At 48.0% G+C, this 57,435-nt stretch carries 57 protein-coding genes, 1 tRNA gene and 2 pseudogenes (1 of these 60 only partly in view); 41 read left to right on the top strand and 19 right to left on the bottom strand.

Annotated elements, in window-relative coordinates; translation table 11 throughout:
* Window positions 1-32: the 3' end of a PepSY-associated TM helix domain-containing protein gene (locus I2F54_RS13180; RefSeq protein WP_195501427.1), read on the top strand. It extends 1,186 nt beyond the left edge of the window; only the last 32 of its 1,218 coding nucleotides appear in the window; the start codon falls outside the window, past its left edge; its stop codon occupies window positions 30-32.
* A 427-nt stretch (window positions 33-459) separates the two neighbouring features.
* Here the strand turns inward: I2F54_RS13180 and I2F54_RS13175 are convergent, their stop codons facing one another.
* Entirely contained in the window at window positions 460-1,083 is a 624-nt protein-coding gene (locus I2F54_RS13175) for a Crp/Fnr family transcriptional regulator (RefSeq protein WP_195501426.1), read from the bottom strand.
* A 164-nt stretch (window positions 1,084-1,247) separates the two neighbouring features.
* On the opposite strand from I2F54_RS13175, the gene hcp reads away from it, so the two are divergent.
* The gene (gene hcp / locus I2F54_RS13170) at window positions 1,248-2,903 is read left to right on the top strand and encodes a hydroxylamine reductase (RefSeq protein WP_195501458.1); all 1,656 of its coding nucleotides are present in this window, start codon (window positions 1,248-1,250) and stop codon (window positions 2,901-2,903) included.
* Window positions 2,904-3,025: 122 nt separating this feature from the next.
* Here the strand turns inward: hcp and I2F54_RS13165 are convergent, their stop codons facing one another.
* Window positions 3,026-3,904, bottom strand: coding sequence for a PfkB family carbohydrate kinase (locus I2F54_RS13165; protein WP_195501425.1), 879 nt, complete (start codon window positions 3,902-3,904; stop codon window positions 3,026-3,028).
* Window positions 3,905-4,065: 161 nt separating this feature from the next.
* Here I2F54_RS13165 and I2F54_RS13160 point away from each other — a divergent pair, with 161 nt between their 5' ends.
* Complete coding sequence (locus I2F54_RS13160) at window positions 4,066-5,154, top strand: MBL fold metallo-hydrolase (protein WP_338083447.1); 1,089 nt, start codon at window positions 4,066-4,068, stop codon at window positions 5,152-5,154.
* Between the two features lie 32 nt (window positions 5,155-5,186).
* Here I2F54_RS13160 and I2F54_RS13155 read toward each other — a convergent pair whose 3' ends face one another.
* Both I2F54_RS13155 and I2F54_RS13150 read right to left on the bottom strand, forming a co-directional pair.
* Window positions 5,187-6,083: a helix-turn-helix domain-containing protein gene (locus I2F54_RS13155; protein ID WP_009121591.1), complete on the bottom strand. Its 897-nt coding sequence runs from the start codon at window positions 6,081-6,083 to the stop codon at window positions 5,187-5,189.
* A gap of 23 nt (window positions 6,084-6,106) precedes the next feature.
* Window positions 6,107-7,006 (bottom strand): helix-turn-helix domain-containing protein, encoded by a 900-nt coding sequence (locus I2F54_RS13150; protein ID WP_022218790.1) that lies wholly within the window; start codon window positions 7,004-7,006, stop codon window positions 6,107-6,109.
* Between the two features lie 164 nt (window positions 7,007-7,170).
* Between I2F54_RS13150 and I2F54_RS13145 the strand changes: the two genes are divergently transcribed.
* Window positions 7,171-7,734: a DapH/DapD/GlmU-related protein gene (locus I2F54_RS13145; RefSeq protein ID WP_022218789.1), complete on the top strand. Its 564-nt coding sequence runs from the start codon at window positions 7,171-7,173 to the stop codon at window positions 7,732-7,734.
* Between the two features lie 316 nt (window positions 7,735-8,050).
* Here I2F54_RS13145 and I2F54_RS13140 read toward each other — a convergent pair.
* Window positions 8,051-8,124, bottom strand: a tRNA-Asp gene (locus I2F54_RS13140).
* 371 nt (window positions 8,125-8,495) lie between these two features.
* Between I2F54_RS13140 and purU the strand changes: the two genes are divergently transcribed.
* The 13 genes and pseudogenes from purU to I2F54_RS13080 all read left to right on the top strand — a co-directional run bounded on the left by purU (window position 8,496) and on the right by I2F54_RS13080 (window position 20,926).
* The gene (purU, locus tag I2F54_RS13135) at window positions 8,496-9,353 is read left to right on the top strand and encodes a formyltetrahydrofolate deformylase (RefSeq protein WP_009121594.1); all 858 of its coding nucleotides are present in this window, start codon (window positions 8,496-8,498) and stop codon (window positions 9,351-9,353) included.
* 6 nt (window positions 9,354-9,359) lie between these two features.
* Window positions 9,360-9,950, top strand: a complete 591-nt coding sequence (gene hisH / locus I2F54_RS13130) for an imidazole glycerol phosphate synthase subunit HisH (RefSeq protein ID WP_195501423.1) — start codon at window positions 9,360-9,362, stop codon at window positions 9,948-9,950.
* A gap of 47 nt (window positions 9,951-9,997) precedes the next feature.
* Window positions 9,998-10,720 (top strand): 1-(5-phosphoribosyl)-5-[(5-phosphoribosylamino)methylideneamino]imidazole-4-carboxamide isomerase, encoded by a 723-nt coding sequence (gene hisA, locus I2F54_RS13125; protein ID WP_195501422.1) that lies wholly within the window; start codon window positions 9,998-10,000, stop codon window positions 10,718-10,720.
* A gap of 33 nt (window positions 10,721-10,753) precedes the next feature.
* Window positions 10,754-11,509, top strand: coding sequence for an imidazole glycerol phosphate synthase subunit HisF (hisF, locus tag I2F54_RS13120; RefSeq protein WP_009121597.1), 756 nt, complete (start codon window positions 10,754-10,756; stop codon window positions 11,507-11,509).
* Window positions 11,510-11,642: 133 nt separating this feature from the next.
* Window positions 11,643-12,251 carry a bifunctional phosphoribosyl-AMP cyclohydrolase/phosphoribosyl-ATP diphosphatase HisIE gene (gene hisIE, locus I2F54_RS13115; RefSeq protein WP_009121598.1) on the top strand — a complete coding sequence of 203 codons (609 nt, stop codon included), beginning with the start codon at window positions 11,643-11,645 and terminating at the stop codon, window positions 12,249-12,251.
* A 6-nt stretch (window positions 12,252-12,257) separates the two neighbouring features.
* Window positions 12,258-12,965: a cell division ATP-binding protein FtsE gene (locus I2F54_RS13110; RefSeq protein WP_009121599.1), complete on the top strand. Its 708-nt coding sequence runs from the start codon at window positions 12,258-12,260 to the stop codon at window positions 12,963-12,965.
* 35 nt (window positions 12,966-13,000) lie between these two features.
* Window positions 13,001-14,317, top strand: a complete 1,317-nt coding sequence (locus tag I2F54_RS13105) for an aspartate kinase (RefSeq protein ID WP_009121600.1) — start codon at window positions 13,001-13,003, stop codon at window positions 14,315-14,317.
* Between the two features lie 88 nt (window positions 14,318-14,405).
* Complete coding sequence (gene lysA, locus I2F54_RS13100) at window positions 14,406-15,566, top strand: diaminopimelate decarboxylase (RefSeq protein WP_087412470.1); 1,161 nt, start codon at window positions 14,406-14,408, stop codon at window positions 15,564-15,566.
* Between the two features lie 127 nt (window positions 15,567-15,693).
* On the top strand, window positions 15,694-18,036 hold the full coding sequence (hepB, locus tag I2F54_RS13095; protein WP_195501421.1) for a heparin/heparin-sulfate lyase HepB: 2,343 nt from the start codon (window positions 15,694-15,696) through the stop codon (window positions 18,034-18,036).
* Between the two features lie 165 nt (window positions 18,037-18,201).
* Window positions 18,202-19,653, top strand: coding sequence for an SIR2 family protein (locus tag I2F54_RS13090; protein ID WP_148360364.1), 1,452 nt, complete (start codon window positions 18,202-18,204; stop codon window positions 19,651-19,653).
* 64 nt (window positions 19,654-19,717) lie between these two features.
* Window positions 19,718-20,464: a hypothetical protein gene (locus I2F54_RS13085; RefSeq protein WP_022219256.1), complete on the top strand. Its 747-nt coding sequence runs from the start codon at window positions 19,718-19,720 to the stop codon at window positions 20,462-20,464.
* A gap of 58 nt (window positions 20,465-20,522) precedes the next feature.
* A pseudogene (locus tag I2F54_RS16220) lies at window positions 20,523-20,618 on the top strand (type II toxin-antitoxin system RelE/ParE family toxin); the annotation flags it as partial.
* Window positions 20,615-20,926: pseudogene (locus tag I2F54_RS13080) on the top strand (helix-turn-helix domain-containing protein). The pseudogenes I2F54_RS16220 and I2F54_RS13080, both read left to right, overlap by 4 nt.
* A 33-nt stretch (window positions 20,927-20,959) precedes the next feature.
* On the opposite strand, the gene I2F54_RS13075 reads toward I2F54_RS13080, so the two are convergent.
* The 8 genes from I2F54_RS13075 to I2F54_RS13040 form a co-directional block, all read right to left on the bottom strand.
* Window positions 20,960-22,453, bottom strand: a complete 1,494-nt coding sequence (locus tag I2F54_RS13075) for a fimbrillin family protein (protein WP_195501420.1) — start codon at window positions 22,451-22,453, stop codon at window positions 20,960-20,962.
* A 25-nt stretch (window positions 22,454-22,478) separates the two neighbouring features.
* Window positions 22,479-23,585 carry a FimB/Mfa2 family fimbrial subunit gene (locus tag I2F54_RS13070; protein ID WP_195501419.1) on the bottom strand — a complete coding sequence of 369 codons (1,107 nt, stop codon included), beginning with the start codon at window positions 23,583-23,585 and terminating at the stop codon, window positions 22,479-22,481.
* 12 nt (window positions 23,586-23,597) lie between these two features.
* Window positions 23,598-24,485, bottom strand: coding sequence for a FimB/Mfa2 family fimbrial subunit (locus I2F54_RS13065; protein ID WP_195501418.1), 888 nt, complete (start codon window positions 24,483-24,485; stop codon window positions 23,598-23,600).
* 22 nt (window positions 24,486-24,507) lie between these two features.
* On the bottom strand, window positions 24,508-25,623 hold the full coding sequence (locus tag I2F54_RS13060; RefSeq protein WP_195501417.1) for a fimbrial protein: 1,116 nt from the start codon (window positions 25,621-25,623) through the stop codon (window positions 24,508-24,510).
* Between the two features lie 18 nt (window positions 25,624-25,641).
* Window positions 25,642-27,150, bottom strand: coding sequence for a DUF3868 domain-containing protein (locus I2F54_RS13055; RefSeq protein ID WP_195501416.1), 1,509 nt, complete (start codon window positions 27,148-27,150; stop codon window positions 25,642-25,644).
* A gap of 32 nt (window positions 27,151-27,182) precedes the next feature.
* Complete coding sequence (locus tag I2F54_RS13050; RefSeq protein ID WP_195501457.1) at window positions 27,183-27,740, bottom strand: DUF3575 domain-containing protein; 558 nt, start codon at window positions 27,738-27,740, stop codon at window positions 27,183-27,185.
* A 45-nt stretch (window positions 27,741-27,785) separates the two neighbouring features.
* Entirely contained in the window at window positions 27,786-28,073 is a 288-nt protein-coding gene (locus tag I2F54_RS13045) for a hypothetical protein (RefSeq protein ID WP_229097189.1), read from the bottom strand.
* A gap of 382 nt (window positions 28,074-28,455) precedes the next feature.
* The gene (locus I2F54_RS13040) at window positions 28,456-29,406 is read right to left on the bottom strand and encodes a tyrosine-type recombinase/integrase (RefSeq protein ID WP_195501415.1); all 951 of its coding nucleotides are present in this window, start codon (window positions 29,404-29,406) and stop codon (window positions 28,456-28,458) included.
* Window positions 29,407-29,592: 186 nt separating this feature from the next.
* Here I2F54_RS13040 and I2F54_RS13035 point away from each other — a divergent pair, with 186 nt between their 5' ends.
* The 10 genes from I2F54_RS13035 to I2F54_RS12990 all read left to right on the top strand — a co-directional run bounded on the left by I2F54_RS13035 (window position 29,593) and on the right by I2F54_RS12990 (window position 35,299).
* Window positions 29,593-29,874 (top strand): DUF4248 domain-containing protein, encoded by a 282-nt coding sequence (locus I2F54_RS13035; RefSeq protein WP_022217862.1) that lies wholly within the window; start codon window positions 29,593-29,595, stop codon window positions 29,872-29,874.
* A 270-nt stretch (window positions 29,875-30,144) separates the two neighbouring features.
* The gene (locus tag I2F54_RS13030) at window positions 30,145-30,753 is read left to right on the top strand and encodes a hypothetical protein (RefSeq protein WP_009121620.1); all 609 of its coding nucleotides are present in this window, start codon (window positions 30,145-30,147) and stop codon (window positions 30,751-30,753) included.
* Window positions 30,754-30,786: 33 nt separating this feature from the next.
* Entirely contained in the window at window positions 30,787-32,163 is a 1,377-nt protein-coding gene (dnaB, locus tag I2F54_RS13025) for a replicative DNA helicase (protein ID WP_195501414.1), read from the top strand.
* 325 nt (window positions 32,164-32,488) lie between these two features.
* Window positions 32,489-32,977, top strand: coding sequence for an HU family DNA-binding protein (locus tag I2F54_RS13020; RefSeq protein ID WP_009121622.1), 489 nt, complete (start codon window positions 32,489-32,491; stop codon window positions 32,975-32,977).
* Window positions 32,978-33,044: 67 nt separating this feature from the next.
* Window positions 33,045-33,146, top strand: coding sequence for a smalltalk protein (locus I2F54_RS13015; RefSeq protein ID WP_162609559.1), 102 nt, complete (start codon window positions 33,045-33,047; stop codon window positions 33,144-33,146).
* 38 nt (window positions 33,147-33,184) lie between these two features.
* Entirely contained in the window at window positions 33,185-33,658 is a 474-nt protein-coding gene (locus tag I2F54_RS13010; RefSeq protein ID WP_073212617.1) for an N-acetylmuramoyl-L-alanine amidase, read from the top strand.
* Window positions 33,659-33,782: 124 nt separating this feature from the next.
* Window positions 33,783-34,265 (top strand): ferritin, encoded by a 483-nt coding sequence (locus I2F54_RS13005; RefSeq protein ID WP_118045735.1) that lies wholly within the window; start codon window positions 33,783-33,785, stop codon window positions 34,263-34,265.
* 116 nt (window positions 34,266-34,381) lie between these two features.
* Complete coding sequence (locus I2F54_RS13000; protein WP_009121639.1) at window positions 34,382-34,597, top strand: DUF3791 domain-containing protein; 216 nt, start codon at window positions 34,382-34,384, stop codon at window positions 34,595-34,597.
* Window positions 34,594-35,094: a DUF3990 domain-containing protein gene (locus I2F54_RS12995; RefSeq protein ID WP_195501413.1), complete on the top strand. Its 501-nt coding sequence runs from the start codon at window positions 34,594-34,596 to the stop codon at window positions 35,092-35,094. Before I2F54_RS13000 ends, I2F54_RS12995 begins: the two co-directional genes overlap by 4 nt.
* Window positions 35,095-35,107: 13 nt before the next feature.
* Entirely contained in the window at window positions 35,108-35,299 is a 192-nt protein-coding gene (locus I2F54_RS12990; protein ID WP_338083446.1) for a DUF3791 domain-containing protein, read from the top strand.
* Window positions 35,300-35,340: 41 nt separating this feature from the next.
* Here I2F54_RS12990 and kbl read toward each other — a convergent pair whose 3' ends face one another.
* Window positions 35,341-36,528, bottom strand: coding sequence for a glycine C-acetyltransferase (kbl, locus tag I2F54_RS12985; RefSeq protein ID WP_009121642.1), 1,188 nt, complete (start codon window positions 36,526-36,528; stop codon window positions 35,341-35,343).
* Between the two features lie 155 nt (window positions 36,529-36,683).
* Between kbl and I2F54_RS12980 the strand changes: the two genes are divergently transcribed.
* The 5 genes from I2F54_RS12980 to I2F54_RS12960 all read left to right on the top strand — a co-directional run bounded on the left by I2F54_RS12980 (window position 36,684) and on the right by I2F54_RS12960 (window position 42,023).
* Entirely contained in the window at window positions 36,684-37,640 is a 957-nt protein-coding gene (locus tag I2F54_RS12980) for an NAD-dependent epimerase/dehydratase family protein (RefSeq protein WP_022218410.1), read from the top strand.
* A gap of 20 nt (window positions 37,641-37,660) precedes the next feature.
* Window positions 37,661-38,509 carry a DUF4348 domain-containing protein gene (locus I2F54_RS12975; protein WP_009121645.1) on the top strand — a complete coding sequence of 283 codons (849 nt, stop codon included), beginning with the start codon at window positions 37,661-37,663 and terminating at the stop codon, window positions 38,507-38,509.
* Window positions 38,510-38,514: 5 nt separating this feature from the next.
* The gene (gene murB, locus I2F54_RS12970; protein ID WP_009121646.1) at window positions 38,515-39,498 is read left to right on the top strand and encodes a UDP-N-acetylmuramate dehydrogenase; all 984 of its coding nucleotides are present in this window, start codon (window positions 38,515-38,517) and stop codon (window positions 39,496-39,498) included.
* Between the two features lie 26 nt (window positions 39,499-39,524).
* Window positions 39,525-40,289, top strand: coding sequence for an MBL fold metallo-hydrolase (locus I2F54_RS12965; RefSeq protein WP_009121647.1), 765 nt, complete (start codon window positions 39,525-39,527; stop codon window positions 40,287-40,289).
* A gap of 72 nt (window positions 40,290-40,361) precedes the next feature.
* On the top strand, window positions 40,362-42,023 hold the full coding sequence (locus tag I2F54_RS12960) for a DUF3352 domain-containing protein (protein WP_195501411.1): 1,662 nt from the start codon (window positions 40,362-40,364) through the stop codon (window positions 42,021-42,023).
* 123 nt (window positions 42,024-42,146) lie between these two features.
* Here I2F54_RS12960 and I2F54_RS12955 read toward each other — a convergent pair whose 3' ends face one another.
* A complete protein-coding gene (locus tag I2F54_RS12955; protein WP_195501410.1) occupies window positions 42,147-42,509 on the bottom strand; it encodes a DUF3127 domain-containing protein in 363 nt (120 codons plus the stop codon).
* Window positions 42,510-42,673: 164 nt separating this feature from the next.
* Between I2F54_RS12955 and dnaN the strand changes: the two genes are divergently transcribed.
* The 7 genes from dnaN to I2F54_RS12920 all read left to right on the top strand — a co-directional run bounded on the left by dnaN (window position 42,674) and on the right by I2F54_RS12920 (window position 50,805).
* Window positions 42,674-43,798 carry a DNA polymerase III subunit beta gene (gene dnaN, locus I2F54_RS12950; RefSeq protein WP_009121650.1) on the top strand — a complete coding sequence of 375 codons (1,125 nt, stop codon included), beginning with the start codon at window positions 42,674-42,676 and terminating at the stop codon, window positions 43,796-43,798.
* A 124-nt stretch (window positions 43,799-43,922) separates the two neighbouring features.
* The gene (locus I2F54_RS12945) at window positions 43,923-44,693 is read left to right on the top strand and encodes a 3'-5' exonuclease (RefSeq protein ID WP_009121651.1); all 771 of its coding nucleotides are present in this window, start codon (window positions 43,923-43,925) and stop codon (window positions 44,691-44,693) included.
* A 25-nt stretch (window positions 44,694-44,718) separates the two neighbouring features.
* Window positions 44,719-45,939, top strand: a complete 1,221-nt coding sequence (gene coaBC / locus I2F54_RS12940; RefSeq protein WP_087427052.1) for a bifunctional phosphopantothenoylcysteine decarboxylase/phosphopantothenate--cysteine ligase CoaBC — start codon at window positions 44,719-44,721, stop codon at window positions 45,937-45,939.
* Window positions 45,940-45,981: 42 nt separating this feature from the next.
* The gene (gene recN, locus I2F54_RS12935; RefSeq protein ID WP_195501409.1) at window positions 45,982-47,643 is read left to right on the top strand and encodes a DNA repair protein RecN; all 1,662 of its coding nucleotides are present in this window, start codon (window positions 45,982-45,984) and stop codon (window positions 47,641-47,643) included.
* A gap of 95 nt (window positions 47,644-47,738) precedes the next feature.
* Window positions 47,739-48,479: a 23S rRNA (guanosine(2251)-2'-O)-methyltransferase RlmB gene (gene rlmB, locus I2F54_RS12930; protein WP_009121654.1), complete on the top strand. Its 741-nt coding sequence runs from the start codon at window positions 47,739-47,741 to the stop codon at window positions 48,477-48,479.
* A 2-nt stretch (window positions 48,480-48,481) separates the two neighbouring features.
* Window positions 48,482-50,185, top strand: a complete 1,704-nt coding sequence (locus I2F54_RS12925) for a tetratricopeptide repeat protein (protein WP_195501408.1) — start codon at window positions 48,482-48,484, stop codon at window positions 50,183-50,185.
* Window positions 50,186-50,430: 245 nt separating this feature from the next.
* Window positions 50,431-50,805 (top strand): RidA family protein, encoded by a 375-nt coding sequence (locus tag I2F54_RS12920; RefSeq protein WP_009121656.1) that lies wholly within the window; start codon window positions 50,431-50,433, stop codon window positions 50,803-50,805.
* On the opposite strand, the gene I2F54_RS12915 is transcribed toward I2F54_RS12920, so the two are convergent.
* Window positions 50,773-52,026, bottom strand: a complete 1,254-nt coding sequence (locus tag I2F54_RS12915; protein WP_195501407.1) for a bifunctional folylpolyglutamate synthase/dihydrofolate synthase — start codon at window positions 52,024-52,026, stop codon at window positions 50,773-50,775. The genes I2F54_RS12920 and I2F54_RS12915 overlap by 33 nt on opposite strands.
* 151 nt (window positions 52,027-52,177) lie before the next feature.
* Here I2F54_RS12915 and I2F54_RS12910 point away from each other — a divergent pair, with 151 nt between their 5' ends.
* A complete protein-coding gene (locus tag I2F54_RS12910; RefSeq protein ID WP_087412450.1) occupies window positions 52,178-53,503 on the top strand; it encodes a PhoH family protein in 1,326 nt (441 codons plus the stop codon).
* A 78-nt stretch (window positions 53,504-53,581) separates the two neighbouring features.
* Window positions 53,582-55,486, top strand: coding sequence for a polysaccharide biosynthesis protein (locus tag I2F54_RS12905; protein WP_087412449.1), 1,905 nt, complete (start codon window positions 53,582-53,584; stop codon window positions 55,484-55,486).
* A 95-nt stretch (window positions 55,487-55,581) separates the two neighbouring features.
* Here the strand turns inward: I2F54_RS12905 and I2F54_RS12900 are convergent, their stop codons facing one another.
* From I2F54_RS12900 to I2F54_RS12890, 3 genes are all read right to left on the bottom strand, one after another.
* Entirely contained in the window at window positions 55,582-56,559 is a 978-nt protein-coding gene (locus I2F54_RS12900; protein WP_195501406.1) for a dihydroorotate dehydrogenase-like protein, read from the bottom strand.
* 18 nt (window positions 56,560-56,577) lie between these two features.
* The gene (locus tag I2F54_RS12895; RefSeq protein ID WP_195501456.1) at window positions 56,578-57,246 is read right to left on the bottom strand and encodes a YggS family pyridoxal phosphate-dependent enzyme; all 669 of its coding nucleotides are present in this window, start codon (window positions 57,244-57,246) and stop codon (window positions 56,578-56,580) included.
* Between the two features lie 78 nt (window positions 57,247-57,324).
* A partial coding sequence (locus tag I2F54_RS12890) for a DUF4494 family protein (RefSeq protein WP_195501405.1) occupies window positions 57,325-57,435 on the bottom strand: 111 nt, incomplete at its 5' end.

Raw genomic sequence — 57,435 nt, 5'->3', positions numbered from 1 at the left:
ATCTGTGGCTGCGGCGTATCCGCTTGATATAACTTAATACTTACTTATGACTTACTTAAGTAAGTGTTGAAATTTAATTTATAGCAAGAATAATCTAAGCTTGAAAGATTTTTAGTTTTCAGCTTGAAGGATTTTTAGCTTTCAGCCTGAAAGGCTCTTATCTCTAAGCCCGGGGTAACACCCCGGGAATAAATGTTCGTGGTATTCTGCGCCCTGTAAGGGCAAAAGACGAATATGCAAATCTTTTGCCCTTATAGGGCGTAATGTCATTCATATTCGTACTCCCGGGGTGTTGCCCCGGGCTATAAGATAAACAGGCTTTCAGCCTTAGGTTACGCTATATCCTCGTTACTGCTATAAATTAAATTTCAACACTTATTTATGACTTATTTATGACTTACTTGTTCAGTCTTAGTAGTTTGTATCTTGCTTGTTCAGTCTTAATAGTTTGTATCTTACTTATTTAGTCTTAATAATTTGTATCTCTTTTCCTTCCATGCGTATACACCCTTCGCCGGCAAGCTCGGACAGCGCCCGTGCCAGTGAAGGACGTGCCACGCCGAGTATCTGCGCCACTTCCTGCTGGTTGAGTATGGAGCCGTGCATGCGCAGATAGTTCAGCAGACGCGATTTGAGGCTTTGCAGGGCAAAGGCATTCAGCTTTTTGGAAAGGAACAGGGTTCTGTCCGATACCAGCCTTAAAAAGTTGTGCATCGCTACGGGATATTGGTGCAGGAAGTCCAGAAAGGCGTTTTTGTTTACGACAAGGATTTCACATTCTTCTATCGCTTCGATATTGACAGGGAAGCGGTTCTCTGATGAAAAGACGAATGCGGGAGCAAGCAGTTGCGGGGCTTTCAGGGTCTCGATGGTCAGTTGCTTACCTTCCGCATTAACCATTTGCGTACGTACCTTGCCGCTGCACAGGAGAAACAGGGAACGGTACACTTCTCCCTGCATGGCTATGAAGTCGGACGGCTTGTACAGTCGGCACGCATGCTCGGGGGCGAGGATAAGGGGTAATAATTCATCTTCCGTGGTTCCCTGGAAGGGCGGCATTTTCAGTAGCGGATATATTTCCATTCTCTTTTTGTTTTTTTGTGGTTTGGTGTAACATACGTGACAGTTTACGCAAGTGCGAATCCCCATCTTTGCACAAAGATAGTGAAACACTTTCTTTATAGGAAACCAAACGACGGGGAAAGTGTTGACAGAAAGTAGGTATAAACTTCTAAATGAATAAGAAAATGGAAATGAACATGTTTTGTTATCAATGCCAGGAAACAGCCAAAGGAGTAGGCTGTATGCTGAAAGGTGTGTGCGGAAAAGAAAGCCATACGGCGCAGGCCATGGATTTGCTGCTGTTTGTGGTCAGAGGCGTTTCGGTGGTGACCGATGCCTTGCGTAAAGCCGGATGCCCCGTGCCCGGAGAGGCCGATGTATTTGTGGTGGATGCCCTGTTCTCCACGATTACGAATGCCAATTTCGATGATGAAAGCATCCTGCAGCGGGTGGACAAGGGGCTTGCCCTGCGCAACCGCTTGATGGATGAAGCCAAGCGTAACAATGTATTTTTGCCGGAAGTGGACGAACTCTCCTGGCAGGGAACACGCGCCGATTATGCGGAAAAGGCGAAGTCGGTAGGCGTGTTGCGTGAACCCGACGAGGATCTCCGTTCGCTGAAAGAACTGCTGACGTACGGTTTGAAAGGTATGGCGGCCTATTTGGAACATGCCATGCGTTTGGGCTTCAACGACAATGATATTCATGTCTTTATGCAACACGCGTTGGCTACGATAGCCTGCCGCTCGCTTTCGGCGGACGAATGGACGCAGTTGGTGCTCGAAGCCGGCGGTTTCGGGGTAAAGACCATGGCGCTGCTGGACGAGGCGAATACGGGAACTTATGGAAATCCCGAAATCACCAAAGTGAATATCGGTGTCAAGAACCGTCCGGGCATCCTGATTAGCGGACATGACCTGAAAGACCTGGAAGAACTGTTGAAACAGACGGAAGGTACGGGCGTGGATGTATATACACACAGCGAGATGTTGCCGGCGCATTATTATCCCGCCTTTAAGAAGTACTCTCATTTTGTGGGCAACTACGGTAATGCCTGGTGGAAGCAACGTGAAGAGTTTACGGCTTTCAACGGTCCCATCCTGTTTACTACAAACTGTATCGTGCCGCCGCTGGCGAATGCCGTATATAAGGAAAGAATGTTTACCACCAACTCTACCGGGTATCCGGGCTGCAAGCATATCGAGAAGGACGCGGCGGGCAGGAAAGATTTCTCCGAAATCATAGAGATGGCCAAACAGTGCCAACCGCCTACGGAGATTGAGCGCGGGGAGATTATCGGCGGTTTCGCCCACAACCAGGTTCTGCAACTGGCGGATAAGGTGGTGGATGCCGTAAAGAGCGGCGCGATTCGTCGCTTTATCGTAATGGCAGGGTGCGACGGACGTATGAAGAGCCGCGACTACTATACGGAATTCGCCAAATCATTGCCTCAGGACACTGTAATCCTTACGGCTGGTTGTGCCAAGTACCGCTATAACAAGCTCGGCCTGGGCGACATCAACGGCATTCCCCGCGTACTGGATGCCGGACAGTGTAACGACAGCTATTCTCTGGCGGTTATCGCCTTGAAGCTGAAAGAGGTGTTCCGGCTTAATGATATAAACGAGCTGCCTATTGTTTATAATATAGCCTGGTATGAACAGAAAGCCGTAATCGTATTGTTGGCGCTGTTGAGTTTGGGAGTGAAAGAAATACATTTAGGCCCTACTTTGCCTGCGTTCCTTTCTCCGAATGTGGCTAAGGTATTGGTGGATATGTTCCATATCGCGGGCATCGGCAGCGTGGAAGAGGACTTGAAGAAATTCGGGTTGGCTTCTTGAGCGGATAAGCCGATAGGGTAATAACGAGAGTGTGTCAAAACAAAAAAACGCTTACCGTTTTTTTGTTTTGACACACTCTCAGCTCTTTAGTGACTCTCGTTCCGTAAAGAGAACGTTTTTCTTTACGCGAGATTGATTATCCTTCTGATTTCGGCCTCGGTTCCGCGGAACGGCCCGTGCGTTTGCAGCTTGATGGTGCACATGGCAGCGGCAAAGCAGCCCGCTTCCTGATAGGACGCGCCCTTGTTCCGCATATACAGATACCCCACCATATAGGTATCTCCGCAGCCTGTGGCATCCACTATTTGCAGGGCGGAGTAGGCGGGGATTTCGTGGAATTGTCCTTTGGCGTATATCAGCGAGCCTTTGTCTCCCAGTGTCAGCAATACCTCTTTCACGCCCCAGTCGGCAATGAGCAGGGCGGCTTCATGGGGCTCTTTGCATCCGGTGAGCACTTCCATTTCGGTTTCGTTGGCTTTTAATATATGGATATGCTTCAAGGCTTCTTTCTTTTCCGGCCAGTCCACGGGCAGCACCTTTTCATTATCCACCTTGCGCAGAAAGCCCTGAACGTCTACCGACAGCAGTCCTTTGCCCGACAGGTATTTGATGACGTCCAGCGAAAAGTCGTCAGCCAGCAGACTGCCCAAATGAATAATCCGGGCGTTGATGTCCCGCAAACCTTCCATTGTAAACGGATCGGCCTTTGCCGTGACACGTTGCGTACGTTCGTTCTGATTTTCTCCGTATATATTTTCAAAGCAGACGGAATGGACGCTGGGCAGAGTTTTCACTTCGATGCCTTCTTTCCGTATATCTTCCGCTACGCTCATGTCGGCATCGGCCAGAGCCGTAACCAATAAAAAGCCATTCGGGTCGAGATGCTTGATGGCATGCGCAAAATAGAAAGAAGTGCCGCCCGGCATGAATATCGTATTCTTGGTGGTAACTATCTTGTCCTGTGTGATATAACCGATGCAGCATAAATCGTGTACACTCATTGTTCCCTGTTGTTTTTATTCGTTTATTTATTTGTAATTTTGCCGCAAAGGTAATGATTTATTGAGAAAAACAGTAATATTGATAACAACATCCGTAATCTGTATGTTGCTAAACTGAGGAAGTAAGCCTACATTTGCACAGGTTTAATGTAGTTTGAAGTATGAAGTCACGGAAAAAGAAAAAGGTATATATGATAATAGGAATAATAGCGGGTGTGATTATAGCGGCAGGCGTGGCGGGTATTGTATTTGTCAACCGCCCGCAGTTTGGGAGACTGCCGCAGGGAGAACGGCTGGAGCGAATCAGAAAGTCGCCTCATTACAGGGACGGGCAGTTCCATAACCTGCATCCCACTGTGCAGATGACGGCAAAGAAAGGCCGTTTGGGCGCTTTATGGAGTTTTGTTTTCAAAAAAGAGGAAGGGCTTCGTCCACAAGAAGATGTTCCGGCCGTCAAGACGGACTTGAAAAGCATAGGACGGGATGAGAATGTGCTGGTGTGGTTCGGCCATTCTTCTTATTTTATCCAGGCGGACGGCAAGCGGATATTGGTAGACCCCGTTTTCTGTGCGGCCGCCCCGCTTTCTTTCCTTAACAAGCCGTTTAAAGGTACGGATATTTACAAGCCGGAAGATATGCCCGACATTGATTACCTGGTTATCACGCACGACCATTGGGACCATTTGGACTACGGCACGGTGATGCAATTGAAGGAGCGTACGGGTAAGGTCGTTTGTCCGCTGGGGGTGGGCGAGCATTTTGAATATTGGGGCTTCGACAAGTCGCGTTTGGTGGAACTGGACTGGTTTGAAGATGCCGGGCTCGATGAGGGCTTTCTTATTCACTGCCTGCCTTCCCGTCATTTCTCCGGACGTTTCCTGAAATCCAATCAGTCGCTTTGGGCTTCTTTCCTTATTGAAACTCCCTCGCAAAAGATTTATATGGGCGGAGACGGCGGATATGACACGCGTTTTGCCGAAATCGGTAAGAAATATCCGGGAATCGATCTTGCCATACTGGAGAACGGGCAGTATAATGAGGACTGGAAGTATATCCATACCATGCCCGCTTATCTTGCGCAGGCAGCCGAAGATTTGAAAGCGGAGAAATACTTAACGGTTCATCACTCGAAGTTTGCCTTGGCAAGACACCGTTGGGATGAACCGTTAAGGAATGCCGTGAATCTGAAGGAGAAAGACTCACTGGATGTCCTGATGCCCGTAATAGGGGAGATTACTTATCTGAATTGAGTAGGGTGACCGGCATATGGACAACCGTCCTGTCAATTCTGCGCATATTTATATTCAGTCGGTGTCATCCCCGTTATCTTCTTGAACAGGCCGGTAAAATACTGCGTATTGGCATACCCTAATTTCTTGGCTACCGTGCCTACGGCATTCTCCTTGTCCAGCAACATTTTCTTTGCGATGTTGAGCCGCATTAGCTGGAAATATTCGTGAATACTTTTTCCGGTTTCAAACCTTAGCAAATCACCGAAATAACAGGGGGACAGGCGAAGGGCGTCCGCGCAATATTCCTCTGTGGGCAACACACCGCCTTCCAGCTTGCCGGACGAGATATATTCGCTCAGCAGCAACTTCGTTTTGTGCAGAATCGCCTTGTTGGCCTCACAACGGGTGATGAACTGGCGTTCGTTGAAGCGTGCGCAATAATCCAGCAGCAACTCGATATAGCGTGAAATCAGCGTCTTGCTATGGCAATCTATGGAGTGCCGAAGCTCCTCTTCGATATTGCGGATACATTCTATGATTTTCATCTTTTCGCGCGATGACAGGTGCAGCGATTCGTTCAGCTTGTAAAAAAAGAAGGAGTACTCCTTGATGTGGCTTCCCAATGCAGTGTGCGCTATCAGTTCCGGATGAAATGCCAGCAGCAGGCCTTTTTGAGTAAGTATATTGTTTATACCCAGCTTTATGGATTCGCCCGGCGTACGGAATATCAGTGTGGCGTTGGAGTAATCGTAGTATTTGCGTCCGTACGTAAGCTCCCCGGCTTCTCCTTCCATCAGAATAATCGTATAGAAATCACACCGGATGGTGCGCTGCTCCAGGTTGGCTTTGGATAAGTCGATGACACTCACCAGCGGATGCAGCGTCTTGCAGCCCATACAACAATTACATTGATGTACAGTCTCTATATTCAGTATCTCTTTTTTCATAAGGACAATCTTATCCGCAACCTTTATATTTGTAGTTTTCTGTATTCGCCGGGTGTATACCCCACGTTCTTCTTGAAGATGCGATTGAAATGCTGCGAATATTGGAATCCCAGCTCATAGGCAATCTGGCTGACCGTCTTTTCCGTCCCGGCAATCATCTCTTTGGCTAAATCTATCATTCTGGTCTGAATGTATTCCTGCGCGCTTTTTCCGGTTTCTTTCTTTATCAGGTCGCCGAAATAGTTGGGTGACAGGAATACTTTGTCGGCGAAGTATTTTACGGAAGGCAGCCCGTCCGTTTGCGGTTTGTCGCTTTGGAAATAATCGTCGAGCAAGGCTTCGAATTTCACCAGCACGCTCTTGTTGCTTTCCGAACGGGTGATGAACTGCCTTTCGTAGAAGCGCATGCAGTAATCCAGCAGCAGTTCGATGTTCCGCGAAATCAGACGTTTGCTGTGCTTGTCGATCGGGTGCTGGAGTTCCATTTCTATTTTCTCCAGACAATCCATGAATATGCCTTTTTCTTCCTCGGATAGGTGCAGGGCTTCGGCCGAGGCGTACGAAAAGAATGAATACTGCTTGATGTCCTGTCCCAAAGAAGTTCCTTTAATCAGGTCGGGATGGAACAAAAGACCGTGGGCGCTCGGCTTCACTCCCTGCTGCATCTCCGTTTCCACGACCTGTCCCGGAGCAAAGCTGGTGACCGTCCCTTCCTGGTAATCATAAATCTGCCTGCCGTAGCGGATGTCCCCGCATTTTACTTTTTTCAGAAAGAGCGCGTATATTCCGTAGTTCATCGTAAAATGTGTAGGGAACTTGGTGGCTTCCGACAGGTCTACCACGCTCACCAGCGGATGCAGGGTTTCAAGTCCGAAGAATTGGTTGTATTGGTCTACTGTGTCCAGTTTTATAACTTCTTTCATAAGGTATCGTTTTTAGTCCTGCACAAATGTAAAGAATAAAATCATACGTAGTACACCGCTTCGCGCAGAATCAGTAATTAGGTTACAAATGTCCGTAATTCGTTCACACGGGTGCGGTTGTCATTCGGTTACATTTGCAGTGTAATTTATTAATAGCTGGTTATATGACACTTAATGATTTTTTGGAATATGTAAAGACACGAAAGGCTCTCGATACGGAAGAGATACATCGCTTTATGGACGAAATGAGTAATGAGGCGAGACGTGTTACATTTAAATTGAATACTTCCTATTATGCTCCGGACGAGGTGAGGGCGTTGCTCTCCGAACTTTTCGGAAAGCCCGTGCCGCCCTCGCTTCGCGTGTTTCCGCCGTTCTATACGGATTTCGGAAAGAATATTGAAATCGGTGATAACGTATTTATCAATGCCTGCTGCCATTTTCAAGACCATGGCGGGGTTACGTTGGGAGACGGCTGCCAGATAGGGCATAATGTGGTTTTTGCAACCCTCGACCACGGGCTTGCGCCCGAAGACCGTCATACCACATATCCTGCGCCTATCGTGCTTGGCAGGAATGTGTGGGTAGGTTCAAATTCCACTATTCTGCAAGGCGTGACGATTGGTGACAATGCGGTGGTGGCAGCCGGCGCGGTGGTGACGAAAGATGTTCCGGCGGATGCAATCGTAGGGGGAGTGCCTGCGAAAATTATGAAATATATCCGCTAAATCCTATCCGCCCGCTATTCCGTATGGACGGGACTGTGTGAAAGGCGGGAGAGGTGGTATAAACTGTTTACGGATGAAAACACACTGTGCGTCCGGTGTAAACGCATGATGCGTTGAGGCGATGCGCATAGTGTGTTTCGCTTAAACGGACTGTCTGTTTCCGAACGGTGAAAGGAGAAGAATTCTATTGAATGAATTTTTTTTCTTTATCAATCACGGTAAGCCATGTGGCGGTTGCCGTGAATTACCGGGGGAGATTTGTATAAAGAAAAAGCTCCGAAACTTATTGAGTTTCAGAGCTTTATTTCTAATTCTGCGGTGCGTACGGGACTCGAACCCGTGACCCCATGCGTGACAGGCATGTATTCTAACCAACTGAACTAACGCACCAGAATTTTATTTTATCATTGCTATCTCTCTCGATTGCGGTTGCAAAGGTAGGTGTTTTTTTTGAACCTGCAATAGCTGCGATAAACTTTTTTTCGGGGCTTTTTGGTTGCATTTACTTTACATCCTCATATTGAGAATATTGTAAAAAAAGGAAGTATCGTGATTTAACAACTATTTAGAAAACCGTTTATAGAGCGTTTATGTAGCATTTAGCATCCGATTGAACCCTTGTTTCTGAAGAAAACGAAACATTTTACGCCGACTTTTAAACTTCCTGCTCGAAAAGTTCGTTATTTTGCAATAAATCGTTATTTTTGCGAACTCAAAACAAGAATGTTGTAATTAGAAAACGATAAAAAAGAGATTTTAGGATGATGAAAACAGCCAAACTGTTACTTCACTGTCCCGACAAACCGGGCATCCTGGCGGAAGTAACGGACTTTATAACGGTGAACAAGGGTAATATTATCTATCTGGATCAGTATGTAGACCACGTAGAGAATATCTTTTTCATGCGTATCGAGTGGGAATTGGAAAATTTCCTGGTTCCTCAAGAGAAAATAGAAGATTATTTTGAAACGTTGTATGCGCAGAAGTACGGAATGAATTTCCGTCTTTACTTCTCGGATGCCAAACCTCGTATGGCTATCTTCGTGTCGAAGATGTCGCACTGCCTCTTCGACCTGCTGGCACGCTATACGGCAGGTGAGTGGAATGTGGAGATACCTCTTATAATAAGCAATCATCCCGACTTGCAGCATGTGGCGGAACGTTTCGGCATACCTTTCCACCTGTTCCCTATCACAAAGGAAACGAAAGAAGAGCAGGAGAAGAAAGAAATGGAACTGCTGGCCAAGCACAAAGTGAACTTCATCGTGCTGGCGCGCTATATGCAGGTAATTTCCGAGAAGATGATAGACGCTTATCCCAACCGAATCATCAATATCCACCACTCTTTCCTTCCGGCGTTTGTAGGGGCGAAACCCTATCATGCGGCATTTGAGCGTGGTGTGAAGATTATCGGCGCTACCAGCCACTACGTTACCACGGAGCTGGATGCAGGCCCTATCATCGAGCAGGATGTGGTGCGCATCACGCATAAGGACACCGTGCAGGACTTGGTGAACAAGGGTAAGGATTTGGAAAAGATTGTCCTTTCACGCGCCGTTCAGAAGCATATCGAGCGCAAGGTGCTGGCGTATAAGAATAAGACCGTAATATTTAATTAGTGGCTGATGAAGGTTGCAGTTATCAAATACAATGCAGGTAACATCCGTTCGGTGGACTATGCCTTGAGGCGTTTGGGCGTTGAGGCGGAGATTACGGCGGATGAAGAGGTGTTACGCGCTGCGGATAAAGTTATCTTCCCCGGAGTGGGTGAGGCGGAGACAACCATGAACTTCCTGAATGCCGGCGGCATGGGTAAGCTGATAAAAGAGCTGCGTCAGCCGGTATTGGGTATCTGCCTGGGCATGCAGTTGATGTGCCGCCATTCGGAGGAAGGAGATGTGGATTGCCTCGGTATTTTTGATGCCGACGTGAAACGTTTCGTTTCGCAAAAGCATGAGGATAAGGTTCCCCACATGGGCTGGAATACGATTTCGCAGACCGAAAGTGACCTCTTCAGGGGCTTTACGAAAGAAGAATTCGTCTATTTCGTACACAGCTTTTATGTTCCGGTCAACGATTGTACGGCTGCCGTAACGGACTATATACTTCCGTTCAGTGCCGCTTTGCATAAGGATAACTTCTATGCCACCCAGTTTCATCCCGAAAAGAGTGGAAGTGTAGGCGAACGTATCCTGCAGAATTTTCTGGACTTATAGGCGGAAGATGCCGCTATTTGATAATTCGTAATTTGCAGTTAATTGACATGATAGAATTAATTCCCGCTATTGACATCATCGACGGAAAGTGCGTACGCCTCTCCCAGGGTGATTATGACAGCAAGAAAGTGTATAACGAGAATCCCGTGGAAGTAGCCAGGGAGCTTGAAGCGCATGGCATCCGCCGCCTTCATGTGGTAGACCTCGACGGAGCCGCTTCCCACCATGTGGTGAATTACCGCACGCTGGAGCGGATCGCTTCCCGCACTTCCTTGATTATAGACTTCGGTGGCGGGGTGAAAAGCGATGAAGATTTGGTCATTGCGTTTGAGAGCGGTGCGCAGATGGTGACAGGCGGTAGCATTGCCGTAAAGAATCCCGAACGTTTCTGTCACTGGCTGCAAACGTACGGTTCGGAGAAAATCATCCTCGGAGCTGATGTGAAAGACCATAAGATTGCCGTCAACGGTTGGAAAGACGAGAGCTCTTGCGAGTTGTTCCCTTTTCTGAAAGACTATGTGGAGAAGGGCATCCGCAAGGTTATCTGTACCGACATCAACTGCGACGGTATGCTGCAAGGCCCTTCCACGGCTTTGTATAAGGAGATACTGGAAGCGCATCCCGGCCTCTGCCTCATTGCCAGCGGCGGAGTGAGTTGCGCCGATGATATCCGCCGGCTGGAAGCGGCGGGCGTACCCGCCGTTATTTTCGGTAAGGCGTTGTACGAAGGGCGTATAACTTTCAAGGAACTGGAAGTATTTATGATGTAAGTCATAAATCCGAAATCATAAACAGAAAGAAGAGTGTTAGCAAAAAGAATCATTCCCTGCCTCGACATCAAAGACGGGCAGACCGTAAAAGGAACCAATTTCGTGAATCTGCGCCATGCAGGCGATCCGGTCGAGTTGGCGCGTGCTTATAGCGAGCAGGGTGCCGACGAGTTGGTTTTTCTGGATATAACCGCCAGCTTCGAGGGACGCAAGACGTTCGCCGAACTGGTGAAGCGTATTGCCGCCAACATCAGCATACCTTTTACCGTGGGTGGCGGTATCCATGAGCTGAACGACGTAGACCGGCTGCTGAATGCCGGTGCGGACAAGATTTCTGTCAATTCCTCGGCCATCCGCCGTCCCGAACTGATTGACGAGATAGCCAAGCATTTCGGTTCGCAGGTGTGTGTGCTGGCCGTTGATGCCAAGCAGACGGAAAAGGGCTGGTGGTGCTACCTTAACGGTGGACGTGTGGAGACCGGCAAAGAACTCTTTGCCTGGACGAAAGAAGCGCAGGAACGCGGCGCGGGCGAGGTGCTTTTTACCAGTATGAACCACGACGGCGTAAAGACCGGATATGCCAACGAAGCCCTTGCCACCCTTGCCGACAGGCTTTCCATACCCGTTATCGCATCGGGCGGAGCAGGCGCGAAAGAGCATTTCCGTGATGTCTTTCTGGAAGGAAAAGCAGATGCCGCCTTGGCTGCCAGCGTTTTTCATTTCGGAGAAATCAAAATTCCCGATTTAAAATCGTATCTTTGCGCCCAAGGAGTCGCGATGAGAAGATGATAAGGAGTTATAAGTTATGAGTTATAAGTTATTCGTTGCCGTACGAAGTGCCGTACGAAGCGCGAATGAAAACGACTCATAACAATAACTCACAACAAAATAACTCATAACTTATAACTCATAACTTAAAAAGATGTTGGACTTTGATAAAATGAACGGACTCGTTCCGGCAATTATACAGGATGCTGATACGGCCAAGGTGCTGATGTTGGGTTTTATGAACCGGGAAGCATACGACAAGACGGTAGAAACCGGTAAGGTAACATTCTTTAGCCGCACCAAGAACCGTCTTTGGACGAAAGGCGAGGAGAGCGGCAACTTCCTGAACGTGGTTTCCATGAAAGAGGACTGCGACAAGGATACTTTGCTGATTCAGGTACACCCTGTCGGTCCGGTTTGCCATACGGGTACGGACACTTGCTGGGGCGAGAAGAACGAACAGCCCGTTATGTTCCTGAAACTTCTTCAGGACTTCATCGACAAGCGTCACGCCGAAATGCCGGAAGGCTCTTACACAACCAGCCTGTTCCGGTCGGGTGTCAATAAAATGGCGCAGAAAGTAGGTGAAGAAGCGGTTGAGACCGTCATTGAAGCGTGCAACGGCACCGACGAGCGTCTGATATACGAAGGAGCCGATTTGCTGTACCACCTCATCGTATTGCTGACCTCTAAGGGGTATCGCATAGAAGATTTGGCACGTGAGCTGGAAGAACGCCACAGTGCGAGCTGGAAGAAACACTAAGTTATTATGGACGAAGCGCTGATACGATATAAAGACGTGGAGATACACCAGCAGGAGCTGTGCGTACTGAACGATGTAAACCTGGAGCTGCATAAAGGGGAGTTTGTCTACCTCATCGGTAAAGTAGGTTCGGGCAAGACGAGTTTGCTCAAAACCTTTTACGGCGAACTGGATGTTGCAGCGGGCGATGCCGAGGTGCTGGGATATGATATGCTGCATATCAAGCGCAAGCATATTCCGCAGTTGCGTCGTAAGTTGGGTATCGTATTTCAGGATTTCCAGCTGCTCACCGACCGTACGGTGTACGACAATCTTGAGTTTGTGCTCCGTGCCACCGGGTGGAAGAATAAGGGAGAGATAAAAGACCGTATCAACGAAGTGCTGCAGCTGGTGGGCATGAGCAATAAAGGCTATAAATATCCCAATGAATTGTCTGGGGGCGAGCAGCAGCGTATCGTGATAGCCCGTGCCGTACTCAACTCTCCGGAAATCATCCTTGCCGACGAGCCTACGGGAAATCTGGATGTGGAGACGGGCTTTGCCATAACCCAGCTTTTGCACAGCATCAGCGCGGCGGGTTCGCTGGTCATTATGACTACGCACAACATGCAGTTGCTTTGGGAATATCCGGGACGCGTATACCGTTGTGCCGACCATTTGATAACGGATGTGACGGAACAGTATTCCGTCGCGTCGTCAACAGAAGAAAAATAAACAAGATTATATAACATTTTAATACAGGAACGAAAATGAAAGTTTTAAAGTTTGGAGGTACTTCAGTAGGTTCGGCTCAGCGAATTAAGGAAGTGGCCAAATTGATTACCGATGGTGAACGTAAGATTGTGGTTCTCTCTGCCATGTCGGGTACCACAAACACATTGGTTGAGATTTCGGACTATCTGTACAAGAAGAATCCGGAAGGTGCTAACGAGATTATCAACAGGCTGGAAACGAAATACCGCCAGCACATTGATGAGCTCTATGCCACTCCCGAATATAAACAGAAAGGTCTGGAACTTATCAAATCTCATTTCGACTATATCCGTTCTTACACCAAAGACCTCTTTACGCTGTTCGAGGAGAAAGTAGTGCTGGCGCAGGGCGAGTTGATTTCTACCGCCATGATGAACTACTATCTGCAGGAATGCGGCGTGAAGTCGGTTCTGCTTCCGGCTTTAGAATACATGCGTACGGACAAGAACGCGGAGCCCGACCCTGTTTATATCAAAGATAAACTCCAGGTTCAGCTCGAACTGCATCCCGATGCGGAAATCTACATCACACAAGGTTTCATCTGCCGCAACGCCTATGGCGAGGTAGACAACCTGCAACGCGGCGGCAGCGATTATACCGCTTCCCTGATAGGCGCTGCCGTCAATGCTTCCGAAATCCAGATTTGGACGGACATCGACGGTATGCACAACAACGACCCGCGTATTGTGGACAAGACTTCTCCGGTGCGTCACCTTCATTTTGAAGAAGCGGCCGAGCTGGCATACTTCGGCGCAAAAATCCTGCACCCCACCTGTATTCAGCCCGCCAAGTACGCCAACATCCCCGTGCGTCTGCTCAATACAATGGACCCGACGGCTCCGGGTACACTCATCTCCAACGATACGGAGAAGGGAAAAATCAAGGCGGTAGCCGCTAAGGACAATATCACGGCCATCAAAATCAAGTCCAGCCGTATGTTGCTTGCTCACGGTTTCTTGCGTAAAGTGTTTGAAATCTTTGAAAGCTACCAGACTTCTATCGACATGATTTGTACGTCCGAGGTAGGCGTATCCGTTTCTATCGACAATACCAAGCATCTCAACGAGATTCTGGACGATTTGAAGAAATACGGTACGGTGACGGTAGACAAGGATATGTGTATCATCTGCGTGGTAGGCGACCTCGAATGGGAGAACGTCGGCTTTGAAGCCAAGGCGCTCGATGCTATGCGCGACATACCGGTGCGTATGATTTCTTTCGGCGGCAGCAACTATAACATTTCTTTCCTTATCCGCGAATGTGATAAGAAACAGGCTTTGCAGTCGCTCAGCGATGCGCTGTTCAATGAGTAACAAAAGAAAACAATAGATATGAGCGCTTTTACCTTCTTGATAAAAGCGCTCTTTTTAACTGAACGAAGATATAACCCATAATAATTATATGAAAGGAACATTTCCTATTGACAAATTCCGCGAACTGCGTACCCCGTTTTATTATTACGACACGAAGGTGCTGCGTGATACCCTTGCCTGTATCCGTACCGAAGCATCGAGATACGATAACTATTCGGTGCATTATGCGGTAAAGGCCAACGCCAATCCTAAAGTCCTTACCATTATCCGTGAAAGCGGGTTGGGAGCCGACTGTGTGAGCGGCGGTGAAATCCGTGCGGCCATCAAGGCCGGCTTCCCTGCCGATAAGATAGTGTTTGCAGGTGTAGGCAAAGCAGACTGGGAGATAAACCTCGGATTGGATTATGATATCTTCTGCTTCAACGTAGAATCCGTTCCGGAGCTGGAAATCATCAATGAGCTGGCCGCTGCGAAAGGCAAGACAGCCAATGTCGCTTTCCGTATCAATCCCAACGTAGGCGCGCATACGCATGCCAACATCACCACCGGATTGGCCGAAAACAAATTCGGCATCAGCATGGAAGATATGGATCATGTGATAGACGTGGCGCAGGAGATGCAGAACGTCAAGTTCATCGGACTGCACTTCCACATCGGTTCGCAGATACTGGATATGGGCGATTTTGTGGCTTTGTGCAACCGTGTCAACGAGCTGTTGGATAAGCTCGAAGCCCGCCGGATACGTATCGGGCACGTCAACGTGGGCGGTGGTCTCGGCATTGACTACGGGCATCCCGACCGTCAGCCTGTACCCGACTTCAAAAGTTATTTTGAAACCTACGATAACTGCCTGAAACTCCGTCCTTATCAGACGCTTCACTTTGAATTGGGACGTTCGGTAGTGGGGCAGTGCGGTTCGCTCATCTCAAAGGTGCTGTATGTAAAACAAGGCACTAACAAGCAGTTTGCCATTCTCGATGCGGGTATGACGGATTTGATTCGTCCCGCACTCTACCAGGCGTTCCACAAGATAGAGAACGTCACTTCCGATGCTCCGCAGCAAACCTACGATGTGGTGGGACCTATCTGCGAATCATCCGATGTCTTTGGCAAGGCTGTCGACTTGAACGGTGTGAAGCGTGGCGACCTTATAGCCCTTCGCTCTGCCGGAGCTTACGGTGAGATTATGGCTTCGGGGTATAACTGCCGAGAGTTGCCGCAAGGTTATACGTCGGACGAGCTGGTATAGGCGCAGTACGAGATATAAAGATTTATTAAGCACAGGAACATTCTCTATGTTTCTGTGCTTGTTTTTTATAGCTACTTGATTTTTTTATTGTATTTTTACGGCACTAACATCTGATATAAACTCCATTATGAAACACAAGTCGATTTTCTTTTCAATCAGTCTGGTATTTAGCTCATTTTGTCTTTCGGCGCAGGAATTGCCGAAAGAGGTAGTCTGGCAAGAGGTAGAGGGAGTTAATGTACCGGTTCCGCCTCAAACGCACCCCCGTTTGTACGTTCGCTCATCTGATTTGCCCGCATTGAAGGAGCGGATGAAAACTCCTCAGGCGCAACAGACGCTTTCTCTCATGAAGGAGCTGAGTAAAGACCGTACTCCGGCCGAAGAGGCTGCCGTTACGAACCGCGGTTTCCGCTACTATTACGAGATGCGCGGCGTTACGTCGCGGGTGCAGTTGCAGGCTCTAGACTATCTGCTGGAAGGCGACAAGCGTCTGGCCCGCCGTGCCATTACAGCCATGCTCGATACGTTGCAACGCGCTTCTTTCGGCACTCGTTCCGACTTGTCGCGGGCCAGCGGAGCCATGCTGATAACGGGCGCCATGGTATATGACTGGTGTTACGACCAAATGAAGAATTCCGAGAAACAAGCTTACATCAAAGAGTTTATCCGTCTGGCGAAGAGTATGGAATGCGGTTATCCGCCACGCAATAACCAGCCCATAGCGGGGCATCCGTCGGAGTGGATGATTATGCGTGATATGCTGTCGGCAGGTATTGCCATTTATGACGAGTATCCCGATATGTACAATCACGTCATTACCATGCTCTATCGTGATTATATCCCGGCACGCAATTATTTCTATGCGGGGCAGAACTACCATCAGGGCACGAATTACGTGCATGTCCGTTTTGCCTGCGACCTCTTTCCCTTGTGGATTTTAGATAAGATGGGAGCCGGCGGCATTTACAGCTCTTCGGCAAGATTTGTGCTCTACGATATTATTTACCGTCGGCGTCCCGACGGAGTGTTGATGCCTGCGGGTGATGATTATCCGCAGAACCGTCCCGCATTGCTTACCATGCCGACACCCATGTTTTTAGCTTCCAGCTATTATAAAGATGAATATCTGGCTTATGAGTTCGAGCGTAATCCCCATTTGAATAAGTCGGGCAACGAATCAATGAACCACTGTCTGATATACGAACTGTTGTGGCGCGACTACGACCTGAAAGGGAAATCTCCCGACGACCTTCCTTTGACACGTTATTCCGGTACTCCCTACGGCTGGATGATTGCCCGTACGGGCTGGGACGCCAACAGTGTGATTGCCGAAATGAAAATCAACGAGCAGTTTGTGGGCAATCATCAGCACATGGACGGCGGCAGTTTCCAGATTTACCACAAAGGCCCTTTGGCTATCGATGCCGGCGCTTATAGCGGTAGTTCGGGCGGTTACAACAGCCCCAACAACAAGAATTATTTCAAACGTACCATCGCTCATAATTCGTTGCTGGTATACGACCCTGACGAAAAGTTCGGCTGTTGGAACTATGGCGGTGGCGGAAAGACCAGATTCGCATCCAATGACGGCGGGCAGCGTATGTGTGGTGAAGGTTGGAAAACTTGCAATTCGCTCGACAGTCTTTTGTCCGAGGAGTATACGGTGGGTAAAGTGTTGGCTCACGGATTTGGCCCTGATGCGCAAGCTCCCGATTATTCTTATTTGAAAGGCGATATTACCCAGGCCTATACCCGGAAAGTGAAAGAGGCCAAACGCTCTTTCGTATTTCTCAACCTGAAGTCCGAAACAGTGCCTGCCGCACTTATTGTATATGACAAAGTATCGGCTTCCAATCCCGATTTCCGGAAATACTGGCTGCTGCATAGTATCGAAGAGCCTGCGCTTGAAGGCAACACTTTCACTGTTCGGCGTACCAAGGACGGTGATAGCGGTATGCTGCATAATACTGTCCTTTTACCCCGAGCGGATAATATCCGTATTGATAAGGTTGGCGGCCCCGGCAAGGAAAACTGGGTGTTCGGCACTAACTATCCCAACGATGCCGTAGCCCCTTATCTTGACAATGCCAATGAGCGTGGAGCTTGGCGGGTAGAAGTTTCACCCGCTGCCCCTGCCGTTACCGATAACTTCCTGAATGTGATACAGGTTGCCGATAATCAATGCAATCAGTTGAACGAAGTACAGCGTATTGAGAATGACCGGATAGTAGGCGCTCAGTTAGCCGATCGTGTCGTTACGTTTGCCAAGAGTAGCGAACCGTTGCAGAAGGACTTCACGCTGACAGTTAACGGTACAGGTACATATAAATTCGTCATCACCGACCTTAAAGCAGGTAATTGGCAGGTAAAGAAGAACGGCTGCGTCTTTATTCCGTTGGCCGAGGTACGGGCTTCCGACGGGGTGCTTGCTTTTGAGGGGACGGCCGGTAGCTATGAATTTTGTAGGTGACGTAAATAAATGATAGAGTATATCATTTTGGTGTTGTAAGTTTTGTTGGCCGTAAAATATTCAAGCGTAATTGAAAACTCTTAATTTTAAAGAGGAGCTTCAATTACGCTTGAAGCAATAAATAGTTGTTATTTACTTATTATAGAATCTAAAAACAGCTTATATATGAAGATTGAAGATATTATAAATCAAATAAATTTTAGAAGTAACCCAAAGTCGGCTTTATACTTTGAGCTATTTATTCAGAATTTACTTAAGTTACATTTGGAAAAACAAGGTAAGCAGTTTATTAGTGATTACGTTATTGATGGCAATCGGTTAGATGGTTATTCTAAAAATGGTATAGGAAATTATGAGGGGCCTGTGGCATTTGAAATTAAATATACTCATAGATACAATCCAATGATAATGAGATATACAGTCAGGCAACTGACAGGTATATTAGATTCTGAAAAAATAAAGCATATGATATTAATTTATCCTGCTGATTCTGATAAGATGAGATACTTTCTCAGAAATGAAAATCCAAAATTGATTTTATGGGGAATTACGGAAATAAATGGATTGATTGATGCGAATAAAGAAGAAGCTGAATATATTGCTAATAGCTTATTTAAGTTAGAAATAAAGAAGGAACTCAACAGAAGGGATAATGATTGGAAGAAATCACGAGAAGAACTGTTGACATCCGTAAAAAAGGCATATAAAAAAGGAAATATCTCGCTGTTATTGGGTGCAGGTGTATCATGTAGTGCAGGGCTTCCTAACTGGAAGACTTTGTTAAACTCTCTATACACTAATTTTGTTAATAAGATTTTTAATGACGATACTGTAGATGATGATACTATTAAAGCTATCACGAATAAATTTATAGAAATAAACAATAATTCGACATTGGCTATTGCTCGTTATCTAAAAGCAGGATTGTCGCAAAAAGACGATGATATAATGTTTATATCTGCTGTAAAGGATGCTTTATATAGTTCGCAAAGAACTTCATCTCCATTAATAGAGTCCATTACGAATTTGTGTATTCCTAAAAGAAGTGGGGCTAAAGTAAAATCTATAATTACTTATAATTTTGATGATTTAATAGAAGAATCTCTCAGCAAAGTAAAACTTGAATATAAGACGATATATAGAGATGAAGAACAGCATGATTCTGATGAATTGCCAATATATCATGTACATGGTTTTATTCCTGGTAGAGAGAGTTTTGATAGAGAAGCTTCTTTGGTCTTTTCAGAAGAGGCGTACCATAAGGTTTATTCTGAGCCATATCATTGGTCTAATCTTGTTCAATTAGCGACATTGCGTGAGAATAATTGCTTAATGATTGGATTATCATTAAGTGATCCTAATCTACGGCGTTTGCTGGAAATTGCGGCCCAAAAGCAATCGAAGAATTGTAGGCATTACGCTTTTATTCAAAGACTGAGTAATGATAGTTTGATAGACGATTCAAGCTGCGTGAAGATAAATGAGGCATCAGTAAATAAAATATTGCAGACACATCATATCATTCAGGAAAAAATGATGGAAAGTTTAGGAACAAGAGTTATATGGTTTGAGGATTATAGTGAAATTCCTGTCTTATTAGATGAGATACGAAAATAGGTATCTTTGTTGTGCAAATAATGATCACCTTGAATATCCATAATAAAATATATACATCAACAATATGAAACAATATGAAGCTGTCATAGAAACTTTAGATAAGTTGGGTGGAGTCGCAACTTTAGGCGAATTGAACAGAGAAGTTTTTAAAATAACCGACTGTGAATGGAAAACAAAAACACCATTTGCCAGTATCCGCCGCATTGTGCAAAAAACTAAAGGTATTTACAAAATAAAGCCCGGACTATATGGACTTGAGAAATACAGAAAACAGATAGAAGATAGGGGGATTATAGTTGAAACCGAGAAGAATAAAGATTCGAATGATGTCATAATGTTCAACCATACTTACTATCAAGGTATTTTATTAATAATAGGTAAATACCATAACATGCAGACTTTCGTACCCAAACAAGATAAAAACAAGAAATTCTACGATGGGCGTAAGCTACATGAACTTTCTACTCTTTCGGAACAGCCGCCTTATTCCTATCCTCAAATGACAAAGCGCAGTGCCACTATTGATACGATATGGTTCAACGGACGTAATATGCCTCATTCATTTTTTGAGATAGAACATTCTACTGACATCCAGAATTCTTTACTGAAGTTCAACGACCTGCAAGATTTCTATGTAAGAATGGCTATTGTCGCTGATATAAAACGTAAGCCTGAATTTGAAGCTAAGATGCAGTTTCATGCATTCGATCATTTACGGTTGAACAAACGCGTGGCGTTTTTAAGTTATGATGCGCTTATTAAGCAGTATGAAATGGAACAGGAAAAACAATCATTTGAATTTATCCTTTAGACTTGTAGCTACTTATACTGTTAGCCTATATACTTAATCAGAGTGAGGCTATTCAGCAATACTGCTTTTGAATGGATTTTTGAAAAAGTCAACAAAAGATTATAGTAAGCAAATCAAGATTGCTAAACAAATATTGGAGAATTTTGAATTATGAGAAAGTTAGATGAAAATAAGTTAGCAAAATTGCATACGGCAGGTGAGTTGTTAGATAGGAAATATGGAGAAATAGGGACGGAATTCCGAACCTCTTTTCATGAAAAATCAATTGCATGGTATTATGGCGAGATATTGCGTGATCGTCGTAAGGAGTTAAAGATAACTCAGTAGGAGTTGGCAGAGAAAGTTGGTACGGCACGAAGTTATATTGCCCGTGTGGAAAAAGGAGAAACTGATATTCAAATTTCAAGTTTTTTCCGTATAGCTCGTGCTTTGGGCATTGAATTTACTCCTACATTTTTATAGATTTTTCTTATTTGTACCATGTAGCTGCTATACCTATATATTACGGACACAGCGTATCGCATAATTATTTTGTGGAAAAATATTCCAATCAACATAACTTATTTCTCCTTGTTGATAAGCAGGATTTAGAATTATAAATACCGTACCGGGAGTAGACCAGAAAAGTCCTCGTAATCCGCTTTCTGTATATGGAGAGTTCTGTTGTGGAACGTAGCCGCTATAAGGAAGAAACAGGGTATTACCGAATTTATAACCTGTGATTCCATTTAGAGTAGCGCCTACTATATATTTGGAACTGACTAGCTGATGCACTTCGGTTAATGTAGGCAATCTCCATTTGCCCGCTGTATTGATAACTTTCCTACATGGGTCATTAGCTTCAGTCCATGGAGTAGTGGGAGTTGTAATATCCGGATATGGGTTGAGGGTGTTACATATAAAGAAAGCGCCGCTTTCTGCTCGAGCTTCATATTTTTCTGTGCTGCTGTAAAAAAGATACTGGTTGCTACTTTTGTATAAGTTTCCATTAGCCCACAATGCTCCCCCTATAATATACCCTTCTGTCGTAGTGAACGACACATTACTATAATATGTATTATTGGCGGTCAGTGTAAGCCCCGATAGCGTAACGCTTTTATTACTAAACGCTTTCCCGCCAATCGTAAGATTCAGTTTCACCGTTACGCTGGCGGAAGTTTGCGGTAATAGATAGATATAGCCGCTATATGCACTCATTGCGTTGGGGTTGTCCCAAGTGAGATTTATGCTACCGGTCGTTGCCTGTGTGGTGAATGTGCCATTTGTAAAAGTATAGGTCGCGTTATGCTTAGGCAATGTCACTGTACCCGCACATGCCGTCACTGTTCCCATTCTTCCGGACTGAGCTATCGCTTGCACCCTGTATCGTGCGCAGTGATGCTTGAATACAATGCCGCTCAACGTATATCTACTTCCTATGTTATTGATAACGACACCGGGCTTTACATACGTCATAAAGTTTTGCCCGTTTGTGGCGGGGACACTTGCGGAGCTATTGGTAAAGGCGGCTATCGCATTGGAATTCCCGTACGAATAGAAGATGAATGTGTAAGTTCCTACCGGGACAACCAGGCTTTTGACGGTTTGCACGGTACTTCCCGATAACTTGTAATCCCCGTATCCCGCGTAGTTCGATGTGGAAATCCCCGCAGCGGTTGCCGACTTGTAGGCTACCACCCGAAAAACGATGTTATCATCCATATTCGCCCAGCGGGTAGTCGCTTCTCCCTCGGCCGTTTCCGTCGCGCCGTTGTCGTGCAGTGTACTAATCTCCATATCCAAACCGTCTTTTCCCTTTACCTCGATAGCCTTTTCCCTTCCGCTTCGTGTACCGGTAATTTCTTCCGTACTCCAGCCGTTCGTCTGTGGCGCTTCCACTTCAATCAGTATGCCGTCGGAAAAAACGTTTTCCGTTTCTTCCTCTTTTCCGCATCCCGCTGCCAACAGGATAGCCGTTATATAGAATATGCCTCTTATTTTCAGTCCCATATCGTCCTAAGATAAAATAATCCTTTCAAGGTAAAGTTATCGTTCCCGAACTGGCAGCCGTCTCTCTGCCCCATGCCTCTGCCGATACGCTTGCGGCTATCACCAATGCTTTGTTTCCCGTAAGCGCATCCGCTTCCGTGGCATACCCCGCATTGCTCACGGTTTTAATATTCACTATATAGCGGCAGTTCCTTTTTATCGGTATATAATTCCCATTGGCGGTAAGGTCTACCCTGTAATAGTTCGTGCTTCCCGCATAAGTCCCGCCCACGACAAGACATACATTATTATCCTTGTTGCTCCCTTGCGGCGTTTCCGCTACATAGATAGTCCGTATCAAAGATTTACCATCCGTACAGGTATAAGTCAGCGCGCCGTTTGTTCCGGCATCCGGGGGGATGGATACGTTTGCGACCACATTACCGGTGATGGTTCCCCCGTTCACGGGAGCTGCATACCCCTTGTTCTTGGTGCGGTATATACTGGCGCTTGTCAGGGTGAATCCGTTTACTCCCGCTGCCGTTTCTCCGCTGAGTGCACAACCCACATCTATACGAGCCAGGGCACGGAGCAGCGTGATTGTTCCCAGAGATGTGGCAGAGGAGATTACCTGTGCCGCCGCCGTCTCTCCCCACATGGGGAAACGCGTGTAGTTCGTCGTGCCCGTTGCGTTCCACTTTCCGCCGGCACCGAACGTAATCATTTTCAGCGCATCGTTTTTAGAGGTGTTCTCCGGTATGACGGGCAGTTTCTTTCCCGCATTGGCTATGACGACGAGCCGGTACTTCTCTCCGGCGCGGCTCTGCTTCAAGGTTACCGTATACTTTCCGCCTTGCAGCAGCACTTGCGGCGCTTCGTAACTGAAAGTTTCCGTTGTACCGGCGGCTTTGAATACCAGTACTTTCAGTTGGGCGATGTCTATCGCATTCTCTTCAACGGACGTAATGGCGCGGGTGGCGGCATCCCGTTCCGTTTCCGGTAGTGAAAGGCGGAGCGTGAGCATCACTTCATCATCATCGGCCGGCATGTCGGGCTGTCCGGTGTCGCAAGCCGATAAGGCGATGATAGCGGCCATGGCGGTTATGATATATAATGTAGCGGCTTTGCTTCTATGTTCCAATATACCTGTCATACTCTTGTCTCTTTACATTTCCGTCTCCTGTTCCACTTCTCCCCAGGGCAGCACTGTCACAAACGTCCTCACTTCGGCATATCTGAAATCTATTTCAATATCCGTCTGCTTTCCGGCTGCTGCGCATAAGGGCTGCTGTTGCTCGTCGTGTGTAACGGTGCATAGCTTCTCCTGTCCCCTGTATATCTCCACTTCTATACATTCTCCCTCTTCCGTAGGAAAGATGCGGAAGGGCGGGGTATAAGCATTCCCTTGTCCGTCCGTGAGGGTCAGTGGTTTGTAGCCCGAATCCTCTCCGCTCACTTTTCCCATGAAGTTCATTTCGCTGCCCGTTCCCTTCACGATAAAGGTATAGCCTTCGCCTTTGTCGGCATACCGTTCGGTCAGATAACGCGCGCGTATACTCAGCCCTGCCGCCAGTCTTTCCATGACCAGCGTGATGCTTTCTTCCCGTATGCCTCTTGTTGCGGTGTTGCTCAACTCCTTACGGCAGTAAAAGAGGTCGGTAACGGGCAGATGGTTTCCCTCGGCATACTGTTTCAGCTTCAGCCGCGCTTCCTCAATCGGAGTGCCCGGTTTGATTTCGGCGGTTATCAGCGTATCTTCCTTGACGTTTCCCCATGCCACCAGCGTGAGCCTGTCGTCCTTGTAGTGCCCGAAGAGGTAATCCGACGATACTCCCGCAGGAATCATGCGCACAAATCCGTTCTCGCCGAACAGATACACTTCCGACTTTTCCAGCACTTCGCTTTCGGTAAGGTCGTTGCCTTCGGCATCCACTACCCGTACGTTTACTTCATACTGCATGCAGGCGCTTGTATCTTCCCGTACGCATGATGCGTACAGGAAGGCAAGTCCGGCATACAGTACCGTAAGTATGGATGGGTGAAGATGCTTCATGGCTGTATTGTACTCTCGGCTACTATTCAAATGTTACGTCTTGGGTAATGTTCAACGCCCAGTCTGCGACGCTCACCGTCAGTTCCAGCGAAGTAGGGGTTATCTCTCCGTCGGGGTCTTCGGTTCCTATGCTCTTAATCGTGGCTTTTATGGCATAGGTGGTGTTGCGGGCGATGGTGGAAGTCCCTGTACCCGAAGTTCCGGTAATAGTTGTTCCTGTCTGTTTTTTGTTGATGACGACGGGATAGTAAATGGTAGTTCCCGCGTCACTCGCGTTTTTCTTGAAAGTACCTTCCAGTACCAATGCCGTACGGGTACTCTCTTCGTTGGGGAAGATATAGAACCAATAGTCGGTTTTATGTTCCGTCTTTACGTTGACGGCCGGGGTTACCGCCGTTGCCAGATAGGAGGCCGTTCCGCTGGAGCCGTTGTGGTTGCCGGTCAGATAGGCGGGCGTTCCCATTTTCGTTTGGCTGTAATTTCCTGTGGCGGGTACCGCTTCTTTCACGGCGTTCCGTACAAAGACATTCTTCAGCTCATAAGACGCTGCGGAGTATTGCCCGTTGGGGTCGAAAGCGGTTTTGATACTGCTCACCGATACCCTTGCCACAAGACGGCTCAACGCTGCCGTCATACCTTTGTTTTCACCTGCGCCGAGCGTGAAAGTCGCGCTTTTGCCGCTGTTCTTCACATCCCCGCTCATGGGCAGGCAGTCTTTGGTCTGGGCGTCGGATAGGGCGATGGTTTTCTTCAGAAAGTCGGTCTTGTTCAGCACACCCGCAAAATAGTCGTTCGTGGGAGCATTGGCTACCACCATACCCGTGCAGTCTTTGGCCGGCGTACAGTTGATGGTTGTGGCGGCGGTTGTGTTTTGGGTCACGGTTTGGATGGCGTTCACCGATTCGTCACTGTTGAAGATGGCGACGGTGAAACGTTTCACGGTGTTTTCCTCGGTCTGCGTGGGCAATGCACTGCCTGTCGCTTTGGTGTTTGTTCCGTTTCCCGTCAGATGCAGTTCCAGTTTCGCTATGTTCTCCTGCGGTCGGGGTTCTGTCATTCCGTTGTCGTCACCGCCGCATCCGGCGAGTGTAAGGGTGGCGGCTGCCAGCGCCGTCCATAAGTAATTGTTCGTTTTCATATATGCCTGTTTTAATGATTAATATTCGGCTTCTCTTCTCAGGGTTTTCAATGCTTCGCCCGCCTGCTCTATTCCGGCTGCCGCCGCCATGGTAAGATACACTTCCGCCTTGTCGCGGTTTCCTTCCTGCAGGCAGAGTATGCCCATGTTGTTGTATGCCATGGGCAGGGTGGCGAATCTTTCCAGATAGCGGCGGGCCTTGGCTGTTTCGCCTTTGGTGAGGGCTACCGCCGCGGCGTTGATGTTCGCTTCGGGGCTGTCGGGAAACAGGCGGGCTGCCAGGTCGAGCACATCGTTGTACTCCCTGGACCCTTGCGGATAGCTGCTTGCCACTGTAAAGAACTCGTTCAGGTGCAGCGCTTTCCGTTCGCCCGTACGAAACAGCCTCAGGCTTTCCGCCGCATCCGGCGGCCTGCGGGTGTACTCTATTTTGTAGTCCACTCTCATTACTTCGGGGAATATCCTTTCCGCCAGATATTTGTAAGGCTTACCGTCGGCAAGGTTCATCAGCATGCGTTCGCGCCCCTTGTCTATGTCTACATTGTTTATCAGGTCGAGGGTGGCTTCACGGAACATCATGTCGCTTTGCTTTATCAGTGCGGCGATGGAATCCCAATCCTCGGAAATCCAACGGACTTCCAGCGGAGTGCTTGCCGCCAGGCGGTTTTCGCGCAGATACCCTTTCAGGCTCAGCGCACGTACCGGCGCGTTCATCTCGTTCTTTTTCAGATTTCCTATGGGAGCCCCATAACCGGTTATCTCCACTTTGGAAAGCTCCGTTCCGCTTTCCCGCCGGATGTCCTGCAAGGCATTGCGCAGGCGATGATATATCTCGAAGTCCTGCTTCTCTTCGGACAGGTCGCCCAACGGTTTCTCACCTTTCTCCCGGCTGTCCCGGCCGAAGTAGGGGATGGAGCCTGTTATCGTGCAGAGCGTATCCTTGTCCGGTGCGGGTTCGATGAAATTCACCCAAGACAGGTATTTTCTGTCCGTACCCGTGTCCCAGGCGGAAGCGCGTGCTTTGGGCAGGCTCAGCTTGTCGGCTATCTTGTCTTCATAGACGTTTCCTTGCTTCCCGTGGCAGGCGCACTCCTGCGACCGTATCAGGAGCAAGGCGTTCTTCATCCACTCCTGATAGGGCACTGCCACCCGGTAGTGGAACGAACGCGACACCTTGGCGTCATTTCTTATTACTACCGCAGGTATGGGGGCGGGATGCTTGCTGTCGGCAAATTTCTGTCCCCGTCGGTATACTTTCTGCTTCTCCGTGCCGTTAATCAGCACTGCGGGCAGGCCTTGTTCGTTTTCCCCGCTGATGAGTACGGGTGTCAGAGTCAGCGATTCGTCCGAGGGCATTTTCAGCCCCTCGAAGTCAACGGACAATTCTATGTTCAGATGTCCGTCCGCAAGCGAGAACCGTTGTCCGGTAACGAACATTTCCCCCCGGTAGAATTCCTGTGCGCAGCCGGTGTTGCAACAGAGCGTCAGCGCTGCCAAAGCCAGAGGAATACGGATTAAGTTTTTCATACTTTCAATTTGCTATGTAATTATTCTTGTTACTATTTTATCATATACACCAGCGATACGGCCGCTTTTGTGGGAGCTATGAAGCTCTTGCGCCCGCTTCCCGTCTTTTCTCCGCAGTGCAGGCAGCGGTAACGTTCGTATGCGGTGTGCAGAAATCCTATGCCGAGGCTTGTTTCCAGTCCCCAGCGCGGAGAGAGGATAAAGTGGTAGCCGTACGAGAAGCCCGCGCCCATGACGTTTCCTTCGTATCTGTCGGAGCGCACTCCCTTGAAGAGCCCCAAAGGCAGTTTCATCTTTCCCGCATTGTACACTCCGTACGTCAGGTTCACCCCGAAGAAATGCCCGCCATAGGGCTGGCACATCCAATAACGCAATTCCGGCTGTACAAACCAGTGCTTCCAGCGTTTGTTCTCTCCTGCCGGGAAAGGGTTGTAATGAAATCCGGTTTCCAGCGTAAACCGTTCGGACAGCCTTACTTCCACGCCGAGGTTGGGAGAGGAGAGCATGCCTGTAAGCAAATCGCTTTTCACGGCAATGTTTTGCCCTTCCGTCTTGCAGGCGGGGAGCAATAGCAGCACTGCCAGGAGCACCGAGGCCGATATGTAGCTTTTCCTTCTCAACTGTTTTCTCTCCGGCTATAAGTCCGACATGTTTGTTGCTTGCGGGTATGTTCCGCTCACCGGGTGTACTGCTCCGGGGTTCTGCGCAGTCGTTCCGTATTGAATGTAGGATTTTTTATAAGATTGCATTTCCATCGGATTATTGTCACCTTTTGGAATGATAAGTCCGGTGGCGGTGAGTCGCGGCAGTAGGGAGCGCCTCGCTTCTTCGGCGGGTATATGCTGTTCCGGACAGCTATCATAGCTGCCTGCATGGATGTGGTTAAGCTGCGCGATGGCGGCTTGTGTTCGAGGTGTTATCATGTACTGTTTTGTTTGTTTGATTGTTGATATTTGTCCGTTACTTTGTAGGTAACGGAAAACGGTTTTGCGGCTCCTCACAGAAGCGTCTGTCGCATGTATGGCCGGGTTGTATAATCAGCGGGGTTATATAACAGGTGTTTCCCGCTTTCCGTCCGGAAAGGCGGTAAGAGGATTTGTTGCCGTATGGTTCGGGGTTGGTTTGTTTCTGTTTGTTCGCGAGTCGGGCTTTTGCTCCGTTTGTGATAAGATTTTATCTTTTTTGCTTTGTTTTTCAAGTTTTATGGTTACTTTTGCAGTGAAGATACTCTCCGTTACCTACAAAGTAATTCCTTTGTAATATCCTGTATTATAGATATATATCGAAAGTCCAAATCTCCCGGCATTAGCACATCGTGCATCTTTTTACGTAAGCGATTATTTTCTTATTGGTTTTATCCAGCACTTCGTTTTCAAATGGTTTCAGATAGGTTTCCGTCACCTTTACCGATGAATGTCCCAGCGCATTGCTGATGATTCCCACAGCGACTTTCGTGTGAAAAGCCGTTGTCGCCCATGTATGGCGCGCGGTGTAGGACGATAATTTTTCGCTTAGTCCGAGGGCGGATGCCAGCAGCTTCAGTTTCCGGTTGAAGTTTCTTAATACCCGTTGGTAATGTTGATATTCGTTACGGCTTCCCAATGGAGAATACCGGTTTTCGTCCCATAGGATATTGAGCAGATAAGGGGAGTTTGTACGGTGGTCGGCGCATTGCCGGAGAAGTTCGGCGGCTTCGGCGGTGACCTGCACGCTCACCTGTCGTCCGGTTTTCTGCCGGCGGTAGGAAATCACTCCATTCCTGAAGTCGCATTTGCGTAGCCGGGCAAGGTCGGCAAAAGGCATTCCCCGTAACAGGAAAAGCAGGGCGAACCATATTTGCGTTTCCCTCAGCTCCTGCTGCAAGGACGGGGAAATGGTAAGCGCATGCCCCATATCGGCAGGCGGCAGGGCGCGTTTCACGTCGGTGCGGGTTCCGGTATATACGCGGGCAAACAGTCCGGGCACATAGTTGGCCATTCCCGCCGCCAATGCCCGGTTGTAAAGGGCACGCAGCATCCGCAGGTACGTGGATAAGGTGTTCAGTTTGAGCATCCGCTCCTGTAAATGCCTTTCAAACTCTTGTATCGTGGCGGCCACGAACACTTTTTTCATCCGTATCTCTTCTTGCGGATGCTTGGTTTTCCAGTAACGTTGGAAAGCGCGCAAAGCGCTGCGATACACATGAGCGGTTCCGAACCGCTCCCTGTCTTCCAGTTCTTGTACGACCGAAAGCGTAAAGGATGTTAAATCTTTCATAATGCGTTGTTTTTATATATTTACACTCCTTGCGTGCGCAATTAACGCGCGCAATATAATATACTCGTTTTCCTGAAAATAAATTACGCGTAAAAAAACAGCCTGTTCGCAGGTAATCAATTGGTAATGTTATGTTTGGCTTTTTTGTATACCTTTGCAGCCGTTTTTTAAAAAAATAAACATAATATGAAACACCCTGATTATGACTGGATGCTGTTCGGATGTCATCCGATATCCGACATCGCTATGGCTTATTGTCCTTGTGAACACGCCACTTCGTCCACACGCGCTTTCCGCAGACTGTTGAGACTTTATCCGAAACTTTACGCCGAACTTTGCAAGAACGGCTACACGGAACATTTCACCATCCTGACCCCTCTGCATATAGCTGCCGTGATTCGCGAATTGGGAATGCCGTGCGAAGCGTTCTTCGAAAAGCAGAAACGCGCTTCCAGAGAAAACCCCTGATATATTTTAATATATCAATTCTTTCCTTTATTTCTTATGTGTCCGGAAAATGTCCGGCCGGCTGTCCGTCAAAGATAATAAGCCTTTGGCGGACAGCCCGTATGAATGAGCGCCGGAGCGTCCGGAAAGATGTTCATACCGAAAACGACCTGAAATAGCTATTTTCCACCGAAACCTGCTATTATTTACCGAAGCTTACCGGAAGTGCATACCGGGCTTGCAGAGCCGGGAATTGTCCTCTACCTTTGCGGAGTAATTTAAAACGATGAAATGTTAGAATCCACCAAACAGGGGTATCTCATGGTTCCCCGACAACTAATCCATGAGATTATATGCGAGTGTCCGGAAGCTGCCGGAGAGCAGGAAGCTTTTCTGCGTGTGTTGCTCTATGCCAATTACAAGGAGAGCGTTTATCGCCGCAACGGGGCAGAGTATGTGTGCGCACGTGGCGAAAGTCTGTTCAGCTATATGCAGTGGACCGAAATTTTCGGTTGGAGACGTAGCCGTACCATGCGTTTCTTCAAAAAGATGTTCGATTGCAAACGGTTGGTGCATCTGGACGACGGCCATTCCACCCATATCCGCATCCCCGATTATGACGCCTGGATACCCCGCGCGCCGAAAAAGGAAGCGGCGTCCGCCACACCGCCCGACAACGGTTTCAATGATTTCTGGGAGCAGTACCACGAGATTACCCGCAAGGACAAAGTGAATCCCGCCAAAGCGCGCAAAAGCTGGAACAGGCTCTCCGCCAACGAACGTACCGCCGCCGTAGAAAACATCGAAAACTATTACGGCCATCTCAACAGCACCTTGTTCTGTCTGCAAGCCGTGAATTATCTCTCCAACAAGGCTTTCTTGAATGAATACGAATATTAGCGGCCGGCGGCCGACGATGACAACCGTAATGCAATGAGTGAAATACTGAACCCGCAGGATGCGGAACTTGAAGAAGTTATACTTGGCGCCTGCCTCATAGAGCGTGAGGCCATGCCGATGGTGGCCGACCGGCTACGTCCGGAAATGTTCTACTTTGAGAAGAATGCGCTTATTTATGCCGCCTTGCAGGCGATGTACCGGGATGGCAGGCAGATAGATATCATCACCGTGAAGAACGAGCTTGGCGCCCGCGGCAAGCTGGATGCCGCGGGCGGGCCGTATGAACTGGTCCGTATCAGCGGCAGGGTGGTGTCGTCGGTGCATTTGGAGTATCATGTGCGGATTTTGCATGAGAAGCACTTGCGGCGTGAAATGATACTCGGCTTCCATAAATTGCTGGCCCTTGCCGCCGATGAAACCACGGATATTGCCGACACGCTGGTGGATGCCCACAACCTGCTGGACCGTTTTGAGGGAGAATGCGGCACTATCGACCATTTGCGCGATATGGATACCTTGATGGATGATACGCTGCAACAAGTGGATGCCCGTCAGGTTTCCGGCATAAACGGCATCACAGGTATCCCCACCGGTCTGGCCGACCTCGACCGCCTGACTTCGGGCTGGCAGCGGGGTGACTTGAATGTCATTGCCGCCCGTCCCGCCGTAGGCAAGACGGCCTTCGCCCTGCATCTGGCGCGTGCGGCCGCCACCGCAGGACATCATGTGGCGGTGTACAGCCTCGAAATGCAGGGTGAGCGCCTGGGCGACCGCTGGCTGGTGGCCGCCTCACCGGATGTCAATGCCCGCCACCTGCGCGGCGGACAGCTCACCGCCGACGAGGTGGAGCAGGTGAGGAGAGCCGCTACGGGCTTGCGTGTACTGCCTATCCACGTGGACGACCATCCGGTGACGAGCATGGACAGGGTGCGCTCTTCGGCGCGTATGCTGCAAAGCAAAGGCAAGTGCGACATGATTATTCTGGATTATCTGCAACTCTGCGACATGAAGTCCGACCAGAAGAACCGCAACCGCGAACAAGAAGTGGCGCAGACCACCCGCAAGGCGAAACTCATGGCAAAAGAACTGAATGTGCCCGTTCTGCTCCTGAGCCAGTTGAACCGGGGAAGCGACGGACGGCCTTTCAGCCGTCCTATCTTGAGCGACCTGCGTGAAAGCGGGGCTATCGAGCAGGACGCGGACATGGTGATGCTGCTTTACCGCCCTGCGCTGTCGGGTATCAAGACAGAACCGGTAAGCAAGTATCCTACGGAGTGTTTGGGAGTGGTGATGGTGGCGAAGCACCGCAACGGTGAGACAGGGGATGTGTACTTTGCGCATAACCCCAGCATGACGAAACTTGGCGAATATGTTCCGCCTACGGAATGGCTGATGAGAAACGCGAAATAACAATCCGATTATAATGTATTCATTACTTATATAGGAGAATATGAAAAAACAGACGGTGCAAACAGGGTAAACGCATGGTCTGCAACGATGAAACAGACGGTCTGTACGGAGCAAACAGACCGTCTGTTTTTTTACCTGATTTTCAGAGAAAAAAGTGAACGAATTATAGAAAATAAATGGCTGGATACTTGACTTCGCCTCGTAGATTTCGTATCTTTGTTATATGCTTAAAGAAAGGGAAAATCATTGATTAAGGCGCCTGTTTACTCTTCCTTTTTACATGGAATTTTGATATGTATTTTTTTTAACCTAAACTTTATTTTTTATGGATGTACTTGTAGAGCGCTTTCTGCGCCGGAAGGATGTGACGAATCCTGATTCTCAGAAACTGTATTATCTTCGTCAGAAACCCAAAACCTGCGGCACGGTGGATATCGATGTCCTTGCCGCCAGTATTCAGAAAAATTGCGCCATGACGAAAGGCGATGTGAAGCACGTAATCGAAGCCCTTGTGGAAGAAATTCAGACAAATCTTGCCAACGGCGACAAGGTGAAACTGAATCAGCTCGGTACGCTTCACATGACGTTCCGCTGTCCGGGTGTGGAGAAGTCGGAAGATTGTACGGTCAGGAATATTTCCAAAGTGAATATCCGCTTCGTGCCCGACAAGGGTCTCAAGCTGGTGAATGGCAGTACGGCCGTCACCCGTAGTCCGGCCAATGTGGCTTTCTCGCTGGATAAACCTGCTGACGGCAGCTCGGGCGGCGGTAACGGCGGCGGCAACAGCGGCGAAGAGGAGAACCCTCTTGGATAGCCTTTCCGTCCTGATTTCCCGACTGAACAATAACTTTATGTATTCATCTTTTAAATCCTAAACTCTTATGTCAACAAAATCAACCTGGTGGGACAAGCTCCTTAAAATCGTAATCGCAGTGGCATCAGCCGTTCTCGGCGCATTGGGCGCGCACGCAATGCCCATGTAGCCAAGTCATAACTCATAACTTATAACTCATAACTCCAAATGAGATTCATCAACCTCATCGTTGTCCACTGTTCCGCCACCCGCTGCGACCGCAGCTATACGGAACACGACCTGACAACAGACCACCTGCGCCGGGGCTTCTCCGGCGCAGGTTATCATTTTTACATCCGTAAGAACGGTGATATAAAGACGCTCCGGCCTTTGGAACGTCCCGGTGCGCATGCCAGAGGCTGCAACGCCCACAGTGTCGGCATCTGCTACGAGGGCGGGCTGAACGAGCGGGGACGGCCTGCCGATACCCGTACCGATTTCCAGAAACACTCACTGAGGGTACTCGTTATGTTATTGCTGCGCGATTATCCCGGCAGCCGCCTTTGCGGGCATCGCGACCTCAGTCCCGACCTGAACGGCAACGGTGAGATAGAACCTGAAGAATGGGTAAAAGTGTGTCCTTGCTTTGATGCTGCATCCATTCTGCAAGAGCCGTCGCCCCCCAATCCGGCTTCATTGTAATCCGATTGTTGTATTTGAAAAGTTATGTTACGCTTTTTTTACTAAAAAATGTTATTGGGGTGAACAATATTCGTGTGTTCTTGTTACATTTGTAATCATTTCAATTTACTTAATAAATACAATTATGATAACAGAAAAATTACAGAATGCAATTAACGAGCAGATTACGGCTGAGATGTGGTCATCCAACCTTTATTTGGCAATGTCTTTCTTTATGGATAAGGAAGGTTATTGCGGTATGGCTTCCTGGTTGAAAAAGCAGGCGCACGAAGAGCACGAACATGCTTGCGAACTGGCATCGTACATCATCAAGCGCGGCGGTAAGGCTAAATTAGATAAGATTGACGTTGTTCCCAACGATTTCGGTACTCCGCTGGAAGTATTCGAACAGGTTTACGAACACGAATGCCGCGTATCAAAGATGATTGACGCCCTCGTTGACGTAGCTGCCGCTGAAAAAGATAAAGCTTCTCAAGACTTCTTGTGGGGATTCGTTCGCGAACAGGTGGAAGAAGAAGCTACTGCCGCGGGTATCGTAGATATGGTAAAGAAAGCCGGTGCTGCCGGAGTGTTCTTTGTTGATGCGAAGCTGGGCGAAAGAAGATAAGTATACTGATTATCCCTAATGGGATTTTTTTGGAAGATACGCAGAAAATATAGAGTTTTTTGCGTATCTTTGTTTTTAGAGATAATCAGATACTCTGCTTTGCAGTATTAAAGAATATGAACTTTGAACAATTAAATTTCACGATGTTTTGCGTGGGCAATGTAGCGGATGCATTGAAAATGAGCGCAGGAAACGTGTATCGGCTGTTGAGAGACTCCGGTATTTTAATGGAGTATATTGTGCCGGGGTATGACGTGCTGCATACATTCGGTAAAGATTATCTGGTGGAAGACATTGTATCGTATATGAAAGAGAAAGGAGTTTTGCAATGATATTGTATCATGCTTCGCCGTATATTATAGAGAGACCGGATGTGAGCCGTTCGCGTGACTTTCTGGATTTTGGGAAGGGCTTCTATCTTACTGCAATACGTGAGCAGGCTGAAAAATATGCGATGCGTTTTCTCCGCAGAGGGCAAAAAGCTTATATTAATGAGTATGTATTAGATGAAGATTTGTCTGAATACAATGTTATGACATTCGACAGATATGACGAAGCCTGGTTGGAGTATGTAGGTGCATGTCGTAAAGGTAACGGTGGGGTGATATATGACATTGTATCCGGCGGTATAGCGGATGATAAAGTTTTCAACACGATTGATTTGTATTTTGCCGGTGAGATGAGTAAAGAAGATGCTTTAGGAAGACTGGCTTTTGAATATCCCAATCATCAAATCTGTATACTGAATCAGAATGTAATTCTACATCATCTGAAATTTAAGAAAGCTACTGAAATAACAATTGGAGCAAGCAAAAATGATAGCAAATAAAACTATTCTACAAATGAAATACGCCCGCATTGTCAGGTTGTTTGCAGAACGGGTACATTTGTCTTATGAGGATGCCTTGGGCTTTTTTTATGATTCGGAAACCTATGGTTTAATAAATGACGGAGTGGCTGATATGCACTGTCTGAGTGATGAATATCTGGCAGAAGAATTAGTACTTGAATATGATAAAAAAGCGATAGAGTAATCTGTTTTTTACCATTTTACCACTCTATCGCTTTTTTTATATTATTTCAGTACTCCCAATTCCTTTCCTACCTTTATAAACGCTTCGATGCATTTATCCAGATGCTCCTTATTGTGTCCGGCGGAGATTTGTACGCGGATGCGTGCCTGGTCTTTCGGTACAACGGGATAGTAGAAACCGGTTACATAGATACCTTCTTCCTGCATGCGTGCCGCATAAATCTGAGACAGTTTGGCGTCATACAGCATTACGGCGCAAATGGCGCTTTGGGTAGGCTTGATGTCGAAACCGGCGGCAGTCATCTTGTCGCGGAAGTAATTTACGTTCTCTACCAACTTGTCGTGCAGGGCGTTGCTCTCTTTCAGCATCTTGAACACTTCGAGGCTCGCGCCGATGATGCCCGGAGCCAGGGAGTTGGAGAACAGGTACGGGCGGCTGCGCTGACGCAATAAGTCGATAATCTCTTTGCGGCCTGTGGTGAAACCACCCAAAGCGCCGCCGAAGGCTTTGCCTAACGTACCGGTGTAGATGTCCACACGCCCGTACGTGCCATACAGCTCGCTCACGCCATGACCCGTAGCGCCTACCACGCCGGCGGAGTGAGATTCGTCCACCATTACCAGCGCGTCGTATTTTTCGGCAAGGTCGCATATCTTGTCCATGGGAGCCACGTTGCCGTCCATGGAGAACACACCGTCCGTCACGATGATACGGAAACGTTGCGCCTGAGCCTCTTGCAGGCATTTTTCAAGCTCCGCCATGTCGGCATTGGCATAGCGGTAACGCTTGGCTTTGCACAGGCGCACGCCGTCGATAATGGAAGCGTGGTTCAAGGAGTCGGAGATGATGGCGTCCTCTTCGGTGAAGAGAGGCTCGAACACACCGCCGTTGGCGTCAAAGCAGGCGGCGTACAGAATGGTGTCTTCCGTCTTGAAGTAATCGGAAATGGCGGCTTCCAGTTCTTTGTGAATGTCCTGCGTTCCGCAGATGAAACGTACGGACGACATGCCGTAACCGCGGCGTTCCATTATGTTTCGGGCGGCGGCTATCAGGCGGGGATGATTGGATAATCCCAGGTAATTGTTGGCGCAGAAGTTCAGTACTTCCTTGCCTTTCACGGTGATAGCGGCTTGTTGCGCACTCTCAATCAGGCGTTCCTCTTTGTAGAGTCCGGCTTCTTTTATTTCAGCAAGAGTTTTGCTGAGATGGTCTTTCATTTTACCATACATAGCGTTCTATTTTAATAAGTGATACATCGTTATTTGAAGCTCTACAAAGGACATCATTTTTATTGGAATAAACAATATCTTTTTGATAGAAAAATGAAAAAAAAGTGCGTATATTTGCGCCTCGGTAATGAAAGAATACCTTATAAATAAGTTGTATGAAAAATATTTTGGTAATCGGAGCCACAGGACAGATTGGCTCGGAGTTGACATTAGAGTTGCGCAAGCGCTATGGTGATGACCATGTTGTAGCCGGATATATTCCGAGCGCTATGCCGCAGGGTGAATTAAAAGCCTCGGGTCCCTCGGCCATAGCCGATGTGACAGACCGCCAGTCCATTGAAGTTGTGGCGCGACAATTCAAGATCGATACAATTTATAATCTGGCAGCCTTGCTGTCGGTAGTTGCCGAAAGCCGTCCGGCCATGGCATGGAAAATAGGTATAGACGGGTTGTGGAACGTGCTGGAAGTGGCGCGTGAGTATGGTTGCGCCGTATTTACGCCGAGCTCCATCGGTTCGTTCGGAGAAAACACTCCCCACGTAAAGACGCCGCAAGACACTATTCAGCGCCCGCGCACCATGTACGGCGTAACAAAAGTGACGACAGAATTGTTAAGCGATTATTATTATACGAAATACGGGGTGGATACCCGTGCGGTACGCTTCCCCGGCATCATCTCCAACGTGACGCCCCCGGGTGGCGGTACGACGGATTATGCGGTAGACATCTTCTACTCGGCCGTGAAAGGCGAGAAGTTCGTATGTCCCGTAAAGGCGGGTACATTTATGGACATGATGTATATGCCCGATGCCATCAATGCGGCTATCTCGCTGATGGAAGCCGCTCCGGCGCGCCTGAAACACCGGAATGCGTTCAACATCGCTTCCATGAGCTTCGACCCGGAAATGATTTACGCCGCTATCAAGAAGCATGTGCCCGACTTTGAAATGACCTACGAGGTAGACCCTTTGAAGCAGGCCATCGCCGACAGTTGGCCCGACTCTCTGGACGACTCCTGCGCCCGCGAGGAATGGGACTGGATGCCGCAATTCGACCTGGAGTCCATGACTGTGGATATGCTTGAAAAATTAAGAGCGAAATTAAATAAATGACCGTAGAGGGTCAGTAAAGAATGAAACGATTACTAACGGGATTTTTTATACTCGTCTTTCTGTTCTCATGCGGGAACAGGAAGACGCAAATGGATCCCTTTGCTACCATTACCGAAATGGTGGATTCGGCCGGTCATAAGGCCGATACGCTGCAACAGGCGGAAGTGAAGGAAGAACCTAAGCCGTTGGAAGCGGACGAACTGTTTGATGATTTTATCTTCAACTATGCCTCGGACGAAGCTTTGCAGCGGGAGAGGACGGTGTTTCCTTTGCCTTATTACAACCGGGATACCCCTTCAAAAATAGAAGAGCGTTTCTGGAAGCACGACTACCTGTTTACGAAGCAGAACTATTACACGTTGCTTTTCGACCGTGAGAGCGACATGGATATGGTGGGCGACACCGCATTGAAATCCGTACAGGTGGAATGGATTTACCTGAAAACGCGCATGGTGAAGAAATATTACTTTGAACGCAAGGAAGGCATGTGGATGCTTGAAGCCATAAATCTGCGCCATATCGAGGAAGGTGAAGGTGAGAATTTTGTGGATTTCTATACCCGTTTTGTGACGGACAGCCTGTACCAGAGCAAGCATATCGCCGACCCGTTGCAGTTTGTCACCATCGACCCCGACGATGAGTTTGCCATATTGGAGACCACCCTCGATGTGAACCAGTGGTATGCTTTCCGTCCGCCGCTGCCCGTAGACAAGTTGTCCAACATCAACTACGGACAGAAGAACGAGGACAATTCGAATACGAAAATTCTGAAAGTGAACGGCATCGGCAACGGATATTCCAACGTTTTCTATTTCCGGAGACGGGGCGGCGAGTGGAAAATGTATAAATACGAAGATACGAGCATTTGAGATTTATGAGAATACCCAATACATTCGGATTCGATGTGAAAGCCGCCGTGTATGCGGAATATCACTCGGTAGAGGAACTGGAGAAATGGATAGCCGAAGGGCGCGTCACTTCTCCTTTTTTGCATATAGGATGCGGCAGTAACCTGTTGTTTGTGAAAGATTATGACGGCATGGTGCTGCACTCGCGCATCGGCGGAGTGGAAGTGACCGCGGAAGATGATGAGCGGGTGCGGGTGCGTGTGGGCGCGGGCGTGATATGGGACGATTTCGCGGCTTACTGCGTAGAGCGGGGCTGGTATGGCGCGGAGAACCTGTCGCTGATACCCGGTGAGGTGGGTGCGGGCGCCGTACAGAATATCGGCGCTTACGGCGTAGAGGTGAAAGACATCATCGCGTCTGTGGAGACGATAAACATTCGCGGCGAGAAGCGTGTTTACCAAAAAGACGAATGTGAGTACGCTTACCGGAAAAGCCTTTTCAAAAAGCCTGAAATGAAGTCGGTCTTTGTGACTTACGTGAATTTCGTACTGAGCAAGAAGGAGCGTTACACACTGGATTACGGTACGATTCGTCAGGAACTTGCCAAGTATCCGTCGGTGAATTTAGCTGTTTTGCGCCGTGTGATTATAGCTATCCGCGAAAGCAAGCTGCCCGACCCGAAAGTGCTGGGCAATGCCGGAAGTTTCTTTATGAACCCCATCGTGCCCCGTGCGCAATTTGAAGCGTTGCTGGACAGATATCCCGCCATGCCCCATTACGAGGTGGACGCCGAGCGGGTGAAGATTCCCGCCGGGTGGATGATAGACCGGTGCGGCTGGAAAGGCAAGGCTTTAGGACCTGCCGCCGTACACGACAAGCAGGCTCTGGTGCTTGTGAATCTGGGCGGTGCGACCGGAAAAGACGTGGTTGCCCTGTCGGATGCCGTCAGAGCTTCTGTAAAGGAGAAGTTCGGGGTGGAGATTCATCCGGAAGTAAACTTTATAGAGTGATTAACCGCCATTTACTTATTACTGTTATGAAACTGACCATATTAGGAAGCGGAACATCTACCGGAGTGCCGGAAATAGGTTGCACGTGCCCTGTCTGCACCTCTGCCGATTTGCGGGATAACCGCTTGCGCGCGTCGGCTCTGCTGCATACGGACGACGCGACGATATTGATAGACTGCGGCCCCGACTTCAGGACGCAGATGTTGCGCGCTGCCGTTTACGAGCGGATAGACGGCGTACTGATAACCCACGAGCATTACGACCATGTGGGCGGATTGGACGATTTGCGTCCTTTCTGCCGTTTTTCGGAGATACCTATCTATTCGGATGCTTACACAGCCGCTCATCTGAGGGTGCGGATGCCTTACTGCTTTGTGGATAAGAAGTATCCGGGCGTACCGCGCATCTATTTGCGGGAAGTGGAAGCGGGCAAGCCTTTCTCTGTACGGGGAACGGAAATACTGCCGGTGGCCGTGATGCACGGGCGTTTACCCATTCTGGGCTACCGTATCGGCGGACGTTTGGGATATGTAACGGATATGCTTACGATGCCGGACGCCTCGTATGAACAATTGCAGGGGCTGGACGTTTTGGTAATAAACGCTTTGCGGCCGCAACCGCATCCTACGCATCAGAGCATATCGGAAGCGTTGGCGGCTGCGGAACGTATTGGCGCGAAGGAAACTTATTTCATCCACATGAGCCATCACGCAGGACTGCATGCCGAAATAGACAGCCAACTGCCGCCCCATGTGCATTTTGCTTATGACGGGATGGAAATAGATTTCTAAACTTTTTAAAACATTTGTTTTGTTTTATTAGTAGAAATGTTTATTTTTGCCAACAGTTGATGAATAAATGCCATGAAGCTTCGAGTACTTATACGAATAGCCGTTATTGTGTCCATAGTGCTGCTATGTACGGGCTTCGGCGCATACTCGTTCCTGCGCATGAACGCGGTGGAAAACCGGCAGGATTTTAATCTCTTTACCTTGGTTCCGCAAGATGCTACGGCTGTACTTGAGACAGACCGCGTGGCGGACTTGATGGAAGACATCAACGGGTTGCATTGCAGTAAGGATGACCACTTCTTATATGTTTCGGAGCTTTTCGCCTACTTGAAAAAGTATCTCAATACGCTGGTAGGCGACACCCCGCACGGGTTGAGCAGGCAGATGAACAAGATGCTTATCAGTTTTCACGAGCCGGATACTCCTTTGAATCAGGTGTTGTATTGCAGCCTGGGGTCGGGAGATTACGAATTGGTGGAATCTTTTGTGCGTAAGTACTGCTCCAGTACTTTCCCCTCTAAATACTTCGATTATAACGGCGAGGAAATACGTATCTATCCCATGGCGGACGGACGTTTCCTTGCGGTCTATTTCACGCCGGATTTTCTGGCGGTCAGCTTTCAGAAGCGTTTGATAGAGCAGGTCATCGATGCCCGCCGTTCCAGGCAATCGCTGATGGATATGCCTTCTTTCCGTACCATGTATGCCGGCAAACGCAATAATGTGGCGGCAACGGTGTACGTGCGCATGAAAGAGGTAGGCATGGGAAAGGATACGGACGGCATCCGTTCGCAGACACGCTTGGGAAGCTGGGCGGAGTTTGATATGAAGTTCAATGAGGAAGCCGTGTATTGTTCCGGTATCAGTCACGGTTCGGATACTACCCGGACGTTTATCAACGCGCTTCGCAGACAGATGCCGATAAAGGGGTTTTCGGGAGAGCGGCTTCCGGCCTCTACTTTCTTTTACGACCAGTGGGCTATTTCGGATTTGGAAGCCATGTTCGGCTTTACTTCGCGGCAGGAATATGCCAAAGCTACTTATTCCGATTATATCAAGAAGCGGGATGAAGAGTGGATGGATTTTATGAAAGAGCATGCGGGAGAGAGCATCATGTCCTGCCTGTTTCAATCCAAAGACACAACCGACCGTCGTCCTTGCGCCGTAATGAGTGTTGCCGTGAAAGATGAAGCGCAGGCGGAACGTTATCTGCAACATCTGCTATATGTTACTCCGAAAGAAGAGGACGCCCCGGCAGTGCCGCGGACCTCTCCCGATTACAGGCAATATCCGCAGGCGAGGAAATACCGGCAGTACATGTTGCCCCGGAATACTATGCTGACGCAACTGACCGGCATTACGGAATCCGCGCTTCACACCTACGCCTGTTTTTATAAGGGAGCCTTGTTGCTGGCGCCCGATGCGCAGAGCCTTTCCGCCTATATAGACGCCGTCGAGAATAAGGATGTGCTGGGCGGAACTTCGGTGTATGAAGAAGGGGTAGGCAGTCTTTCCCCGTATTATAACTTTGCCATGATGGTGGATATGGAAGAGATGATGCTCCAGCCGGAAACTTATGTGCGCCTGATACCGAACTTCTTCTTCCGTCAGGCCAAGTTCTTCCGTCACTTCGTAATCGGCATACAGTTTACTTGTACGGACGGAATAGTGTACCCAAACCTCGTCTTACTGTATAAAGGGGAAATTGGGGAAATTGGGGAAATTGAGAATTGAGAATTAAAAATTGAGAAATAGGGAGAATAGTCGGTTCTTCCGATAAAAAAAAGACCATGTATATGCCCGCAGGTACATACATGGTCTTTCTTATTTCTCAATTTTTAATTCTCAATTCTCAATTTAGAAAGGTAAATCGTCTTTAGCGTCTCCGGACAAGAATTCCGGTGCTGCGGAAGGAGCCGGCGGCGGAACCGGCGCGCCCGGTGCGGCTGCGCTGACGCGTTCTACTTTCCATGCGCGGATACTGTTGAACCAGCGGTCTTGCCACTGACGTGCATCGACATCGAAAGAAACCGTCAGCTCTTCACCCATCTGGATGTTGAACTGTTCTATTTTATCTGCTCCGAATACGTCGAAACACATCTTACGGGGATATTGTCCGTGGTCTTCGATTACGTATTCTTGTGCCTTCCACTCGTTACCTGTTTTGGAAACTCCGCCTCTGGGCTGGAGTATAGCGATAATTTTTCCTGTAAATTCCATTGTTCTCTTTTTAAATGATGCGGCGAAGTTACAATTTTTTAGGAATATGCGACGAATAAACGGCTGTTTTTTCTTACTATTTCTTTGTCGTAGGGAATTCTTTTTTTAACTTTGTCCGTTAGTTAACAAGTTAGCTGAAATTAAAACTTAAATATACAGAATATATGAAATTTATCGTTTCGAGTACTGCGCTCTCCAGCCATTTGCAGGCTATCAGCCGCGTGATTAATTCGAAGAATGCGCTGCCTATTTTGGATTGTTTCCTCTTTGAACTACAAGATGGAACCTTGTCTGTAACCGTTTCCGACAGCGAAACAACGATGGTTACTACAGTCGAAGTGAACGAAAGTGATACCGACGGACGTTTTGCCGTAACCGCCAAAACTCTGTTGGATGCTTTGAAGGAAATTCCCGAACAACCGCTGACATTTGACATCAACACAAATTCTTTGGAGATTACAGTACAGTATCAAAACGGTAAATACAGCCTGATGGGACAGAACGCGGACGAATTCCCGCAATCGGCCATGCTGGGTGACAACGCCGTACGTGTGGAAATGGATGCGCAGGTGTTGCTGGGCGGTATCAACCGCGCGGTATTTGCAACCGCCGATGACGAGCTTCGTCCCGTGATGAACGGTATCTATTTCGATATTACCACCGAAGACATCACCATGGTGGCTTCCGACGGCCATAAGCTGGTACGCTGCAAGACGCTGGCCGCCAAAGGCAATGAACGCGCCGCTTTCATCCTGCCCAAGAAACCCGCCAACCTGATGAAGAACCTGTTGCCGAAAGAACAGGGCATGGTAACCATTGAGTTTGATGAACGTAACGCTGTGGTTACGCTGGAAAGTTATCGCATGGTATGCCGTCTGATTGAAGGACGCTATCCGAACTATAACTCTGTAATTCCGCAGAACAACCCGTATAAGGTAACGGTAGACCGCCAGCAACTGATAGGCGCGTTGCGCCGCGTGTCCATCTTCTCGTCACAGGCCAGCAGCCTTATCAAGCTGCGCATGCAGGAAAACCGGATTGTGATTTCGGCGCAGGACATCGACTTCTCCACTTCGGCGGAAGAAACACAGACCTGCCAGTATACGGGCAATCCGATGAGCATCGGCTTCAAATCTACTTTCCTCATAGATATACTGAATAATATTTCAGCGGATGAAGTGGTTATCGAATTGGCCGATCCTTCACGCGCCGGCGTTATCGTTCCGGTAGAGCAGGAAGAAAACGAAGACCTGCTGATGCTGCTGATGCCGATGATGCTGAATGACTAATGAGATAGTAACCTGTCATTTTTTGTTTAGGCACGGATTACGCGGATTTCACGGTTCAGGTTTATAAAAAAACCGTGTCACTCCGTGTAATCCGTGCCTAAAAGATAAATAAATACGAAACTTCATGAAACTGAATCTTAAAAATCCGATTGTCTTTTTTGATTTGGAGACCACCGGTACAAACATTAACTCAGACCGAATAGTAGAAATCTGTTATCTCAAAGTATATCCCAACGGGAACGAGGAAACCAAAACCATGCGTATCAATCCCGAAATGCATATTCCGGCGGAAGCTTCCGCCGTTCATGGCATTTATGATGAAGATGTAGCGGACTGTCCCACGTTTAAGGAAGTGGCGCGCGGTATCGCCAATGATATTGAAGGCTGCGACCTTGCCGGTTTCAATTCCAACCGTTTCGATATTCCCGTTCTGGCGGAAGAATTCCTGCGTGCGGATGTGGATATCGACATGAGCCGCCGCAAGTTTGTGGATGTGCAGGTTATCTTCCATAAAATGGAACAGCGCACGCTGTCCGCCGCCTATAAGTTCTATTGCGGCAAGAATCTGGAAGACGCCCATACGGCGGAAGCGGACACTCGCGCTACCTATGAGGTGCTGATGTCGCAACTGGACCGCTATCCGGACTTGCAGAACGATGTGACTTTCCTGTCGGATTATTCCAGTTTCAACAAGAATGTGGACTTTGCGGGACGCATGGTTTACGATGATAAAGGTGTGGAAGTGTTTAATTTCGGTAAGTACAAAGGCATGTCGGTAGCCGATGTGCTGAAGCGTGATCCGGGATATTACAGCTGGATACTGAACAGTGATTTTACGCTGAATACCAAAGCCATGCTGACTAAAATCCGCCTGCGTGAGATTACTCAGAAGTGATATTTGTAATTAGTATTTTGATTTCATGGCAAATCCACTGAAAGGAAAGAAAATAGTACTCGGCATTACAGGCAGTATTGCCGCTTATAAAGCCTGCCATATCATCCGCGGACTTATAAAACAGGGTGCGGAAGTGCAGGTCGTTATAACCCCTGCGGGAAAAGAATTCATAACTCCCATTACTTTATCCGCCCTCACCGGAAAGCCTGTCATCAGTGAGTTTTTTGCGCAACGTGACGGGACATGGAACAGTCACGTGGATTTGGGCTTGTGGGCGGATGCCATGCTGATAGCTCCGGCCACGGCTTCCACTATCGGCAAAATGGCGAATGGCGTTGCCGACAATATGCTGATAACTACTTATCTGTCTGCGAAAGCTCCTGTGTTTGTGGCTCCGGCGATGGATTTGGATATGTATGCTCATCCGTCCACCCAAAAGAACCTGGAGACGCTGCGCTCGTATGGCAATCATATCATAGAACCGGGCACGGGCGAGCTGGCGAGCCATTTGGTGGGCAAAGGAAGAATGGAAGAACCGGACGTTATCATCCGTCATTTGGAAGAGTTTTTTGCAGCCAAAGACGGTGACCTGGCCGGAAAGAAAATTATGATAACTACCGGACCTACGTATGAAAAAATAGACCCGGTGCGTTTCATCGGCAATTATTCGTCGGGTAAGATGGGTTTTGCGCTTGCCGATGAATGTGCGGCAAGAGGAGCGGCTGTGATTCTGGTTTCGGGACCTGTGCAGCTCCGTACGCATTATCCTATGCATCAACATTTCAATGTCGAGTCTGCCGGACAGATGTTCGAGGCGGCCACTTCTTTGTTTTACAATGCGGATGCCGTTATTATGGCCGCCGCCGTAGCCGACTATACGCCGGAGCAGGTGGCCGATAAGAAGATTAAGCGGGAAAAGACCGGGGATATGTCGTTGGATTTGAAGCCTACGCAGGATATTGCCGCCCGTTTGGGAGAGATGAAGAAGCAATATCCCGGCAAAGTGCTGGTAGGGTTTGCCCTCGAAACCAATGACGAACGACAGAATGCGGAAGATAAGCTGAATCGTAAGAATCTGGACTTTATCGTGCTCAATTCGTTGAATGACAAAGGCGCCGGATTCCGTTACGATACCAATAAAATCAGTATTATAGACCGGAATGGTAAAAAGGATTATCCGTTGAAGTCCAAAGCCGAGGTGGCTGCGGACATTATCGACCATCTGGTGGAAGTGATGAAACATTAATGCTATTTTCGATTATCAACTCTCAATTCTCAATTTTATAAAATGTTGCGTTCTCTATACATACAGAATTATGCGCTTATCGAGAAACTTGATATAGACTTCGGTAGCGGTTTCTCGGTGATTACCGGTGAGACAGGCGCCGGAAAGTCCATTATACTGGGAGCTATCGGTCTGTTGCTGGGGCAGCGCGCCGATGTGAAGTCTATCAGGCGAGGCGCCGCGAAATGTGTGATTGAAGCCCGTTTTGAGATTGCGGGCTACGGCATGCAGCCTTTCTTTGAGGAAAACGAACTGGAATACGAAGATGAGTGCATTCTGCGCCGTGAGGTCTATGCTTCGGGCAAGAGCCGCGCATTCATCAATGATACGCCGGCTTCATTGGTACAGATGAAAGAGCTTGGTGAGCAATTGATTGACGTGCACTCGCAGCATCAGAACTTATTGCTGAACAAAGAGGGTTTCCAGCTGAATGTGTTGGATATATTGGCGCATGATGAAGAAGAACTGGCCGCCTATCAGTCCCTTCATCGGGAATGGAAGCAAGCGCAGCGGGATTTAGAGAACCTTATCGCTCTTGCCGGGCAGAATAAGGCTGATGAAGACTATATCCGTTTTCAGTTGGAGCAGTTGGAAGACGCTCACCTGACTGCCGGAGAGCAGGAAGAACTGGAGCAGGAAGCCGATACGCTGAGCCATGCGGAAGAGATAAAAGCCGGACTGTTTCGTGCCGGTCAGGTGATGAACTCCGATGAAGGCGGTCTGCTCTCCGCGTTGAAAGAGTGTTTGAACACAATGTCGGGGCTGCAGAAAGTATATCCTTCGGCCGGGGAACTTGCCGAGCGTCTGGAAAGCAGCTATATCGAATTGAAAGATATTTCCCAGGAGATTTCAGGAAAGGAAGAAGAGGTTGAATTTAATCCCGCCCGGCTGGAAGAAGTGAACGACCGTTTGAACCTGATTTATACTCTCCAGCAGAAACATCGAGTCTCTACGGTGGACGAACTGCTGGCTTTGGCGGACGATTATGCAGCGAAACTCTCCAACATCACTTCATCGGATGAACAGATTGAAGAACTGAGGTCCCGTAGCGAAGCCTTATATAATAAGGTGAAAAAGCAGGCCGAGGTACTGACCGAATTGCGTACTGCCGCAGCCCGCGAGGTCGAGAAACAAATGGCAGCCCGTTTGATACCGTTAGGAATGCCTAATGTTCGTTTCCGGGTAGAGATAGGTACGCGTAAGGAGCCGGGTGCGCATGGCGCGGATACGGTGGGTTTCCTTTTCTCCGCCAATAAGAACGGGGCGTTGCAGAATATATCTTCGGTAGCTTCGGGCGGTGAGATTGCCCGTGTCATGCTGTCTGTCAAGGCGATGATAGCCGGAGCGGTGAAGCTGCCCACTATCGTATTCGATGAAATAGATACCGGAGTTTCCGGTGAGATAGCCGACCGTATGGCGGACATTATGCAGGAAATGGGGGATAGCGACCGCCAGGTTATCAGCATTACCCACCTGCCGCAGATTGCCGCCCGCGGACGTGCCCATTATAAGGTGTACAAGCAGGATAATGAGACGGAAACCAACAGCCATATCCGCCGCCTGACGGACGAAGAACGGGTAGAGGAGATAGCGCATATGTTGAGTGGCGCCACCTTGACAGAAGCTGCGCTGAACAATGCAAAGGCGTTATTGGGCATCGTCTGACGGGTGCCGTAATTCTGCGCTTGTAAAGTAGAGGTTTACAGCCGTAGCGTAAAGCTCCGGCAGACTGAAGTAAGACAAAAAACAATTAAGATACAATGACAGATAAAAGTGAAATGATTTTCGGCGTTCGCGCCGTAATAGAAGCTATTCAGGCAGGTAAGGACATAGACAAGATATTGGTGAAGAAAGATATTCAGAGCGACTTGTCCAAAGAGTTGTTTGCCGCTTTGAAGGGAACTTTGATTCCCGTGCAACGTGTGCCGGTGGAACGTATCAACCGTTTTACACGCAAGAACCATCAGGGTGTGATAGCGTTTGTTTCCGCCGTGACCTACCAGAAAACGGAAGATCTTGTGCCGTTTCTGTTTGAAGAGGGAAAGAACCCGTTGTTTGTCATGCTGGACGGCATAACGGATGTGCGTAATTTCGGAGCGATAGCCCGTACTTGCGAGTGCGCGGCGGTAGATGCCGTTATTATCCCCGCCAAGAACAGCGTGACGGTGAATGCCGATGCGGTGAAGACTTCGGCGGGAGCGTTGCATACCTTGCCCGTATGCCGCGAGCAGAACTTGAAAGATACCTTGCAGTACCTTAAAAACAGCGGCTTCCATATTGTGGCTGCCACGGAAAAAGGTGATTACGACTACACAAAAGCCGATTATACCGGCCCTATGTGTATCATCATGGGCGCTGAGGATAAAGGCGTCTCTTACGACAACCTTGCATTATGCGACGAATGGGTAAAGATTCCGATGCTGGGTACGATTGAATCTCTTAACGTATCTGTTGCGGCGGGTATTCTGATTTATGAAGCTGTGAAACAAAGAACCAACTAAATATGAAAAAGAAGATTTTCCTGCTTTTCACTCTGTGCCTTCTGGCTCAGTGGAGTGTAGCGCAAGCCCCCAAATGGGTGGAGAAAGCTAAGCGTGCCGTATTCTCGGTGGTCACTTATGGTGAGAATGACAAGATTCTGAATACCGGAAACGGGTTCTTCGTAACGGAAGACGGCGTTGCCTTGTCCGATTACTCTCTGTTCAAGGGAGCGCAACGGGCGGTAGTGATGAACTCGGAAGGCGTACAGATGCCGGTAGTTTCTATTTTGGGCGCAAATGATATGTACGATGTCATTAAGTTTCGTGTAGGCATATCAACCAAGAAAGTTCCTGCATTGGACCCGGCAACCACGGCTCCGGCAGTGGGCGCCAATGTATATATCCTGCCTTATTCCACGCAAAAAGACCGTTCTTATACCGCCGGACAAGTGAAAGCGGCGGATAAGTTCTCCGAAAAGTATTATTACTATACGCTCAACCTGCGTCTGAAAGATAAGATGGTGAGTTGTCCCGTAATGACCGAGGAAGGACAGGTCTTTGCCCTTGCGCAGAAATCATCCGGCGCCGACACCGCAACAATCTGTTATGCGGTAGATGCTAAGTTTGCCATAGACCAGAATGTTTCGGCGTTCTCTTTCAGCGATATGACTTTAAAGAATATCGGCATCAAGAAGGCATTGCCCGATACGGAAGAACAGGCGTTGGTGTTCCTCTTCATGGCTTCTTCACAGGTTACCCCGGAGAAGTACGCCGAACTGCTGGATGACTTCGTCGCCGAATATCCGAATAGCGCGGACGGTTATTTGCGTCGTGCTACCAACCGGTTGTATCAGTCAAAAGATGACGCCTCGATGGATAAGGTGGTGGCCGATATGGATAAGGCCCTGAGCGTAACTCAGAAGAAGGACGATGTATATTACAATCGTGCCAAGCTGATATACAATTATATGTTGGGCAATCCGGAGAAACCTTACAAGGACTGGTCGTACGACAAGGCTGCGGATGAAATAAGAAAGGCGATTGCCGTTCAGGAACTTCCGGTGTACGTACAGACCGAAGGAGATATTTTGTTTGCGAAACAAGATTATCCGGCTGCTTTGGCTTGCTATGAAAAGGTGAATCAGTCCAATCTGGCGTCGGCGGCCACTTTCTTCAGCGCAGCCAAGACCAAAGAACTGATGAAAGCGCCTGCGGAAGAAGTAGTGGCGCTTATGGATAGTTGTATGGCACGCTTCAGCGAGCCGTATACGGAAGAAGCCGCCCCTTATCTGTTGGAACGTGCCCAAGCCCGTATGAATGCGAATCAGGCGCGCGCCGCGATGCTCGACTATGACGCGTATTACAAGACGGTAAACGGCAAGGTGAATGATGTATTCTATTACTATCGTGAGCAGGCCGCCTTGAAAGCCAAGCAGTTCCAGCGTGCGCTGAATGATATGGAAAAGGCTATCGAATTAAGTCCGAAAGATTTGACTTACCGTGCGGAACTTGCCGTTGTCAATATTCGTGTGGGACGTAATGAGGAAGCGCTGAAGGTGCTGCAGGCCGCTTTGGAAATCGACCCTAAATATGCGGAAGCCTATCGTCTGATGGGAATCGCGCAGCTGCAGATGAAGAAAAATCAGGAAGCGTGCCAAAGTTTTGCCAAAGCGAAGGAATTGGGAGATCCGAATGTGGATGAACTGATTAAAAAGCATTGCAAATAAGTGATATACTAACGATAAAGGCTCCGCTTTCACAAGCAGAGCCTTTGTTTGGGAAACTTCCCCATGCTAAAATAAAAGTTAAGTCTAGGTATTAACAGGTTATGAGTGAAATTTCTTTCGTATATTCGTATAGTAAATGCACGGCTTTTAGGAATACTGCATGGACTTATTGATTTTTTTTGAGAATATTGTAAAGAAAGATACGATATACTTGATAATGAACAGATAAAAAGAATAAGAAAATTATGAAGAAAGTAATTTGCAGCCAAAAGGCTCCGGGCGCAATAGGCCCATACAGTCAAGCTATTGAAGCGAACGGAATGGTGTTTGTATCAGGTCAGTTACCCATCGACGCTGCTACCGGAGTGATGGCAGAGGGCGCAGAGGCTCAGGCACGCCAATCGCTGGAGAATGTAAAGCACATTTTGGAAGAAGCAGGATTGAGCATGGCGAATATTGTAAAGACTACCGTTTTTCTGGCGGATATGTCTTTGTTTGCCGATATGAACAAGGTGTACGCCACTTACTTTGACGGAGATTTCCCCGCCCGTTCGGCAGTTGCCGTAAAGGCGCTTCCGAAAGACGCTTTAGTGGAGATCGAGTGCATCGCGGTTCGCTAACAAGTCCGCTACAATAAAGCTGCTGCCACCTACGAAGATAAAGTCTTCCGGGTGGCTTTTTTCTTGCGCTGCGGTTACAGCGGCAGGGACATCCGGATAGCAGCTTCCCCGCAGGCCGGCTTGTGCGGCGCGCGCGCGCAGCTCTTCTTCGGGTAGGGCGCGCTTTACGCAGGCCTTGGTGAAATAGTAGGCGGCGTCTTTGGGAAGCAGGGCGAGTACGCCGCTGATATCCTTGTCATTTACCATACCTATTACAATATGCAGCTGGCGGCAGGTCTGCTGCTTCAATTGTTCTACAATGTAGCTGATGCCGCCTACGTTGTGTCCGGTGTCGCATATCAGGGTGGGGGTGTCCTGCAGCTTTTGCCAGCGTCCCATTAATCCCGTCAGTTCGCAGACATGGGCGAAACCGCTGCGTATGCTTTGTTCGTCTATCCGGTAGCCGGCTTCTTGCAGCAGCGGTAAGGCGGTGAGAATGGTACGCGTGTTCTTTATCTGATAGAGCCCTTGCAATTCTGTTTTCATCCCGGGATAATCTTGTATCATCGTATCTTCCGCGAATATGACCGGAGCTTTTTCTTCCTCCGCTTTTTGCAGGAACACAGGTTTGGTTTCGGGAGTGGTTTCTCCGATGACGACGGGGATGCCTGCCTTGATGATGCCTGCCTTTTCTCCGGCTATCTTTGCCAGCGTGTCGCCTAAAAACTGGGTGTGGTCGAAACTTATGTTGGTGATAAGGCACAAATCCGGATGAATGATGTTTGTGCAGTCCAGCCTGCCGCCCAGCCCGACTTCAATGACGGCTGCATCCACTTTTTCATCGGCAAAATAACGGAAAGCCATGGCGGTGGTCAGCTCGAAGAAAGAAGGGTGCAGAGGCTCGAAAAAGTCACGCTCTTTTTCTACGAAACGTACTACATACTCTTCCGGTATAGGCTGTCCGTTTATACGGATACGTTCGCGGAAGTCCACCAAGTGGGGGGAAGTGTAAAGTCCCACACGATACCCGGCTTCCTGCAATATGGCGGCCAGCGTGTGCGAACAGGAGCCTTTGCCGTTGGTTCCCGCCACATGGATGGTGCGGAACGAGCGGTGGGGATGTCCGAAATGTTCGTCCAGTATACGTGTGTTTTCCAGCCCTTCTTTGTATGCCGAGCCACCCACTTGCTGGAACATGGGCACACTGTTATATAAGTAAGTTAAAGTGTTCTGATAGTCCATCTTTTATAAAAATTAACGGGAAAGCAATCCTTTCTCCCTATTAAAGTGTTATCTTTAGGAACGGCAAAGATAAGGCAATTTTATTTAAGTGCGTATGCTTGCTTTATTTTATATGTCGGTATGAGGTATAAACAATTTAAATCTAAAGAGTATGGGAGCTAAGAAAAACTTTGTGATTGATACCAATGTTATCCTTCACGATTATAACTGTTTGAAGAACTTTCAAGAGAACGACATTTATCTTCCCATTGTAGTGCTTGAAGAACTCGATAAATTCAAGAAAGGCAACGAGCAGATAAATTTCAATGCCCGTGAGTTTGTCCGGGAACTCGACTTGATTACCGACGATAACCTCTTTACCAAAGGTGCTCCGCTGGGAGAGGGGCTGGGACGTTTGTTCGTAGTGGCCGGTTCGGTAGATTCGTCCCGCGTGCGCGACTCTTTCCCTGAACGCATTCCCGATCATCAGATATTGTCCGTCGTTGACTGGCTGACGGAGAAAAAGCCGAAAATGAAATCCATTCTTGTCACCAAAGACGTCAACCTTCGTATGAAAGCGCGCTCCATCGGACTGCTGTGCGAGGATTATATCAATGACAAGGTAATCAATGTGGATATATTTGAAAAATCGAATGAAGTGTTCGAGGGGGTCGACCCTACTTTGATAGACCGTATCTATTCATCCAAAGAGGGGCTGGATATCAGTGAGTTCGACTTTAAGGATGTCATCCATCCCAATGAATGCTTTGTACTGAAAAGCGACCGTAGCAGTGTGCTTGCCCGCTATAATCCTTTTACGCATTCTGTCTGCCGTGTAAACAAGACGAAGAATTACGGTATAGAACCGCGCAACGCCGAGCAGAGCTTCGCTTTTGAAGTGCTGAATGATCCGAATATCAAGTTGGTAGCCCTTACGGGTAAGGCCGGAACCGGTAAGACGCTGTTGGCGCTGGCTGCCGCTTTGGGCAAGTTGACGGATTATAAGCAAATCCTGTTGGCGCGTCCTATCGTCGCCTTATCCAATAAAGACCTTGGTTTCCTGCCGGGTGACGCCAATGAAAAGGTTGCTCCGTATATGCAGCCTTTGTTTGATAATTTGAACGTAATCAAGCATCAGTTTGCATCTAATTCGAGCGAAGTGAAAAGGTTGGAAGATATGCAGAAAAGCGACCAACTGGTTATTGAAGCCCTGGCCTTTATCCGTGGACGCAGCTTGAGCGAGACTTATTGTATCATTGACGAGGCGCAGAACCTTACTCCTCATGAAATCAAAACCATCATAACACGTGCCGGAGAGGGGACGAAGATGGTATTCACGGGTGACATCCAACAGATTGACCAGCCGTATCTGGACAGCCAGTCCAACGGACTTGTCTATATGATAGACCGCATGAGAGATCAGAACCTGTTTGCCCATATCAATTTAGTGAAAGGAGAGCGTAGCCAGCTGAGCGAGTTAGCAAGTAACTTGATGTAACATTTTATCATTTTCTTCTTCGCTTTGATAAAAATTAGTGTATCTTTGCGGTGCCTAAAACAAAAACTGTCAAACGTGATGAAGCGAAACTTTTTTCATCGGTACCTTTCAGCAAAGGTATTGCCGATATGGACTGTTCTATTGATTGATGTGCTTATTATTGTTGTATCCAGTCTGTTGGCTTATGCGCTGCGATATGATTTCCGGAGTCTGTTCTCGGAATCTTCGTCCATAGACATAACGATTGTGTGGACGGTAATCGTCAATGTGATATTCTTTAGAGTGTTTCGTACGTACTCTAACGTGCTTCGCTTTTCATCGTTTGTAGATATAATGCGCATATTCGTATCGCTGACGGTTTCCTACGCATTGTTGCTGATAACGAGTGTGCTGGCAAAAAGTTGCATGGACATTAATGTAGCGCCTGCTACGGTATTGTTCATGTCTTATATCATCAGTTTTGCCATGATGGCGTGTTCCCGTATTGTTGTAAAGATATTCTTTGAAGCGTTGAACTTTGACGGTTCGCACAGCGCCAATGTGTTTATTTACGGAGCCAAAGAGGCCGGAGTGAATATTGCAAAAGCGCTGCGCGTTAATTTGCGTAACCATTACCGTTTGCGCGGTTTCATTGCCGATGAGCCGGAACTTATTAATAAGGTGATGATGGGGGTAAAGGTATATCCCAACGACAACGCCCTGATTGATAATCTGGACGACCGTGACGTGCATACCATTATCGTTTCTCCCGCCAAGATGGAAGCGCTCAAGCGCTCCGACATGGCAGACCGTTTATTGGCGCACAACATCAAACTGATGACGGCTCCGCCGCTGAGTGAATGGAATGGGCAGTTCCTGGACCGTACCCAACTGAAAGAAATCCAGATTGAGGACTTGTTGCAGCGCAATCCGATTGAGATTGATATTCATAAGGTTGCTTCCCATCTGGAAGGCAAGCGGGTGATGATTACCGGTGCCGCCGGTTCTATCGGTAGTGAAATCATGCGTCAGGTGGCTTCTTTCAATCCTTATAAACTGATTCTTGTAGACCAGGCGGAAACTCCGTTGCATGATATTCGTTTGGAACTGCAGGACCGTTGGCGGGACATTGATGCCGAAACCATCATCGCCGATATTTCCAATGCAACTCGTATGGAAGAAATATTCAGACAGTATAAGCCGCAGTATATTTTTCATGCGGCGGCGTACAAGCACGTACCGATGATGGAAGATAATGTATCCGAATCTATTCAGGTAAATGTTTACGGTACATGTACTGTCGCTGATTTGGCGGTGAAATACGGCGCGGAGAAGTTTGTGATGATTTCTACGGACAAGGCGGTGAATCCTACCAATGTAATGGGATGTTCCAAACGTATCTGTGAAATTTACGTTCAGTCGCTGGCGAAAAAGTTACAGGCGGAAGGCGGACATTTCACGCAGTTTATCACTACCCGTTTCGGCAATGTTTTGGGGTCGAACGGTTCGGTCATTCCCCGTTTTCGCGATCAGATACAGCGTGGCGGGCCTGTAACGGTGACTCATCCGGAAATTATACGTTACTTTATGACCATTCCGGAAGCTTGCCGTTTGGTACTCGAAGCCGGTAGTATGGGGCATGGGGGAGAGATTTATATCTTCGATATGGGTAAACCGGTGCGGATTGTAGACCTCGCCAAGCGTATGATCAGTCTTTCCGGACGTACTGATGTCAAGATAGAATTTACAGGGTTACGCCATGGCGAGAAGTTGTATGAGGAACTGCTTAATGTCCGGGAGCTGACAAAACCGACTTATCACGAAAAAATTATGATTGCCACTGTACGCGAGTATGATTATGATGAAGTGCGGGAACGTATTCAGAAGTTGATTGAGGTCAGCTATACTTATGACCAGATGAAGATTGTGGCGGCCATGAAAGATATTGTTCCTGAGTTTGTCAGCAAGAATTCCTGCTTTGAGGTTCTGGATAAGAAAGAGTAGGACCGGTGAACTCTGAAACAGACAACGATTATGATATAAAAGAACGGATGATGCGTTTATCATAAACGCATCATCCGTTTTAGTATGTATCACACTTACTTGTGTGAGGAGAAATATTTCAGGAATTGGGTACGTTCGAATGTATTTACGCCATTCAAGTCGCTTACATTCAGCATGCCTTTGAACTGGTTGATATTCTCCATTCCTTTACGGTCCATCCATAAATTCAGGAAACGAACATATTCGTCAATGATGGCATAGGAATTCTGATACAGCACACTGCATATCTCTACCGCCGAAGCGCCTGCCAGAATAGCTTTTACTACTCCTTCAGGAGCGTGTATGCCGCCAGATGCCGCATAGTCCAGCTTACCGACTGCTGCAGAAGCGATACCTATCCAACGTAAAGATTTAGATAAATCGGCATCTGTGCTGAATACGCTTCCGGCGCTTTGAGCCATCTTTTCAATATCGATATCCGGCTGGTAGAAGCGGTTGAACATGACTACCGCGGCCGCACCGTTAGCATAAAGCTGGTCGATGAGAGCAATAGGGTTGGTAAGATTGTCTCCCAATTTCATGATGACAGGAATATCGACCGTTTTCTTGATGTGGCTCAAGATATCGATATGGCGCTGTTCAAAGGAACCGTAAGCATATTGCATATCAGTTTGCAAAGCAAGAATATTAATTTCCAAAGCATCTGCTCCGGCTTCTTCTATTTTCTTGGCAAACTCAATCCAGTCTGCATCCTGGTAACAGTTGATACTGGCGATGATAGGAATATCGCAGACTTTCTTGCTCTCTTTGATTAAATTCAAATATTCACCCAATTTGTGTTCGCGTATATATCCCACCAGATAATCGCTTCCTTCCGGATACATATTGGGATCTCCAAGCCAGTCGGCTTCCATCATGATTTGCTCCTCGAAAAGAGACTTGAGTACAATAGCTCCTGCCCCGGCTTTATAAAGCTTCTGGTTCTTAGCAGCGCTGTCGGTAAGTCCGGAACTGCTGATAATGATCGGGTTTCTAAGTTTTAACCCTGCAAAAGTAGTTTCTAATGTTGCCATGATAATAGTTATTAGTGATTAATATATTCTTTCTCCAAATATTTTACTTCCTACACGTACCAAAGTGCTGCCGGCGGCAATTGCCTCGTGATAATCGTGTGACATCCCCATAGACAGCTCCCGAAACCACTCTGCATTGGAAAACCATGTGGTCTTAACTTCTTGGAAGAAGCTATTTAATGAACAAAACTCAGCTTTGATTTGTTCGACATTATCGGTATTTGTCGCCATGCCCATCAGTCCGCATATCCGGATGTTCTTAAGCTCTTTCCACTCATCGCCCGTAAGCATTTCCCGACATTCGTCGAAATTGAAACCAAATTTAGTTTCTTCTTGTGCAATGTGCAGTTGGAGCAGGCAGTTTACCATTCGTTCTGCCTTGGCTGCTTGCTTGTTGATTTCGGTGAGAAGTTTGTAGGAGTCAACTCCGTGAATCAATGCTACATAAGGTACGATATATTTGATTTTATTTGTTTGCAGATGTCCGATGAAATGCCATTCTATGTCTTTGGGCAGGCTTTCATATTTGGCTGTCATTTCTTGCACCTTACTTTCTCCGAACACACGTTGCCCTGCACTATAGGCTTCTTCTATGGCTTCGTTAGGGTGAAATTTGGAAACAGCTACCAGTCGCACCCCTTCAGGCAGTTCGCTCAGTACTTGTTTTATATTTTCTGCAATCATCAGTTCTCTTGTTTTATGATTTATAAGCTATAAATCATGAGTACCCAATAATAACTCATAACTTATAACTCATAGCTTAAATTACACTTCCGGCTTATCATTCGGCTCTGCACTGTACGGATATACATCCATGATGGCGGTTTCTGCTACCGATGCAATTTGATAGTCGGCCATTGTACCTTTCATACCCTC

It is taken from the genome of Bacteroides clarus (assembly GCF_015555825.1).
In the GTDB taxonomy this organism is placed as follows: domain Bacteria; phylum Bacteroidota; class Bacteroidia; order Bacteroidales; family Bacteroidaceae; genus Bacteroides; species Bacteroides clarus.
This window is presented reverse-complemented; position numbering and strand designations above follow the sequence as displayed.

Coding starts and splice junctions, on each gene's coding strand:
- I2F54_RS12920 (WP_009121656.1), top strand. CDS start 50,431: ATGAAGAAAGTAATTTGCAGCCAAAAGGCTCCGGGCGCAATAGGCCCA.
- I2F54_RS12975 (WP_009121645.1), top strand. CDS start 37,661: ATGAAACGATTACTAACGGGATTTTTTATACTCGTCTTTCTGTTCTCA.
- I2F54_RS13090 (WP_148360364.1), top strand. CDS start 18,202: ATGAAGATTGAAGATATTATAAATCAAATAAATTTTAGAAGTAACCCA.
- I2F54_RS12965 (WP_009121647.1), top strand. CDS start 39,525: ATGAAACTGACCATATTAGGAAGCGGAACATCTACCGGAGTGCCGGAA.
- hepB (WP_195501421.1), top strand. CDS start 15,694: ATGAAACACAAGTCGATTTTCTTTTCAATCAGTCTGGTATTTAGCTCA.
- I2F54_RS12995 (WP_195501413.1), top strand. CDS start 34,594: ATGATATTGTATCATGCTTCGCCGTATATTATAGAGAGACCGGATGTG.
- I2F54_RS12945 (WP_009121651.1), top strand. CDS start 43,923: ATGAAACTGAATCTTAAAAATCCGATTGTCTTTTTTGATTTGGAGACC.
- purU (WP_009121594.1), top strand. CDS start 8,496: ATGATGAAAACAGCCAAACTGTTACTTCACTGTCCCGACAAACCGGGC.
- I2F54_RS13105 (WP_009121600.1), top strand. CDS start 13,001: ATGAAAGTTTTAAAGTTTGGAGGTACTTCAGTAGGTTCGGCTCAGCGA.
- I2F54_RS13040 (WP_195501415.1), bottom strand. CDS start 29,406: ATGAAAGATTTAACATCCTTTACGCTTTCGGTCGTACAAGAACTGGAA.
- hisA (WP_195501422.1), top strand. CDS start 9,998: ATGATAGAATTAATTCCCGCTATTGACATCATCGACGGAAAGTGCGTA.
- I2F54_RS13000 (WP_009121639.1), top strand. CDS start 34,382: ATGAACTTTGAACAATTAAATTTCACGATGTTTTGCGTGGGCAATGTA.
- coaBC (WP_087427052.1), top strand. CDS start 44,719: ATGGCAAATCCACTGAAAGGAAAGAAAATAGTACTCGGCATTACAGGC.
- I2F54_RS13070 (WP_195501419.1), bottom strand. CDS start 23,585: ATGACAGGTATATTGGAACATAGAAGCAAAGCCGCTACATTATATATC.
- I2F54_RS13030 (WP_009121620.1), top strand. CDS start 30,145: ATGTTAGAATCCACCAAACAGGGGTATCTCATGGTTCCCCGACAACTA.
- I2F54_RS13020 (WP_009121622.1), top strand. CDS start 32,489: ATGGATGTACTTGTAGAGCGCTTTCTGCGCCGGAAGGATGTGACGAAT.
- hcp (WP_195501458.1), top strand. CDS start 1,248: ATGGAAATGAACATGTTTTGTTATCAATGCCAGGAAACAGCCAAAGGA.
- I2F54_RS13035 (WP_022217862.1), top strand. CDS start 29,593: ATGAAACACCCTGATTATGACTGGATGCTGTTCGGATGTCATCCGATA.
- I2F54_RS13005 (WP_118045735.1), top strand. CDS start 33,783: ATGATAACAGAAAAATTACAGAATGCAATTAACGAGCAGATTACGGCT.
- dnaB (WP_195501414.1), top strand. CDS start 30,787: ATGAGTGAAATACTGAACCCGCAGGATGCGGAACTTGAAGAAGTTATA.
- I2F54_RS13060 (WP_195501417.1), bottom strand. CDS start 25,623: ATGAAAACGAACAATTACTTATGGACGGCGCTGGCAGCCGCCACCCTT.
- I2F54_RS12955 (WP_195501410.1), bottom strand. CDS start 42,509: ATGGAATTTACAGGAAAAATTATCGCTATACTCCAGCCCAGAGGCGGA.
- I2F54_RS13015 (WP_162609559.1), top strand. CDS start 33,045: ATGTCAACAAAATCAACCTGGTGGGACAAGCTCCTTAAAATCGTAATC.
- I2F54_RS13145 (WP_022218789.1), top strand. CDS start 7,171: ATGACACTTAATGATTTTTTGGAATATGTAAAGACACGAAAGGCTCTC.
- I2F54_RS13065 (WP_195501418.1), bottom strand. CDS start 24,485: ATGAAGCATCTTCACCCATCCATACTTACGGTACTGTATGCCGGACTT.
- I2F54_RS13155 (WP_009121591.1), bottom strand. CDS start 6,083: ATGAAAAAAGAGATACTGAATATAGAGACTGTACATCAATGTAATTGT.
- murB (WP_009121646.1), top strand. CDS start 38,515: ATGAGAATACCCAATACATTCGGATTCGATGTGAAAGCCGCCGTGTAT.
- I2F54_RS13150 (WP_022218790.1), bottom strand. CDS start 7,006: ATGAAAGAAGTTATAAAACTGGACACAGTAGACCAATACAACCAATTC.
- recN (WP_195501409.1), top strand. CDS start 45,982: ATGTTGCGTTCTCTATACATACAGAATTATGCGCTTATCGAGAAACTT.
- kbl (WP_009121642.1), bottom strand. CDS start 36,528: ATGTATGGTAAAATGAAAGACCATCTCAGCAAAACTCTTGCTGAAATA.
- I2F54_RS12960 (WP_195501411.1), top strand. CDS start 40,362: ATGAAGCTTCGAGTACTTATACGAATAGCCGTTATTGTGTCCATAGTG.
- hisH (WP_195501423.1), top strand. CDS start 9,360: ATGAAGGTTGCAGTTATCAAATACAATGCAGGTAACATCCGTTCGGTG.
- I2F54_RS13175 (WP_195501426.1), bottom strand. CDS start 1,083: ATGGAAATATATCCGCTACTGAAAATGCCGCCCTTCCAGGGAACCACG.
- lysA (WP_087412470.1), top strand. CDS start 14,406: ATGAAAGGAACATTTCCTATTGACAAATTCCGCGAACTGCGTACCCCG.
- hisIE (WP_009121598.1), top strand. CDS start 11,643: ATGTTGGACTTTGATAAAATGAACGGACTCGTTCCGGCAATTATACAG.
- I2F54_RS13045 (WP_229097189.1), bottom strand. CDS start 28,073: ATGATAACACCTCGAACACAAGCCGCCATCGCGCAGCTTAACCACATC.
- I2F54_RS13075 (WP_195501420.1), bottom strand. CDS start 22,453: ATGGGACTGAAAATAAGAGGCATATTCTATATAACGGCTATCCTGTTG.
- I2F54_RS13110 (WP_009121599.1), top strand. CDS start 12,258: ATGGACGAAGCGCTGATACGATATAAAGACGTGGAGATACACCAGCAG.
- I2F54_RS13165 (WP_195501425.1), bottom strand. CDS start 3,904: ATGAGTGTACACGATTTATGCTGCATCGGTTATATCACACAGGACAAG.
- I2F54_RS12980 (WP_022218410.1), top strand. CDS start 36,684: ATGAAAAATATTTTGGTAATCGGAGCCACAGGACAGATTGGCTCGGAG.
- I2F54_RS12990 (WP_338083446.1), top strand. CDS start 35,108: ATGAAATACGCCCGCATTGTCAGGTTGTTTGCAGAACGGGTACATTTG.
- I2F54_RS12915 (WP_195501407.1), bottom strand. CDS start 52,026: ATGGACTATCAGAACACTTTAACTTACTTATATAACAGTGTGCCCATG.
- I2F54_RS13010 (WP_073212617.1), top strand. CDS start 33,185: ATGAGATTCATCAACCTCATCGTTGTCCACTGTTCCGCCACCCGCTGC.
- dnaN (WP_009121650.1), top strand. CDS start 42,674: ATGAAATTTATCGTTTCGAGTACTGCGCTCTCCAGCCATTTGCAGGCT.
- I2F54_RS13160 (WP_338083447.1), top strand. CDS start 4,066: ATGAAGTCACGGAAAAAGAAAAAGGTATATATGATAATAGGAATAATA.
- I2F54_RS12900 (WP_195501406.1), bottom strand. CDS start 56,559: ATGGCAACATTAGAAACTACTTTTGCAGGGTTAAAACTTAGAAACCCG.
- I2F54_RS13085 (WP_022219256.1), top strand. CDS start 19,718: ATGAAACAATATGAAGCTGTCATAGAAACTTTAGATAAGTTGGGTGGA.
- I2F54_RS12910 (WP_087412450.1), top strand. CDS start 52,178: ATGGGAGCTAAGAAAAACTTTGTGATTGATACCAATGTTATCCTTCAC.
- rlmB (WP_009121654.1), top strand. CDS start 47,739: ATGACAGATAAAAGTGAAATGATTTTCGGCGTTCGCGCCGTAATAGAA.
- I2F54_RS12905 (WP_087412449.1), top strand. CDS start 53,582: ATGAAGCGAAACTTTTTTCATCGGTACCTTTCAGCAAAGGTATTGCCG.
- I2F54_RS13055 (WP_195501416.1), bottom strand. CDS start 27,150: ATGAAAAACTTAATCCGTATTCCTCTGGCTTTGGCAGCGCTGACGCTC.
- I2F54_RS12925 (WP_195501408.1), top strand. CDS start 48,482: ATGAAAAAGAAGATTTTCCTGCTTTTCACTCTGTGCCTTCTGGCTCAG.